Annotated in this window: 51 protein-coding genes (2 of these 51 running past the window's edge); 25 read left to right on the forward strand and 26 right to left on the reverse strand. The window is 66.2% G+C overall.

Going from position 1 to position 57,671, the window contains the following annotated elements:
• The 4 genes from ACQPYR_RS01905 to ACQPYR_RS01920 form a co-directional block, all read left to right on the forward strand.
• Positions 1–2,137: the 3' portion of a 3-hydroxyacyl-CoA dehydrogenase NAD-binding domain-containing protein gene (locus ACQPYR_RS01905; RefSeq protein WP_433626867.1), read on the forward strand. It extends 14 nt beyond the left edge of the window; 2,137 of the gene's 2,151 nt are visible here — the last part of the coding sequence; its start codon lies off the left edge, out of view; it ends in the stop codon at positions 2,135–2,137.
• Positions 2,138–2,362: 225 nt separating this feature from the next.
• Positions 2,363–2,716: a hypothetical protein gene (locus ACQPYR_RS01910; protein ID WP_433626868.1), complete on the forward strand. Its 354-nt coding sequence runs from the start codon at positions 2,363–2,365 to the stop codon at positions 2,714–2,716.
• 3 nt (positions 2,717–2,719) lie between these two features.
• Complete coding sequence (locus tag ACQPYR_RS01915; RefSeq protein WP_433626871.1) at positions 2,720–3,073, forward strand: hypothetical protein; 354 nt, start codon at positions 2,720–2,722, stop codon at positions 3,071–3,073.
• A complete protein-coding gene (locus tag ACQPYR_RS01920; protein ID WP_433626873.1) occupies positions 3,028–3,384 on the forward strand; it encodes an esterase-like activity of phytase family protein in 357 nt (118 codons plus the stop codon). Before ACQPYR_RS01915 ends, ACQPYR_RS01920 begins: the two co-directional genes overlap by 46 nt.
• Positions 3,385–3,433: 49 nt before the next feature.
• Here the strand turns inward: ACQPYR_RS01920 and ACQPYR_RS01925 are convergent, their stop codons facing one another.
• Positions 3,434–3,886 carry a MarR family winged helix-turn-helix transcriptional regulator gene (locus ACQPYR_RS01925; protein ID WP_433626876.1) on the reverse strand — a complete coding sequence of 151 codons (453 nt, stop codon included), beginning with the start codon at positions 3,884–3,886 and terminating at the stop codon, positions 3,434–3,436.
• Between the two features lie 91 nt (positions 3,887–3,977).
• Between ACQPYR_RS01925 and ACQPYR_RS01930 the strand changes: the two genes are divergently transcribed.
• The 3 genes from ACQPYR_RS01930 to ACQPYR_RS01940 all read left to right on the forward strand — a co-directional run bounded on the left by ACQPYR_RS01930 (position 3,978) and on the right by ACQPYR_RS01940 (position 8,471).
• Positions 3,978–4,472, forward strand: a complete 495-nt coding sequence (locus tag ACQPYR_RS01930; RefSeq protein ID WP_433626878.1) for an SgcJ/EcaC family oxidoreductase — start codon at positions 3,978–3,980, stop codon at positions 4,470–4,472.
• A 27-nt stretch (positions 4,473–4,499) separates the two neighbouring features.
• Positions 4,500–4,718 (forward strand): hypothetical protein, encoded by a 219-nt coding sequence (locus tag ACQPYR_RS01935; RefSeq protein WP_433626880.1) that lies wholly within the window; start codon positions 4,500–4,502, stop codon positions 4,716–4,718.
• 168 nt (positions 4,719–4,886) lie between these two features.
• Positions 4,887–8,471 (forward strand): protein kinase domain-containing protein, encoded by a 3,585-nt coding sequence (locus ACQPYR_RS01940; RefSeq protein WP_433626882.1) that lies wholly within the window; start codon positions 4,887–4,889, stop codon positions 8,469–8,471.
• Positions 8,472–8,493: 22 nt separating this feature from the next.
• On the opposite strand, the gene ACQPYR_RS01945 is transcribed toward ACQPYR_RS01940, so the two are convergent.
• Both ACQPYR_RS01945 and ACQPYR_RS01950 read right to left on the reverse strand, forming a co-directional pair.
• Positions 8,494–9,810, reverse strand: coding sequence for a class I SAM-dependent methyltransferase (locus tag ACQPYR_RS01945; RefSeq protein WP_433626884.1), 1,317 nt, complete (start codon positions 9,808–9,810; stop codon positions 8,494–8,496).
• Positions 9,807–11,243 (reverse strand): FAD-binding oxidoreductase, encoded by a 1,437-nt coding sequence (locus ACQPYR_RS01950; protein WP_433626886.1) that lies wholly within the window; start codon positions 11,241–11,243, stop codon positions 9,807–9,809. Before ACQPYR_RS01950 ends, ACQPYR_RS01945 begins: the two co-directional genes overlap by 4 nt.
• Before the next feature lie 313 nt (positions 11,244–11,556).
• On the opposite strand from ACQPYR_RS01950, the gene ACQPYR_RS01955 reads away from it, so the two are divergent.
• Positions 11,557–11,991 carry an SRPBCC family protein gene (locus tag ACQPYR_RS01955; RefSeq protein WP_433626888.1) on the forward strand — a complete coding sequence of 145 codons (435 nt, stop codon included), beginning with the start codon at positions 11,557–11,559 and terminating at the stop codon, positions 11,989–11,991.
• A gap of 35 nt (positions 11,992–12,026) precedes the next feature.
• Here the strand turns inward: ACQPYR_RS01955 and ACQPYR_RS01960 are convergent, their stop codons facing one another.
• Together ACQPYR_RS01960 and ACQPYR_RS01965 are read right to left on the reverse strand one after the other, a co-directional pair.
• Positions 12,027–12,377 carry a VOC family protein gene (locus ACQPYR_RS01960; RefSeq protein WP_433626890.1) on the reverse strand — a complete coding sequence of 117 codons (351 nt, stop codon included), beginning with the start codon at positions 12,375–12,377 and terminating at the stop codon, positions 12,027–12,029.
• Between the two features lie 16 nt (positions 12,378–12,393).
• Positions 12,394–13,209: a MerR family transcriptional regulator gene (locus ACQPYR_RS01965; protein ID WP_433626893.1), complete on the reverse strand. Its 816-nt coding sequence runs from the start codon at positions 13,207–13,209 to the stop codon at positions 12,394–12,396.
• A gap of 84 nt (positions 13,210–13,293) precedes the next feature.
• On the opposite strand from ACQPYR_RS01965, the gene ACQPYR_RS01970 reads away from it, so the two are divergent.
• Positions 13,294–13,938 carry a hypothetical protein gene (locus ACQPYR_RS01970; protein ID WP_433626895.1) on the forward strand — a complete coding sequence of 215 codons (645 nt, stop codon included), beginning with the start codon at positions 13,294–13,296 and terminating at the stop codon, positions 13,936–13,938.
• A gap of 3 nt (positions 13,939–13,941) precedes the next feature.
• Here the strand turns inward: ACQPYR_RS01970 and ACQPYR_RS01975 are convergent, their stop codons facing one another.
• From ACQPYR_RS01975 to ACQPYR_RS01985, 3 genes are read right to left on the reverse strand one after another with little or no spacing between them, the layout of a single operon-like run.
• Positions 13,942–14,592, reverse strand: coding sequence for a LysE family translocator (locus ACQPYR_RS01975; protein ID WP_433626897.1), 651 nt, complete (start codon positions 14,590–14,592; stop codon positions 13,942–13,944).
• A gap of 36 nt (positions 14,593–14,628) precedes the next feature.
• Positions 14,629–15,237, reverse strand: a complete 609-nt coding sequence (gene recR, locus ACQPYR_RS01980) for a recombination mediator RecR (RefSeq protein ID WP_040685989.1) — start codon at positions 15,235–15,237, stop codon at positions 14,629–14,631.
• Between the two features lie 13 nt (positions 15,238–15,250).
• Entirely contained in the window at positions 15,251–15,583 is a 333-nt protein-coding gene (locus ACQPYR_RS01985) for a YbaB/EbfC family nucleoid-associated protein (RefSeq protein WP_387294117.1), read from the reverse strand.
• Between the two features lie 176 nt (positions 15,584–15,759).
• On the opposite strand from ACQPYR_RS01985, the gene ACQPYR_RS01990 reads away from it, so the two are divergent.
• Positions 15,760–16,368: a hypothetical protein gene (locus ACQPYR_RS01990; protein ID WP_433626899.1), complete on the forward strand. Its 609-nt coding sequence runs from the start codon at positions 15,760–15,762 to the stop codon at positions 16,366–16,368.
• Here ACQPYR_RS01990 and ACQPYR_RS01995 read toward each other — a convergent pair.
• Positions 16,346–16,573: a hypothetical protein gene (locus ACQPYR_RS01995; protein WP_433626902.1), complete on the reverse strand. Its 228-nt coding sequence runs from the start codon at positions 16,571–16,573 to the stop codon at positions 16,346–16,348. The genes ACQPYR_RS01990 and ACQPYR_RS01995 overlap by 23 nt on opposite strands.
• A gap of 242 nt (positions 16,574–16,815) precedes the next feature.
• On the opposite strand from ACQPYR_RS01995, the gene ACQPYR_RS02000 reads away from it, so the two are divergent.
• From ACQPYR_RS02000 to ACQPYR_RS02015, 4 genes are read left to right on the forward strand one after another with little or no spacing between them, the layout of a single operon-like run.
• Positions 16,816–20,460 (forward strand): DUF2126 domain-containing protein, encoded by a 3,645-nt coding sequence (locus ACQPYR_RS02000; protein ID WP_433626905.1) that lies wholly within the window; start codon positions 16,816–16,818, stop codon positions 20,458–20,460.
• A 28-nt stretch (positions 20,461–20,488) separates the two neighbouring features.
• Positions 20,489–23,719 carry a circularly permuted type 2 ATP-grasp protein gene (locus ACQPYR_RS02005; RefSeq protein WP_433634976.1) on the forward strand — a complete coding sequence of 1,077 codons (3,231 nt, stop codon included), beginning with the start codon at positions 20,489–20,491 and terminating at the stop codon, positions 23,717–23,719.
• Complete coding sequence (locus ACQPYR_RS02010; protein WP_433626907.1) at positions 23,716–24,630, forward strand: transglutaminase family protein; 915 nt, start codon at positions 23,716–23,718, stop codon at positions 24,628–24,630. Before ACQPYR_RS02005 ends, ACQPYR_RS02010 begins: the two co-directional genes overlap by 4 nt.
• Before the next feature lie 4 nt (positions 24,631–24,634).
• The gene (locus tag ACQPYR_RS02015; RefSeq protein WP_433626910.1) at positions 24,635–25,771 is read left to right on the forward strand and encodes a zinc-binding metallopeptidase family protein; all 1,137 of its coding nucleotides are present in this window, start codon (positions 24,635–24,637) and stop codon (positions 25,769–25,771) included.
• Between the two features lies 1 nt (position 25,772).
• Here the strand turns inward: ACQPYR_RS02015 and ACQPYR_RS02020 are convergent, their stop codons facing one another.
• The 7 genes from ACQPYR_RS02020 to ACQPYR_RS02050 form a co-directional block, all read right to left on the reverse strand.
• Positions 25,773–26,198: a hypothetical protein gene (locus ACQPYR_RS02020; RefSeq protein WP_387294122.1), complete on the reverse strand. Its 426-nt coding sequence runs from the start codon at positions 26,196–26,198 to the stop codon at positions 25,773–25,775.
• A 46-nt stretch (positions 26,199–26,244) separates the two neighbouring features.
• Positions 26,245–27,117 (reverse strand): DUF2637 domain-containing protein, encoded by an 873-nt coding sequence (locus tag ACQPYR_RS02025; RefSeq protein ID WP_433626913.1) that lies wholly within the window; start codon positions 27,115–27,117, stop codon positions 26,245–26,247.
• 147 nt (positions 27,118–27,264) lie between these two features.
• Positions 27,265–28,002, reverse strand: coding sequence for a type 1 glutamine amidotransferase (locus ACQPYR_RS02030; RefSeq protein ID WP_433634977.1), 738 nt, complete (start codon positions 28,000–28,002; stop codon positions 27,265–27,267).
• Positions 28,003–28,025: 23 nt separating this feature from the next.
• Positions 28,026–29,261, reverse strand: a complete 1,236-nt coding sequence (locus tag ACQPYR_RS02035) for a MurT ligase domain-containing protein (protein ID WP_433626915.1) — start codon at positions 29,259–29,261, stop codon at positions 28,026–28,028.
• 188 nt (positions 29,262–29,449) lie between these two features.
• Positions 29,450–30,085 (reverse strand): pyridoxamine 5'-phosphate oxidase family protein, encoded by a 636-nt coding sequence (locus ACQPYR_RS02040; RefSeq protein WP_433626917.1) that lies wholly within the window; start codon positions 30,083–30,085, stop codon positions 29,450–29,452.
• 66 nt (positions 30,086–30,151) lie between these two features.
• Positions 30,152–31,870 (reverse strand): hydroxysqualene dehydroxylase, encoded by a 1,719-nt coding sequence (locus ACQPYR_RS02045; RefSeq protein ID WP_433626920.1) that lies wholly within the window; start codon positions 31,868–31,870, stop codon positions 30,152–30,154.
• Positions 31,871–32,969: 1,099 nt separating this feature from the next.
• Positions 32,970–33,938 (reverse strand): EamA family transporter, encoded by a 969-nt coding sequence (locus ACQPYR_RS02050; RefSeq protein WP_433626922.1) that lies wholly within the window; start codon positions 33,936–33,938, stop codon positions 32,970–32,972.
• A gap of 598 nt (positions 33,939–34,536) precedes the next feature.
• On the opposite strand from ACQPYR_RS02050, the gene ACQPYR_RS02055 reads away from it, so the two are divergent.
• Positions 34,537–35,433, forward strand: a complete 897-nt coding sequence (locus ACQPYR_RS02055) for a LysR family transcriptional regulator (RefSeq protein WP_433634978.1) — start codon at positions 34,537–34,539, stop codon at positions 35,431–35,433.
• A gap of 666 nt (positions 35,434–36,099) precedes the next feature.
• Here the strand turns inward: ACQPYR_RS02055 and ACQPYR_RS02060 are convergent.
• Both ACQPYR_RS02060 and leuA read right to left on the reverse strand, forming a co-directional pair.
• Positions 36,100–37,752: an AAA family ATPase gene (locus ACQPYR_RS02060; RefSeq protein WP_433626925.1), complete on the reverse strand. Its 1,653-nt coding sequence runs from the start codon at positions 37,750–37,752 to the stop codon at positions 36,100–36,102.
• A 558-nt stretch (positions 37,753–38,310) separates the two neighbouring features.
• Positions 38,311–40,104, reverse strand: coding sequence for a 2-isopropylmalate synthase (leuA, locus tag ACQPYR_RS02065; protein WP_433626928.1), 1,794 nt, complete (start codon positions 40,102–40,104; stop codon positions 38,311–38,313).
• A gap of 231 nt (positions 40,105–40,335) precedes the next feature.
• On the opposite strand from leuA, the gene ACQPYR_RS02070 reads away from it, so the two are divergent.
• The 4 genes from ACQPYR_RS02070 (at position 40,336) to ACQPYR_RS02085 (ending at position 45,450) form a co-directional block, all read left to right on the forward strand.
• A complete protein-coding gene (locus tag ACQPYR_RS02070; protein WP_433626931.1) occupies positions 40,336–41,103 on the forward strand; it encodes a sulfite exporter TauE/SafE family protein in 768 nt (255 codons plus the stop codon).
• A gap of 120 nt (positions 41,104–41,223) precedes the next feature.
• The gene (locus ACQPYR_RS02075; RefSeq protein WP_433626933.1) at positions 41,224–42,801 is read left to right on the forward strand and encodes an alpha/beta hydrolase; all 1,578 of its coding nucleotides are present in this window, start codon (positions 41,224–41,226) and stop codon (positions 42,799–42,801) included.
• A gap of 120 nt (positions 42,802–42,921) precedes the next feature.
• Positions 42,922–44,544 (forward strand): GMC oxidoreductase, encoded by a 1,623-nt coding sequence (locus tag ACQPYR_RS02080; RefSeq protein ID WP_433626936.1) that lies wholly within the window; start codon positions 42,922–42,924, stop codon positions 44,542–44,544.
• 57 nt (positions 44,545–44,601) lie between these two features.
• The gene (locus tag ACQPYR_RS02085; protein WP_433626938.1) at positions 44,602–45,450 is read left to right on the forward strand and encodes an ion transporter; all 849 of its coding nucleotides are present in this window, start codon (positions 44,602–44,604) and stop codon (positions 45,448–45,450) included.
• Here the strand turns inward: ACQPYR_RS02085 and ACQPYR_RS02090 are convergent.
• From ACQPYR_RS02090 to ACQPYR_RS02105, 4 genes are all read right to left on the reverse strand, one after another.
• Positions 45,428–46,639 carry a low temperature requirement protein A gene (locus ACQPYR_RS02090; protein ID WP_433626941.1) on the reverse strand — a complete coding sequence of 404 codons (1,212 nt, stop codon included), beginning with the start codon at positions 46,637–46,639 and terminating at the stop codon, positions 45,428–45,430. The two genes, ACQPYR_RS02085 and ACQPYR_RS02090, sit on opposite strands and share 23 nt — an antisense overlap.
• Before the next feature lie 38 nt (positions 46,640–46,677).
• Complete coding sequence (locus ACQPYR_RS02095) at positions 46,678–47,136, reverse strand: SRPBCC family protein (RefSeq protein ID WP_433626944.1); 459 nt, start codon at positions 47,134–47,136, stop codon at positions 46,678–46,680.
• Positions 47,137–47,438: 302 nt separating this feature from the next.
• Complete coding sequence (locus tag ACQPYR_RS02100; protein WP_433626947.1) at positions 47,439–47,627, reverse strand: DUF1918 domain-containing protein; 189 nt, start codon at positions 47,625–47,627, stop codon at positions 47,439–47,441.
• 59 nt (positions 47,628–47,686) lie between these two features.
• Complete coding sequence (locus ACQPYR_RS02105; protein WP_433626950.1) at positions 47,687–48,277, reverse strand: TetR/AcrR family transcriptional regulator; 591 nt, start codon at positions 48,275–48,277, stop codon at positions 47,687–47,689.
• Positions 48,278–48,335: 58 nt separating this feature from the next.
• Between ACQPYR_RS02105 and ACQPYR_RS02110 the strand changes: the two genes are divergently transcribed.
• On the forward strand, positions 48,336–48,911 hold the full coding sequence (locus tag ACQPYR_RS02110) for a dihydrofolate reductase family protein (protein ID WP_433626952.1): 576 nt from the start codon (positions 48,336–48,338) through the stop codon (positions 48,909–48,911).
• Positions 48,912–48,940: 29 nt separating this feature from the next.
• Positions 48,941–49,516 (forward strand): dihydrofolate reductase family protein, encoded by a 576-nt coding sequence (locus ACQPYR_RS02115; protein WP_433626955.1) that lies wholly within the window; start codon positions 48,941–48,943, stop codon positions 49,514–49,516.
• 45 nt (positions 49,517–49,561) lie between these two features.
• Here the strand turns inward: ACQPYR_RS02115 and ACQPYR_RS02120 are convergent, their stop codons facing one another.
• Positions 49,562–50,173, reverse strand: a complete 612-nt coding sequence (locus ACQPYR_RS02120; protein WP_433626958.1) for a dihydrofolate reductase family protein — start codon at positions 50,171–50,173, stop codon at positions 49,562–49,564.
• A 159-nt stretch (positions 50,174–50,332) separates the two neighbouring features.
• On the opposite strand from ACQPYR_RS02120, the gene ACQPYR_RS02125 reads away from it, so the two are divergent.
• Positions 50,333–52,987 (forward strand): helix-turn-helix transcriptional regulator, encoded by a 2,655-nt coding sequence (locus ACQPYR_RS02125; RefSeq protein WP_433626960.1) that lies wholly within the window; start codon positions 50,333–50,335, stop codon positions 52,985–52,987.
• Here the strand turns inward: ACQPYR_RS02125 and ACQPYR_RS02130 are convergent.
• Positions 52,984–53,391, reverse strand: coding sequence for a secondary thiamine-phosphate synthase enzyme YjbQ (locus tag ACQPYR_RS02130; protein ID WP_387294141.1), 408 nt, complete (start codon positions 53,389–53,391; stop codon positions 52,984–52,986). The two genes, ACQPYR_RS02125 and ACQPYR_RS02130, sit on opposite strands and share 4 nt — an antisense overlap.
• 181 nt (positions 53,392–53,572) lie before the next feature.
• The gene (locus ACQPYR_RS02135; RefSeq protein ID WP_433626963.1) at positions 53,573–53,941 is read right to left on the reverse strand and encodes a hypothetical protein; all 369 of its coding nucleotides are present in this window, start codon (positions 53,939–53,941) and stop codon (positions 53,573–53,575) included.
• Positions 53,942–54,171: 230 nt separating this feature from the next.
• Here ACQPYR_RS02135 and ACQPYR_RS02140 point away from each other — a divergent pair, with 230 nt between their 5' ends.
• Entirely contained in the window at positions 54,172–55,437 is a 1,266-nt protein-coding gene (locus ACQPYR_RS02140) for an aspartate kinase (protein ID WP_433626966.1), read from the forward strand.
• Positions 55,438–55,439: 2 nt separating this feature from the next.
• Entirely contained in the window at positions 55,440–56,474 is a 1,035-nt protein-coding gene (locus ACQPYR_RS02145; protein WP_433626969.1) for an aspartate-semialdehyde dehydrogenase, read from the forward strand.
• Positions 56,475–56,532: 58 nt separating this feature from the next.
• On the opposite strand, the gene ACQPYR_RS02150 is transcribed toward ACQPYR_RS02145, so the two are convergent.
• The gene (locus ACQPYR_RS02150; RefSeq protein ID WP_433626972.1) at positions 56,533–57,276 is read right to left on the reverse strand and encodes a helix-turn-helix domain-containing protein; all 744 of its coding nucleotides are present in this window, start codon (positions 57,274–57,276) and stop codon (positions 56,533–56,535) included.
• Between the two features lie 69 nt (positions 57,277–57,345).
• Here ACQPYR_RS02150 and ACQPYR_RS02155 point away from each other — a divergent pair, with 69 nt between their 5' ends.
• Positions 57,346–57,671: the 5' portion of an alpha/beta fold hydrolase gene (locus ACQPYR_RS02155; RefSeq protein ID WP_433626975.1), read on the forward strand. The gene runs 640 nt beyond the window's last position; the window shows 326 of its 966 coding nt (coding positions 1–326); it begins with the start codon at positions 57,346–57,348; its stop codon lies beyond the right edge, outside the window.

A 57,671-nucleotide genomic window follows, 5' to 3' on the forward strand; every position in this document is an offset into this window, starting at 1 on the left:
CATGATCGGTTGGGAGCAGGATTCGGATGGCATCGTCGTTTTGACGATGGACGACCCGAACCAGGGCGCCAACACGATGAACGAGCTGTACAAGACGTCGATGACCGCGACCGTCGACCGGCTCGAGGCCGAGAAGGACAGCATCACCGGCGTCGTGATCACCTCGGCGAAGAAGACCTTCTTCGCCGGCGGCGACCTGAAGAACATGATGAAGGTCGGCCCGGAAGACGGCCAGGCCCTCATGGAGGAACTCGGCACCATCAAGTCGGCGCTGCGTCGGCTGGAGACCCTGGGCAAGCCGGTCGTCTCGGCGATCAACGGCGCCGCACTCGGTGGTGGCCTGGAGATCACCCTGGCGACCCACTACCGGATCGCCGCGGATGTGCCGGGCGTGCAGCTCGGCCTGCCCGAGGCGACCCTGGGCCTGCTGCCCGCTGGCGGCGGTGTCATCCGCACCGTGCGCATGTTCGGCCTGCAGGGCGCGCTGATGCAGTTCCTGCTGCAGGGCAACAAGTACCGCCCTGGCAAGGCCAAGGAGATCGGCCTGATCAACGAGGTCGTCGGCTCGGTCGAGGAACTGGTGCCCGCCGCCAAGGCGTGGATCAAGGCCAACCCCGAGGGTGGCGTGCAGCCCTGGGACAAGAAGGGCTTCAAGATCCCGGGCGGCACCCCGTCCAGCCCGGCCTTCGCCGCCAACCTCCCCGCCTTCCCGGCCAACCTGCGCAAGCAGCTCAAGGGCACCAACATGCCCGCACCGCGCGCCATCATGTCGGCCGCGGTCGAGGGTTCGCAGGTCGATATCGACAACGCGTCGCTGATCGAGTCGCGCTACTTCGTCTCGCTGCTGACCGGCCCGGTCGCGAAGAACATGATCCAGGCGTTCTTCTTCGACCTGCAGTCGATCAACAACGGCGGTTCGCGGCCCAAGGATGTCCCGAAGAAGGAGATCCGCAAGATCGGCGTGCTCGGCGCGGGCATGATGGGCGCGGGTATCGCCTACGTCTCGGCCAAGGCGGGCTACGAGGTCGTGCTGAAGGACGTCACCATCGAGGCGGCCGAGCGCGGCAAGAACTACTCCGAGAAGATCGAGGCCAAGGCCCTCTCCCGGGGCAAGACCACCGAGGAGAAGTCCAAGGCGCTGCTGGACCGGATCAAGCCGTCCGCGGATGCGGCCGACTTCGCCGGTGTCGACTTCGTCATCGAAGCGGTCTTCGAGAACACCGAGCTCAAGCACAAGGTGTTCCAGGAGATCGAGGACATCGTCACCCCGGACGCGCTGCTCGGCTCGAACACCTCCACCCTGCCGATCACCGGTCTCGCGACCGGCGTGAAGCGCCAGGAGGACTTCATCGGCATCCACTTCTTCTCGCCGGTCGACAAGATGCCGCTGGTGGAGATCATCAAGGGTGAGAAGACCTCGGACGAGGCGCTGGCCCGGGTGTTCGACTACACCCTGGCGATCAAGAAGACCCCGATCGTCGTCAACGACAGCCGTGGCTTCTTCACCTCGCGCGTGATCGGCACCTTCGTCAACGAGGCGATCGCGATGCTGACCGAGGGCATCGAGCCCGCGACCATCGAGCAGGCCGGTCTGCAGGCGGGCTACCCGGCCGCGCCGCTGCAGCTGTCGGACGAGCTGAACCTGACGCTGATGCAGAAGATCGCCAAGGAGAGCCTGGAGGCCGCCGAGAAGGGTGACAACACCCTGGGTGTGAAGCGGCACCCGGCGCAGGATGTCATCGACTACCTGGTCGAGCAGGGTCGCCCGGGTCGCCTGGGCAAGGCCGGTTTCTACGAGTACGACGAGGACGGCAAGCGTCTCGGCCTGTGGCCGGGTCTGCGCGAGCACTTCAAGACCACCGCCGGTTTCGGTGTGCCGCTGCAGGATCTGATCGACCGCATGCTGTTCATCGAGGCGATCGAGACCCAGAAGTGCTTCGACGAGGGTGTGCTCATCACCACCGCCGACGCCAACATCGGCTCGATCTTCGGCATCGGCTTCCCGGCCTGGACCGGTGGTGTGCACCAGTACATCGTCGGTTACCCGGGCGGTCAGGCGGCCTTCGTCGAGCGCGCCGACTACCTCGCCAAGACCTACGGCGAGCGCTTCGAGGTCCCGGCCTCGCTGCGCAAGTAGATCACGTCGTAATCGGCAGAGCCCGCCACCGCATATCGCGGTGGCGGGCTTTCGCCTCTATTCGGCCGGGAGGGTTTCCCACTTGGCAAGAGTTCTGAAAAAGTTCAGAATGGAGCCATGGTTACCGAAGTTCAGTGGAGCGAGCTACAACGTGATCCCAAAGAGGTCGCTCGGCTGGCCGACCAGGGCGACGTTCGAGTTCGGCGTCGCGACGGTGTACCGCTGTTGCTGATCCGCGAGGATCGTGCACAGACCTTGTCGGAAGGATCTGTCGCCGCCGCGCGAGCGCTGCGAAATGTGCTCATGCACCTGCCCGCCGCTATCGCAGCCGAAGCGCTGCTCGACGAGTTTCCTTGGGTCGACGTGCTGCCCGTCGAAGCCAAGGCGCGGTTCGTCAAAGACTTTGCCAGGGCATTTCAGGCGTCGGCAGAACTCGGCGAGTGGTCGGTGCTGGCCCAGACCGTTCAGGAGTGGCGAAGCACGGCCACGATCTATGCCGATCCAGCACTCGCTGAACAGCTTTCCGAGCCACTGGGCGACGACTTCGGCCCGGTACCTGAACCTGTCGGGGAGGAATGAAGCATGCCCGCCAAGCGCGGTGACCGTGTCGCGCCACCAGCGCGACCCGGTATGTGGGAGGCACGCTTCGCGACGTCGGAGGCCGCGAAGGGCTGGGAGGAGCTATACCGCATGGCGCGCTCCAACACGTGGGAAGCATGGATCGTGCTGACCGAGCGGCCGACGACACCAGAGAACCCGGCGCGTCAGCACCGTTTGCGAGATGCCTTCGCAACGCGGCTGATCAGCGGAAAAGTCTTGGAGCAGTGGCAGTATGAGGTCACCGCTGGTGGCCGAATCTGGTACTGCCCTGATCCTGGCAAGCGGATCGTGTGGGTGGTCCTTGCAAGTTCCGGTCATCCCGAGCAGACCGACTGATCGCTCGACCCACGAAATTCCTTGTCCTGGAATGCTCTTTCGTGCTTGGCGTGGGCAATAGGATCCGGATCTACGAGGCCGATACCAATGGCGCGAGCAATATCCTCGATGCTCCGCTCGGCACCGCCCGGCCGGTCGCCAAGCGCTTGCTGGTCGACCTCGCCGACCTCGGGCTCGACCCGATCGACAATATCGAGGGCATGACCTGGGGTCCGCGGCTACCGTCGGGCGAACGCACCCTGATCCTGGTCAGCGACAACAACTTTTCGGATAAGCAGGTTACTCAGATCGTGGCACTGGCGGTCCAGTAGTAGCGCGTGTGCGGTCGGCTCCCGCATTTCGTCGCGGACGGCTTGTAGTTCAGCTGGGCCGCAGATCCTCTGCCGCCTGGTAGTACGCGTCCGCGGCACGGGTGAAGTAGTCGAAGAGCACCTCGCGCTGTTCGGCGGAATAGCCGCCGAGGATTTCGCCGATGGCGCGGCGCGCGGGGGCCAGGATTTCGTCGAGATCGGCTGGCTTGTCGATCAATTCGACGATCACCTTGCGGCGGTCGCCGGGCACCGGGGCGCGCCGCACATAGCCTGCGTCTTCCAGGCGATCGATGAGGCGGGTGGTCGGGCCGGTGGTCAGTCCGCTGCGCGCGCCGAGTTCGCCGGGCGTCATGGCGCCGTTGAGTTCCAGGATGTTCAGGGCGTAGAGGTCCGTCGCGCCCAGGTCGACGGCCCGCGCACCGGCCTGTCCGTGCAGCATGACCGCGCTCAGATAGCGGCGGTAGACCTCGCTCGCGTCCGGGCGCATGGCAGGTGTTGACACGGATACCTCCATCTTCTAGTCTCTTCTTCAACGAAGAGACGTCTTAAACGAAGAAAGCTCTTCCAAGAAGAAATCTAGCACGGAGGGCAAAATGAATGCAGCATCGCGTAGCGATTCGATGAGCGGCGGCGGTCGGGCGACGCGTGGGCGCAGCAATGACACCCAGGCGATCGAAGCCGTACTCGCGCAATTGGTCGACGCATGGGGCCGCGGCGATGCCGACGCCTACGGCACCGTCTTCACCGAAGACGCCACCTACACAAGCTTTCTCGGCACCCTCTACCGCGGCCGCGCCGATATCGTCGCCTCGCATCGCGCCCTGTTCGGCAGCGTCCTGAAGGGCACCCGGTTGGCCGACGACATCGTCGACATCCGCTTCTACGGCCCGGATACCGCCGTGGTCAACAGCCACGGCGACACCTACAAGGGCAAGCCCAAGCAGCTCACCAAGACCCAGACCTACACCATGGTCCGCCGCGACGGCCGCTGGCTGATCGCCGCCTTCCAGAACACCAAGCGCAACAAGCTCATGGAGCGCATCACCTACCTGTCCACCCCCGCGGCCCGCCCCGCCGCCGAGCGCTGAACTCCCACTGCCCCAAAAGGATCCAACATGAACGCCCCCGCACCCCGCCATCGCCGCCGCATCGTCTCCCGCGTCCTGGCCGCCTCCGCCATGACCCTCGGTGTCGCCGCGGGCGGCGGCTACCTCTGGCTGGACCAGACCTCGGACGTGCACAACCTCGGCACGACCGCCTGCACCACCGTCACCACGATGGAGCGGATCTCGTTTCTCTACGATCCGGCGACCAGGCCCGCCGCCGAGCGCTGAGGCGGTCGCAACCACGCTGTTTCGAAAGCCACCCACTCGGGTTGATACCGCGCTACGTTGGAGTATGCGTGACATATCGGGCATCGTGAGATCGTTTCGCGATGTCCGATGTCCGTGTGTTTCTCGGTCGCCGGTGACGCCGATTCGATGTGAATTCGAGGTGGTCACATGAATCCACAGATGCGTTCGGGCAAGGCAAACGCCGAATCGACTTCGGCCGAATCGGACACACAGCGGCACGCGCCCATCGAAATGGCCGACGAGCTGGAGGCGATGGGCCTGTCGGGTGCGGTCGAGATCGGCCGGGGCGGGTTCGGGGTGGTGTACCGCTGTGTCCAGTACGCATTGGACCGAGTGGTCGCGGTCAAGGTGCTGTCCTCGGAGATCGACGCCGAGAGCCGGGAACGGTTCCTGCGCGAGGAGCAGGCGATGGGCCGGCTGTCCGGCCATCCGAATATCGTCGACATCCTGCAGGTCGATGTCACCCCGACCGGCCAGCCGTTCATCGTGATGCCTTTCTGCACCCGGGGCTCGCTCGAACAGGTCATTCGGGACCAGGGTCCGCTCACCTGGGCGGATTCGCTGCGGGCCGGGGTGAAGCTGGCGGGTGCGATCGAGAGCGCGCATCGGGCCCAGATTCTGCATCGGGACGTCAAACCGGCGAATGTCCTGCTCAGCGCGTACGGCGAACCGCAACTCACGGATTTCGGAATCGCCAGGATTCCAGGCGGTTTCCGCACTTCCAGCAGTTTGATCACGGGCTCACCCGCCTTCACCGCGCCCGAGGTACTCAAGGGCGACGAGCCGACCGTGCTCTCCGATGTATACGGACTCGGCTCGACGCTGTTCGCCCTGTTGACCGGCCATGCCGCCTTCGAACGGCAATCGGGGGAGAAGGTGGTCGCGCAATTCCTGCGGATCACCACCCAGCCGGTGCCGGATCTGCACGGCCACGACATTCCCGACGATGTCGCCGATGCCATCCAGCATGCGATGGACACCGATCCGGGTAACCGGCCCGCGTCGGCGTTCGAGTTCGGCGAGCTGCTGCGCGCGGTGCAGCGCGAGCATGATCAGATGCCCGATGAGATGGCGCTGCTGGATACCTCGGAGGTGGCGCCGGAGGAGACGGAACATCCGAACGCGGCCGAGGTGACGGTAACGCGACCGGCGGTGACCGCGCGTCGCAGTTGGCCGTTGACATTGCGCCCCGCGGTATCCCAGCATCCGGCCAACTCGAGCTCGGTCGCGCCGACACTGCCTCCGACGGCCACGACGAAATTTCGTCCGCCGACCCCGGCCCGGGAGCCGGTGCCGCGCCCGCGCCTGCTGGACACCCTGCGAGCCGGTGGCCGCCGCCGACTCGCGGTGATCCACGCGCCGGCCGGATTCGGCAAGAGCACGGTGGCCGCGCAGTGGCGCAACGAGCTGACCGATGGTGGGGTCCCGGTGGCCTGGCTCGGCATCGACCAGTACGACGATAACGAGATCTGGTTCCTGGCCCACCTCATCCAGGCGATCCGCCGGGTTCGCCCGGATATCGGCGACGGCTTGGAGCAGGTGCTCGAGGAACGGCCCGCCGACGCGGTCGCCTATGTCATCTCCACGCTGATCGATGAGATCCACGCCGGCGGGACCACCGTCGTGGTGATCGTGGACGACTGGCACCGGGTCGGCGATGCGGGTGCGCGGCGCGCGCTGGATGCATTGCTGGACAACGGGTGTCACCACTTGCGCTTCGTGGTGACCAGTCGGGAGCAGTCGGGTCTGCCGACCAGTCGGATGCGGGTGCACGACGAATTGGTCGAGATAGGCTCCTCCGCGTTGCGCCTGAGCACCGAGGAGACCAAGGAAATCCTGGTGCAGCGCAACGGATTCGCGCTCACCGATAACCAGATCGAGGAGATCCACGCGGCCACCGACGGCTGGCCGGCGGCGGTGCAGCTGGTGAGTTTGTCGTTGCGCGGCAATGTCGATCCGGATCGGTTGATCGCGAATCTGGCCGAGGGCAGTCACGGCATCCGTGAGTATCTCGCCGAAAACGTCTTGGACACCCTCGAACCCAAGATGCTCGACTTCCTGACCTCGATCTCGATCACCGAGCGGGTCAGCGGTTCGCTGGCCTCGGCGCTGTCGGAGGAGCCGGAGGCCGAATCGATGCTGGAGCAGGCCGAACAACGCGAGTTGTTCGTCCGGCGCATCGCCCATGATCCCGAGTGGTTCCGGATGCAGCCGCTGTTCGCCGAACATCTACGGGCGCGGTTGGAGCGGGCCGATCCGAGCAAGGTGCGGGCCTTGCACCGCAAGGCATCTCGCTGGTATGCCGAACATAATTTGCTGCGCAAGTCGGTCGATCACGCGCTGGCGGCGACGGATCTGAAAATGGCGTTGGATCTGCTCGAGAGCGGCGGCATGGACCTCATCGATAAGTCCCGCCTCGCGACGCTGCTCGGGACGGTATCGAAGCTGCCGGTGCAGCAGGTGGCTTCGCGATCCAAACTGCTCATGGCCGTGGCCAGGGCGAATGTGAATCTGCAGCAGCCCGCCGCGGCGCGCGCGGCCTTGGGCCGCTTGTCCAATGTGCTGGCGCGCGGGTCGTCCACCGATGACGATGCGGACCGGCAGCGCTGCCAGGCGGCGGTGCTCGCGGCCTCGGATCAGATCGCGCGCGACCACACCGAGGGTGTGCTCGACCGGGTGGCCGAATGCCTGGAGAAACCCGATGAACTACCCGCCTGGACCGTGTCGATCGCCGCGAATCTGACCTCCTTCGTGCGCTTGTGCGAATTCGACTTCGACGGGGCGCGCGAAATCCAGGAATGGGCGGCGCCGTTTCACGCTCGATCCAAGGATCCGCTCGGCGAAGTTTTCGGACTGTGCGGCAAGGGTGCTGCGGCCTATGAACAGCTCGATATCGCCACTGCCACAAGCTGTTTCCAGCAGGCGTGGGAGACCGCGCGGCAGAAGTCGGGGCCGCGCTCCGATGCGGTGCGGGTGGCCGCGGCGCTGCTCGGCGAAATGAGTTACCGTCGGGGCGATCTGGATTCCGCCGACCGGCTGCTCGACGACAGTCATCAGTTGGTCACCCGGGTCGGGCCGGTCGACTTCCTGATCTCCACCTTCGTGGTCGGTGCCAGGGTCAAGGCCGCGCTCGGCGATCTGTACACCGCGACCGCCCGCCTCGACGAGGGCGATCGAATCGCGGCCGATAACAGACTGATCCGGCTCGCCGCGCATATCCGCGCCGAGCGGCTGCGTCTGGGGCTGCTGACCGATACCGCGGCCCGGCGCGTCGCCGATGCCGCGACCGGATACGAATCGGATATCTCCGGAACCATTCACCAGGCCCATCGGATGACGGGCGCGGCGGCGCTGGCAGCCGAGGCGGAGGAGATCGCCGCGATTCGCGCGCTGCTATCCGAACGTCAGCTGCGCGCCGACGATCGCGCGGTGCGTCGGGCCCGTGCGCTGCACGCTCGCATGGTCGAACAGCGCCGTCCCCGTGCGGAGTTGGACACCGTACTGCTGCTCGCCGAATGTCTGGCCGCCTCCGGCTGGGTCGGCGAGGCCACCGGACTGCTGCTGCCCGCGGCGGCCACCTGCGCCGAACACGGTTGGACCATGCCACTTTTGGATGCGGGACCCGGCGTGCTCGGTATCCTGCGCGTGCTGCGCACCGAAGTGCGTGCGACACCGGGACAATCCGGCGAAACGACGCTGCCCGCCCTGTTCCTGGATGAACTCCTGGGCTAGGACGGGCAGTATCAGTCGCTGATTACGGCTGCCACCACGGGCGCAGCGGCAGACCCGATTCGCCGTTCGGGCCCAGCTTGACGCCGAGCACCTGGTGCAACTGAACCACGTTGCGCTGGAAGCCGAGTCGGCAACCGGCCATGTACAGGCCCCACACCTTCGCGGTGCCCTCGCCGACCTCTTCGACGCAGGCATCCCAGTTGGCGACGAGATTCTTACACCACTCGTGCAGGGTGAGCGCGTAGTGCTCGCGCAGGTTCTCCTCGTGGATCACCTCGAGGCCGATGTTCTGGATCTCGGAGATGATCCGGCCGGAGCCGATCAGTTCGCCGTCCGGGAAGACGTAGCGGTCGATGAAGTCACCGGCCTTGGTGGTCCGGGTGTTGTCCGGCCTGGTGATGCAGTGGTTCAGGAACAGGCCGCCCTCGCGCAGCTTGCTCTTGATGTAGTCGAAGTAGAACGGGTAGTTGTGCACCCCGATGTGCTCGGTCAGGCCGATCGAGGAGACGGCGTCGAAGTCGACCTCCGGAATATCGCGGTAGTCGGAATGCCGCACTTCGGCGAGGTCGGACAGACCCTCTTCGGCGATCTTCTGCTGCGCCCATTCCGCCTGTTCCGCGGATAGGGTCGCGCCGATGACCTTGACGCCGCGCTTGGCCGCGTAGCGCACCATGCCGCCCCAGCCGCAGCCGATATCGAGCAGCCGGTCGCCCGCCTTCAGCCGCAGCTTGTCGAAGACCAGGCGGTACTTGTTCTCCTGGGCCTGCTCCAGCGTCCAGTTCTCGTCCCCGTAGGTCGCGCAGGTGTAGGTCATCGAGGGGCCGAGGACGTATTCGTAGAAGGTGTTGGAGACGTCGTAGTGGTGGTGGATGGCCTCGGCATCGCGAGTCTTGGAGTGCCGCAGGCCCTCCAGCGCGATCCGGCGCCAGCGCGGCAGCGTCTCCTGCGGCGGCGGCGCGATCGGCTTGAGCCGCTCCCAGCCGAGCGAGCGGGCGATGGTGACCAGCGCGAGCGCCGACGGACGGCGGAACTTCAGCCCGTCCATCACCCGGAGAATGTCGTACGGGTCGCCGGGGTGCACGCCGGTGGCGGTCATATCGCCGGCGATGTAGGCACGGGCCATGCCGAGATCACCCGGCGCGGTGGCCAGGTAGTTGATCCCACGCGGGGACTTGATCTCCAGGGTGTATTCCGAATCCTCCGGCCCGGTCGCGCTGCCGTCGTAGGCGGTCAGTCGAATCGGAACATCGCCGTCGATCAGCGTCTCGAAGATCTCGGCAATGCTGAGTTTTGTCCCGAGGTCCGCGAAGACATCGGAACGGTCCTTGAATGTAGTCATTTGCGTTGCACCGCCTTCGAATACAAATCCAGCAGTCGCTGGTCCGGGTCGTAGCGCTTCTTCAATTCGGTGTAGGTCTCGCCGCCGTACAGGGCCGCGAATTCATCCTTGCCGTAATACGAATCCGAGTACAGGGATTTGTGCCCGTCGAACTCGGTGACGGTCTGCTCGATCGCGCGGTTGGCCTTGCCCTCCTGCTGACCTGCGACGGTCGGCACCGCGGACCAGAATCCGACATTGACGTAGGTACGGTTCGGCTGCAGCGGATACAGCGGCCATGGACGCCCCGTCGCCGACGCGTCGTTTTCGCGCAGTCGCAGCGGGCACAGCCAGATCGGTTCGATCGGAATTTCGCGCAGGAACCATTCGACGAAATCCGCGGTCCGCTCGACCGGAACCTCGACATCCTGCACCACACGCTCGCGCGGCGGATTGCCCTGGCGGGCCTCCAGTTTGTCGCCGATATCGTACTTGTGATCGAGTGCGATGAGCTTCCAATAGAAGCTGCTGCGCCGGTAGCGCTTCGGCCAGAACCGGCGGATCTTCGGGTTCTGGGTGCCGAAGGCGCGCGAACACCAGAACCAGTCGGTGTCCCAGCGCCAGAGATAGTCGTGGATGCTCAGCCGGTCGCGTTTGGGCCGGTCGGAGTCGTGCTGGATGGACCGGTAGTAGATGTCCATGCCGGTGTAGTCGCTGACCGGGCCGGGTTCGTCGGTCTGTCGGCCGAGCGTCAGATAGCTTTCGTCAGCGGTGAAGACCACGCCGTCGAGGTAGTCGACGCGTTCGCCGTCGTGGGTCTTGTCTGTGACGATCCGGGCGAGGGTGGACTCCAGCTCGCGCAGGTCGTGGAAGCGGACGTGGCGCAGCGCCACATAGGGCTGGACGGTCTCCAGTTCGATCTTCAGGCGCACCGAGTAGCCGAGGGTGCCGTAGGAGTTCGGGAAGCCGCGGAACAGGTCCGCGTGCTCGCCATCCGGTGTCGCGGTGATGATCTCGCCCGCCCCGGTCAGCACGTCCATCTCCAGCACCGACTCGTGCGGCAGACCGCTGCGGAACGAGGTGGATTCGATGCCGAGGCCGGTGACCGCGCCGCCGAGGGTGATCGTCTTGAGCTGCGGCACCACCAGCGGGGCCAGGCCGTAGGGCAGTGTCGCGGCGACCAGATCCTCGTAGGTGGTCATCCCGGCGACGTCGGCGGTCTTGGCTTCCGCGTCCACCGCGATGACCTCGGCGAGGCCGGAAACATCCAGGCCGGGTGCGGCGTTCTCGGCCCTGGCCCGGAACAGATTCGAGGTCTTCTTCGCCAGTCGCACGTTGGCGTTCGCGGGTATCGCGCGGTAACTGGCCAACAGTCGGTCCACACCCGCTCGATGCGCGGCGAACCCTGATTCGTGTGCGGCCGATGCGCGTCCGGCCTTCCCCAACAGACTCACTGCCACTCCTCGACGCTAGTACGCACCGGTAACACAAGCCACTGCAAGGTCACCGACGAGGGATAAATGTCACGCATCTGTTGCATCGGGAATACCCAGGACTCGCCATGTCAGTCCGGCGGTGGTCCGGGCGGTTTCGAACACTCGCTTCGCACGACATATTGCATGGATCCCCTCCGGCGCAATCTGATCGGGAAGCCTAACAGTGCGGACCTGTCGGCGCGCGGTGATCAACAGGACCGACCTGGTCGTCGCACAGCCGTGGGGACAGGGCAGGATAGGAGCAAATCACTGCCCGGACAAGGAGCTCATCGTGGGACAGGTCAGCGCCAGCAGTTCGATCGCCGTCGCGGCGGATCCGCAGCGCGCACTCGAGGCCATCGCGGATTACGAGAAGGTGCGTCCGCGCATCCTCTCCGCGCACTACCGCGACTACAAGGTGGTCGAGGGTGGTCAGGGCGCGGGCACCGTCGCCGAATGGACCCTGCAGGCCACCGAGAAGCGGTCCCGCAACATCCACGCGGTCGTGTCGGTCTCGGATTCCATCGTGACCGAACGTGATTCGAATTCGACGCTGGTGAACACCTGGACGGTGACGCCGGACGGTACGGGTTCGCAGGTCACGCTGCGCACGTCGTGGCAGGGTGCGGGCGGCATCGCGGGAATCTTCGAGGGCATCTTCGCGCCGTTGGGGCTGAAGAAGATTCAAGCCGAGGTGCTCGCGAACCTGCAGCGCGAACTCTCCTGAGATAGCAGGGAAAGGCCCGATACACGGGCCTTTCCTTATCCGGCCGCTATATCGAAGAGATTGCCCTCCGGATCGGCCAGCGTCGCCCATTGCGTGCCGTACTCGTCGAAATCGCCGATGTGCTTGGCACCGAGGCCGATCGCGCGATCGATCTGCTCGCGCCAGTCCGCGGCCTTCAGGTCCAGGTGGATCACATTCTTGCCCGGCGTCTTGTCCGGCACCTGGATGAACATCAGCACCGGGGCCACGCCTTCGGCCATACCGACCGTGGCGAACTCCGGGCTCGCGTTCTCGTCCAACGGACGGTTCAACAGTTCGGACCAGAAACCGGCCAGCGCCGCGGCGTCGGCGCAGTCGAAGGTGATATGCCCGATCGTGAGTGTCATTGTGGTTCTCCTTCTTTCAGAGCCGACCGATGGGCCAGCAGACTTCGGTGCGGTAGGCATTGGGGTCATCGATTTCGCCTGGACCCAGGACGTACAGCTCACGGACGGGTTCGGCGAGCGAAGTGTCGTGTTCGGCGACATGGCTGCCGAGGGCGCCGTAGGTGCGGTCGAAATCGTCGAACGGGCCCGAGTGCACGGTGATCGCGAACCGGCGCGCGGGCAGTTCGATGACCGAGAGTTCACTCGGTAGCGCAATCCGCGGGTCGGCCGGAATCGGGATGAAAGCGGCGACCTCGCCACCGTCGTCCTCGAAGAATTCCATCGAATAGGTCGCGCCGTCGACACCGGCGGGTGCGATATTCGTCGCGGCCAACGTCTCGTGCAGCAGCGGATATGCGGCGGCACACCAGTCGCCGATCGCATCCCGGCTCACCGAATCGACGTACGCGAGTGCCGGAAATGCCGCGATCGACCGGTATTCGACGGTGATCGGCGCGGCCGGGGTGAGCAGCGAGCGCAGCGAAGCAACCACCGACTGCGTGCGCTGCAACTCCGCTTCCATGCGTTCGAGATGCGCCCGCAACGCGGCATCGCGGGCCTCGGTATTCGCGGCCGCCAGCACCGCCTTGATCTCCGGCAACGGCATGTCCAGCCCCCGCAGCCGACGGATCAGATGCGCCTGCGCAACCTGATCGACCGAATACCGCCGATACCCCGACCCCGCGTCGATCGCAACGGGTTCCAGCAGCTCGACCTCGTGGTAGTACCGCAGCGTCTTCACACTGAGATACGTCAGCCGGGCGAACTCCCCAATCGAAACTGTCGCTGCCATACCCTCCAGCGAACACTCTCCCCCCACGGGAGAGTCAACCTGGTGATCAGCTGTCCACTTCCTACTCCCCCGTACGCTGTTCTGGTGAGCTACGACCACGTCTTGTTGCCGTCCGGTGTCGCGATGACGATCGCGCAGGTCGACGCGTATCTGGCTACCCAGCAGGGGCGACCCGAGACGGAACCGGTCGTGGCGATGGCGGCGGAGCTGAACAGGCGCAATGCCGAACTACCCGAGCAGGACGGATTCCTGAGCACGGTTCCGGTCGGCGGCGCGGCGACCGGTGCGGTATTACACGTGCCCTGCCCGTACGACGCGATCGGATTTGTCCGGCAGTTGCTGTTCGAGATCGCGACACCGCTGAACTACGCCGTCTACGATCCGCAGCTGGCCTGGCTGATGGATCCGACCGGACATGTGCCCGCGCTGGTCACCCACGGTGGCGCGGGCGAGTTCCCCTATTTGACGAAAGCCCTTGCCGACCAGTGGATTTTCGAGCTGGCCCCGCCGAATCCGTATCTGGTCGTCGAACGTGACGAGCAGGTCTACATCCAGACCTACCGCGACAAGTCCGGGACATTCACCCTCGAATATCGAGATGGCGCACCGGAGAAGCACTTCGGCATCACCGTCACCGACCCGCAGACCGTCGCGGACCTGATCTGGGATTGGGCGATCGACGACCGCACCCGGCTGCGGGCCCTGCCCTGGAGTCGAATCACCGTCTGACGCTCACTGGTTCTGTACCGCCAGCCGACCGGCCAGGGCAATGAACGAGGCCCCGAATACCCGGCGCATCCAGGTGACCACGGCGGGCCGGGAAATCACCTGGTTGCGCACGGCGGCCGCGCAGGCACCGTAGATCGCGAACACCACGAAGGTGGCGAGCATGAAGAGCCCGCTCAGTTCGAGCATGCGCGCCAACGCATTCGGGGCACCGGTATCGCCGGCGATCGCTTGCGGGTCGCTCGAAAGGGTCGGCACGAACTGGGGCAGGAAGGCGAAGAAGAAGATCGTCAGCTTCGGGTTGAGGATATTGAGCAGCACCGCCGAGGTGATCACCTGCCGGGCGGAAGGAGTTCCGGCCTCCGCTTCGGGCACGGCCAGTGCGCCCTTGTCCCGGAACGTATTCCACGCCATGTACAGCAGGTAGGCGACACCGAGATACTTCAGCGTCTGGAAGGCGACGGCACTCGCATTGAGCAGTGCGGCCAGTCCGGTGACGGCCGCGACCATGTGCGGAATGATGCCGAGCGTGCAGCCGAAGGCCGCTATCACGCTGGCCTTCGTTCCCCGGGAAAGTCCGGCCGCCAGCGTGAACAGTACGCCGGTGCCGGGTGTGGCGACGATGACGAGCGTGGTCAGCAAGAACTCGATGCTCATCCCCGACACAGTAACCCGTGCACGGCCGAACGCAAGCTACAGTGCCCGCCTACCCGATAGCGCGCGGCCGAGAGTGAGTTCGTCGGCGAATTCGAGATCGCCGCCCATGGGCAGACCGGATGCCAAACGCGTCACCGACAATCCCGGAAAATCGCGCAGCATCCGCACCAGGTAGGTGGCCGTCGCCTCGCCCTCGGTATTCGGGTCGGTCGCGATGATCACCTCGCTGACATCGACGCCGTCCTCTTGATTGCCGATGCGTGCCAACAGCTCTCGAATGCGCAGCTGATCCGGTCCGATGCCGCTGAGCGGATCGAGCGCGCCGCCGAGCACGTGGTAGCGCCCACGGAATTCGCGGGTGCGCTCGATGGCCTGCACATCCTTCGGCTCCTCGACCACGCAGATCATGGTGCGGTCGCGGCGCGGATCCGAACAGATGCGGCACATTTCGTTATCCGAGACCGTGCCGCAGACAATGCAGAACTGCACGCCGTCACGCACCTTCTGCAAAGCGGCCTGCAGCCGGTCGATATCGGGCGGCTCGACCTGGAGCAGATGAAATGCGATGCGCTGCGCGCTTTTCGGACCGACGCCGGGCAACTTGCCCAACTCGTCGATCAGATCCTGGACCGGGCCCTCGTACAAAGACGTCCCCGGATCAGAAGTCGGGCAGACCCGGCAGCGACCCGCCGCCGGCCAGCGGGCCGAGCCGCTCGGCAGCCAGCTGCTGCGCGTTGGACATGGCGTCGTTGACCGCGCCGATCACCAGATCCTGCAGCCCCTCGACATCGTCTGGGTCGACGATCTTCGGATCGATGCTCAGCGTGACGACCTCACCGGTCGCCTTGATGGTGACCTGGACCAGCCCGCCACCGGCTTGCCCCTGCACTTCGGTCGCCGCGATCTCGGCCTGGGCCTGCATCACCGCCTGTTGCATCTGCTGCGCCTGGGCGAGTAATTGCTGCATATCGAACTGACCACCGGGCTGCACGGCTTGTCCTCTCTGCGGAAAGTGTCGTCGTCCAGCCTAGTGGGCGCGGTAACAGCGGTGTCCGCAGCCCCGAGCCGCCAGATAACAGTTCGATTTTTAACCAGATGTCTGCGAGGCCACCGTCTTACGATCGATACAGGGTCGGGGACCGGGTGTGGTGAGTTCTGGAGACAGCAATGCGCGCAAACCGAGTTCTTTTCATGGGCACCGCGGTGCTCACACTGGGATTTCCCAGTCTGTTCCTGGGGGCAGGCCTCGCCGCCGCCGACTCCGGCATCGTCGACCCCGAGGTTGCCGATGCCGAGGTCGTCGATACGGCGGTGGACTATGGCGGCGGGTGTGTCCTCTATCCCGACAATCCGACCGCCACCATCGACTCGCTGCGGTCGCAGTGCTCGGCCGAACAGCAGGACGCGATTTTCCGCAATGCCCCGCGCGGCGAGGTGCCGAGGGGAGTTACGAACGGCTGGGTGACCAGGCCTCCCATCATGGAGGTGGTGGCCCCGGCTTTGTGGATCGGTAAGACGTTCTACACCGGCCCCGACGGTGGGTTTCTGGTGAACCGGGTCACCCAGGCGGGCCTCGAGGCCTGGCAGGCCGATGTGTACACCGCACCTGCGATCACCGATGGCGGGCCGACCTGGGCGTTGAACTATGCCCCGTCACCGACCCCGCAGGTCTACGACGAGATCCGTGAGGTCACGCCCAATGTCTGGTTCGGCTACTCCTGGTGGCGCGGCTACTTCCAGACCACCTTGCTGCTCACCTTCGCGTTGACCTACTAGCTCGGGCGGTGCGCGTGACGTCCCGTGCCGCGCAGGCGCAGCCGCCGGCAATGTCACCGCAGTCGACGACGAAGGCGTGCCGTGCGTGGTCGAGATCGATGCAGTCCGCATCGGTGCATTCGGCGGTGCGGCCGAGGTGGACGATGAGGGTGCCGTGGCAGTGGTCGGTGGCGGATTCGCAGGACGGACACGTCGGCGTGCGCATATGGCCTCCAGACGAGATCGGTTCGTGAATCGGTCATAGCATCCGTCCCGGACAGGTGGTGGGAGATCGGTCGCGTGTCGCGCGACAGCATCGCCGACGGCGGCTGTCCGGAAACCGACTGTTCAGGCTGCGTCCCCGCGGTGTGCGCGACGGGCCCGGAGGCGGCAGCTTGCGTAACCACGCAGGGCCCCGGGAAGACCGCAATTCGAATGCAGCCGGCTCGGTTGTGATGAACTTGCTGCATGGGCATCAAGGTGTCGCTCGAACACCGGACCACCTACACCTTCGACCGGTCGGTGCAGGTCCACCCCCATGTCGTGCGACTGCGGCCCGCGCCGCATTCGCGGACCAGGATCGAGGCGTACTCGATGCGGGTCGTCCCGGGCGATCACTTCTGCAACTGGCAGCAGGACGCGTTCGGGAATTTCCTTGCCCGGCTGGTCTTCCCGAATCCGGCGCGGGAGTTGTCCATCACCGTCGGGTTGATCGCCGATCTCGAGGTGATCAACCCGTTCGACTTCTTCATCGAGGATGTCGCCGAGCACTTTCCGTTCGCCTACAGCCCGGAGTTGGTCGCGGATCTGGATCCGTATCTGCGTCCGGTCGATGAATCCGAGCCGGGTTCGGGACCCGGTGCGCTGGTTCGCGAATGGGTGCGCGCGTATACGCCGACCGATCGGCCGCGCACCATCGATTTCCTGGTCGCGGTCAATCAGGCGCTGCGCGATGACGTCGGGTACATGATTCGGATGCAGCCCGGTGTGCAATCGCCGGACCACACCCTGCGCAGCGCGATCGGGTCGTGCCGTGATTCGGCGTGGTTGCTGGTGTCGATACTGCGGGAATTCGGGCTGGCGGCGCGGTTCGTCTCCGGATATCTGGTGCAGTTGGCGCAGGACGTGCCCGCACTCGACGGGCCGTCGGGACCGCCCGCCGATTTCACCGATCTACATGCCTGGACCGAGGTGTTCCTGCCCGGTGCGGGCTGGGTCGGCCTAGATCCGACCTCCGGACTGTTCGCGGGCGAGGGGCATATACCGCTGGCCGCGACACCGCATCCGACCTCGTCGGCGCCGATCACCGGCACGACCGGGCGGACCGAGACGACCATGGATTTCGCCAATACCGTGCGGCGGGTGCATGAGGATCCGCGAACCACATTGCCCTACACCGTATCCCAGTGGGAGCGGATCACGGCCGCGGGTGCGGCGGTCGACGCGCGCGTGGCCGATGTCGGGCTGACCATCGGTGGCGAGCCGACGTTCGTATCGATCGATGATCAGACCAGCCCGGAATGGACGACCGAGGCGGACGGGGCGCGCAAACGCGAACGCGCCGTCGATCTCGCCGATCGGTTGCGTCGCATCTATGCGCCGACCGGGTTGGTGCAGTATCGGCAAGGTAAGTGGTATCCGGGAGAACCGTTGCCGCGCTGGGAGATTGCGGTCGCGTGGCGCGCCGATGGTGCACCCGTCTGGACGCGTCAGGATCTGCTTGCTGATCCGTGGACGCCACCGAGGATGGTTGCCTCGGTGGCGGAGGGGGAATCCGTCAGTGTGGAGCCGATGGCTGAGCACTCGGGGGATATGACACGGCAGCGTTCGACTGCGGCTGATGGCGCGGTGCCGAGCGATGGCTCAGTGGTCGGCTTCGGGCCAGGTGATGGCGTCGGGAAACTCGCGGTGCTGGAGCACGGTTCGATCAGTGGCCGCGCGACTTCGTCAGGGCCGCAGTCTCATTCGAATGTTTCAGGCGGTGGATTCCCTACCGCGATGACCGGGGATGGGTCGGCTCCAGGCACCGCATCCACTGTTCGTACCCCGTTGCCGGCACCCGCCGGTCCCGAATCCGCCCGGTCGCTGATCGCGCATATCGCCGCAAGTCTCGGCCTGCCGGACACCCAGGTGCGTCCGGCCTACGAAGACCCGCTGGCCCGGCTGGCGGGCAGTGTCCGTGCGCCCGAAGGTGATCCGGTTGACCCGGCCGATGATCTGGAACAGGATTCGGCGCGGGCGCGCAAGGAATTGTTGGCGCGGCTCGACACGGCCGTGACCGCACCCGCCGCCTATCTGCTTTCGCTGTATCGCCGCGCGGACGGTGCCGGTTGGGCCAGCGCCGACTGGCGTATGCGGCGCGGCAAGTCGTCCGACCAGCCGGAGGGGCGAATCGTATTGTCGGAGGGCGACTCTCCGGCCGGTCTGCGGTTGCCCCTCGATGCCGTCTCATGGCAGCCGCCGGGTCCGCGCCCGGACAGTGATCCCCTGTTCCTGGGACCGCTACAGTTACCGCGGACCGAACCATCCGCCGTGGTGGATGACCCGGATCGGGAGCCGACCACCGCACTTGTCGGCGAGGTCCGCGATGGCAGACTGCACGTCTTTCTGCCACCGCTGGAAGAACTCGACGACTTCCTCGAGCTGATCCAGCGCGTCGAGGCCGCCGCGGCGGCGGTGGATCAGCCGGTGGTGCTCGAGGGCTACGCTCCGCCCGTCGATGCCAGGCTGCGCACGCTCTCGGTGACGCCGGATCCCGGCGTGATCGAGGTGAATGTGCAGCCGACCGCCTCCTTCGGCGAACAGGCCGAACTGCTTTCGACGCTCTACGAGCAGGCCCGACTGGCCCGGCTCGGCACCGAATCCTTCGATGTCGACGGGACGCACAGTGGAACCGGCGGCGGCAATCACATCACGCTCGGCGGGGTCACCCCCGCGCGCTCACCGCTGCTGCGCCGCCCGGATCTGCTGGTGTCGCTGCTGACCTACTGGCAGCGGCATCCGGCGCTGTCGTATCTGTTCGCCGGTCGCTTCGTCGGCCCGACCTCACAGGCGCCTCGGGTGGACGAGGGCCGCGAGGACGCGCTGTACGAATTGGAGATCGCCTTCGCCGAAATCGCTCGGCTGAGCAGGGATTCGGACGCACCGTGGCATATCGATCGCGCGCTGCGTCATCTGCTCACCGACCTCACCGGCAATACCCACCGCGCCGAATTCTGCATCGATAAGCTCTACAATCCGGAAACGGCAAGGGGCCGACTGGGGTTGGTGGAGCTGCGCGGCTTCGAGATGCCGCCGCATTTCCAGATGGCCATGGTGCAGTCGCTGCTGGTGCGCGGCCTGGTCGCCCGGTTCTGGGCGGAACCGTTGCGGGCCGGACTGATTCGGCACGGCGCGAATTTGCACGGCCGCTATCTGCTGCCGCATTTCCTGATGACCGATATCGCCGAGGTGGCCGCCGACCTGCGCGCGCACGGCATCGAATTCGACACCAGCTGGCTCGACCCGTTCACCGAATTCCGCTTCCCGCGCATCGGGACCGTGGTGCTCGGCGATGTCGAACTCGAACTGCGCGGCGCGATCGAGCCGTGGAATACCCTCGGCGAACAGACCGTGGCGAGCGGCACCGCCCGCTATGTCGACTCCTCGGTGGAGCGGTTGCAGGTCCGGGTGGTCGGCGCGGACCGCGACCGTTTCGTGGTGACCTGCAATGGGATGCCGGTGCCGCTGCTCGCCACCGACAAGGCCGATGTGCAAGTGGCCGGAGTGCGCTATCGCGCCTGGCAGCCGCCCAATTCGCTGCATCCGACCATCACCGTCGACGCGCCGCTCGTATTCGATCTGATCGATGCCGAGACCGGGTTGTCCCGCGGCGGCTGCACCTATCACGTAGCGCATCCGGGCGGCATGGCCTACGCGGAGCCGCCGGTCAATGCGGTGGCTGCGCAATCGCGCCGCAACCGGCGGTTCGAGGCGGCGGGCCACACCACTTCCCGGGTCGATCCAGGGGTGCTACGTGCGAAGATGGCAGCACAGTCCATCGACATCGGTGCGCCGGGCATCCTCGATCTGCGGCGGGCGCGCACGGTGTGGGGACTGGTCAGCGATCGGTAAGCGAGGGGCGGAGGTCGGCGCGGTGACTATGCGCGACGAAGCGCGCGGCTCGGGTGCTCGGGAATCCGAGACGACGCTATTGAATGCCGGACGGCTGAGTGTCCGCGAGCAGGTCGCGGAACAGTTCGCCAGATATCGCGCCGAGGGTGCCGATACCGCGGGCTACGACGAATGCGGTCGGCCGACCGGCGGGTATTACGACGAGCTGGTCGATCCAGCGGGTGGCGTGCGGCGCATGTGGTCGGAGCTGTCCGCCGATTTCGTGGAATTGGGCACGACCGGGCTCGGGCGGCTGGACAGCCGGGTGCGCAGGCTCATCGATGACGACGGCATCTACTACACCGAGGTGGGTGCGGCGGGCGAACCGCCCATGCCGACCGCCTGGCGGCTGGATCCGATTCCGCTGCTGGTCTCCGCCGACGACTGGACTCGGCTGGAGGCCGGGCTGGTGCAGCGCTCGCGGGTGCTCGACGAGGTGCTCACCGATATCTACGGCGCGCGCCGCACCATCACCACCGGTCTGCTGCCGCCGGAGGTCGTGTTCGGCAATCGCGGATATGTGCGGGCCGCGCATGGCATCACGATTCCCGGGCGGCACCAGTTGTTCCTGCACGCCTGCGATCTCAGCCGGTGGAGCGACGGACAGTTCCGCGTTATCGCCGACTGGGCGCAGGCGCCGTCGGGTGCCGGATACGCGCTGGCGGATCGGCGGGTGGTGTCGACGGCGATTCCCGAGGCCTTCGAACATTCCAATCCGCGTCCGCTCACGCCGTTCGCGCGGGCCATGCGATTGATGTTGATCGAGTCCGCGCCGATGGCCGATGACAATGATCCGGTCGTCGTGGTGCTCAGTCCAGGTGTGCATTCCGAAACCGCCTTCGACCAGGCCTATCTCGCCTCGACGCTGGGTTTTCCGCTGGTGGAGAGCGCGGATCTGGTGGTGCGCGACGGTGCGCTGTGGATGCGCTCGCTCGGCAGGTTGAAGCGGGTCGATGTGGTGCTGCGGCGGGTGGACGCCGAATTCTCCGATCCGCTTGATCTGCGGCCGGATTCGCGGCTCGGGGTGGTCGGGCTGGTGGAGGTGCTGCGACGCGGTGCGGTGACCGTGGTGAATACGATCGGCAGCGGATTGCTGGAGAATCCCGCGCTGGCCGGATTCCTGCCGCGGATCTCGCGGGCTCTGCTCGGCGAGGAGTTGGCGCTCGAGAGTGCGCCGACGTACTGGGGTGGCAATGACAGCGAACGGTCGCATCTGATCGCGAATCTGGATCGACTGATCATTTGCTCGGCGGTCGACGGTGCGACGCTGTTCGGTCCGGAACTGTCGAATGCCGAACGCGCGGAACTCGCCGCTCGGATCGAGGACTGCGGCTGGCAGTGGGTCGGGCAGGAGCCCGCGCAGTTCTCGGTCGCGCCCGCAGTGCAGGGTTACGGCGGACTCGCCTCGGCGCCGGTCGGTATGCGGTTGTTCTCGCTCGCCCGACGCGGCGGCTATACCGCAATGGAAGGTGGCCTCGGCCAACTGCGCCAACGCCTGCAACCCGAGCGGGTAGTCATAAAGGTTGCCGCCAAAGACATTTGGGTCCGCGCCGCGCCGACCGCAGTGGCCGCCATCAGCACCGAACCCGCCCAGGAGGAACGCGAACGTCGCGCCCCGGCGATCGAGCCGGTCAGCTCCCCCCGCGTGCTCAACGACCTGTTCTGGATGGGTCGCTACAGCGAGCGCGCGGAAGCTGTTGTGCGCCAGCTGATCGCAACACACGACTGCTACCAGGACTACCGCTACCGTCCCTGGCTGGATGGCGCCGACGCGCTACCCGTACTCATGGCCGCGCTGGCCCGCACCACCGGAACGCCGGCTCCGCTCAGTGTGCTGCCCGGTGGTGTGCATGGTGCCGGGGTAGTTGAGAAGGTGGCCGCTGAGCCGAGTTCTCCTGGTGGAGAGCATGATTCGAGTGCCAGTGTCCATGGTTCCGCGACGAGTGGGTCAGGCGGTGGCAAGGCCACGGAGGCTGCCGGGCCAGCGGATGCCGGTGCGATTGGGGCGGAGTCGCGCCAGCCAGCTGCACGGTCACAAACGCAATCGCAGGCGGCAGGACCCGGTCCGCGTGCAGCAGGGGCGCCGGGTCCGGCCGGAGCGGAACCGCCTGCGTCGAGCTCGGCTGGCCAAGGGCCCCAGGCAACGGGAGCGCCGTCTGGTTCCGGCGAGCCCGGGTTGGATGCGAATTCCGGTGCGCAGCTGCCAGGGTCCGGTCCTGCATCGCAAGCGCCCGGATCGCAGACGCAATCGCAGGCGGCCGGGCGAGGACCGGGTGTCAGGGGAGCGGCTTCAGGCTCCGATGAGCTGGGATCGTCGCAGTCGGGTGGACAAGGGGCGAGCGCCTCGGGAGCGGCATCGGGCGCCGCTGATTCCGCGAAGCCGGTTGCGGCGATTACGGCACGGTCGGTGCCCGAGGAGGGGCGGGAGGGGCATGACTATTTGGTGGCGTTGACCGTTGATCGGGATATGCCGGGGGCGATGGCGTTTGCGATCAATCGGTACGGGTCGGCGGCGCGGGCGGTGCGCGATCAGTTGTCGGTGGATACCTGGATGATTCTGGGTGCGGTGGATCGGGCGCTGGAAGAGTATCGATTCACCGGTGACGATCAGGAATCGGCATTGTCGGCGCTGCATTCGCTGTCGTTGGCGGCACTGCTTTCACTGTCCGGTATCGGTGCCGAATCGCTGGTGCGCGACACCGGTTGGTACGTCATGGATATCGGCAAGCGCATCGAGCGGGGCCTGTCTTTGACCGCATTACTCGCGGCCGCGCTGACGACGGTCTATCCGCCGGAAGCCGAGCGGGTGGTCACCGAAACGGTCCTGCGGGCGACCGAGTCGTCGGTGAGTTACCGTCGGCGGCACCGGGATTCGGTGCGGGTATCGGCGGTGGCCGGACTGCTGCTTTTCGACGCCGGGAATCCGCGTTCGCTGGCCTATCAGCTCGATCAGCTCGACGCCGACTTCCAGGCGCTGCCGGGCGCGTCGGGATCCTCACGCCCGCAACGACTGCTGGCCGATGCCCAGCGCATGCTGCGCCGAGTGGATCCTGCCGATCTGGATATCACCGATGCCGAGGGCCGGCGTACCGAACTGGCCGAGTTGCTGGAGGGCGTGCATTTGCGGTTGCGCAAGATCTCCGAATCCTTCGAGACCACGAAACTGGCACTGCCGGTGGGCATCCAGCCGCTGTGGGGTAGCACGAGGGTCGTTGGATGATCGCGCGCAACGCCGCCGCCCGGCACTACCGGGTCGAGCATCGCACCACCTACAAATATTCCGACGAGGTCACCAGCTCCTATGGGCGCGCCTATCTGACACCGCGGGAGTTTCCCGGACAGCGCCTGCTCTCGCATGAGATCCATATCGATCCGACACCGTCGGACCGCTCGATCGGCACCGACGTGTACGGCAACACCACCTCGTATTTCCATGTCACGGCAGAACATACGAAGCTCGTGGTCACCGGGGAATCCGTGGTCGAGGTCGACATACCCGATGCGACCGCGGTGAGCGCCACCGGCAAGCCTTGGGAGCAGGCCCGTCCGTCCACCGCCACTGGTCCGCTGGCGGTGGAATTCACCCTCGACCTGCATCCGCCTGAGATCACCCCCGAGGTCACCGCATACGCTGCCGAATCCTTCACGCCCGGCAGGCCGCTGCTGGAAGCGGTGACCGAACTCAACACCCGCATCCACGACGACTTCACCTACAAATCTGGCTCGACGACGGTATCCACCAAAGTCGCCGACGTCTTCGCCGCACGTGCGGGCGTCTGCCAGGACTTCGCCAGGATCGGCGCCGCCTGCCTGCGCTCACACGGGCTGGCCTCGCGCTATGTATCCGGTTATCTGGCAACCGATCCGCCGCCGGGTAAGGAACGCATGGTCGGCGCGGACGCGACGCACGCGTGGTCCGCGGTATGGGTTCCCGGCGATACCGCGCACGACCGGACCGGTCACTGGATCGGCTTCGACCCCACCAACGGCCAATTCGCCGACGAGCGGTACGTAACCGTCGCATGGGGTCGCGATTACGCCGATGTGCCCCCGATGCGTGGCATCATCTACACCGACGCCAAGGAGAGCTCGATCACCGTATCCGTCGACGTGGCGCCGGTAGAGGTGTAGCCATATGCGCGATTTCACCTGTCCGAACTGCGGACAACAGTTGGCCTTCGAGAATTCGGTGTGCCTGTCCTGTTCCAGCCCACTGGGTTTCAGTCTCGCCGATCGCGCGCTGGTGGTGATCGGCGATCCGCCGGGCGACGCGGCGGTGGATCGGTCGCGCGGCGTTGTCGATCGCGACCGCTTCCGGCTCTGCGACAACTTGCATGTGGCGGAATGCAATTGGTTGGTGCCCGTGCCCGGTACCGAGGTCTCGGTCAGTTCGATCGTGCCGCCTCCCTCGGGTACGTCGGAAGATGCCTGGCACATCACTGCTTCGCCGTTGCCCGCGGATGGCAATGACGGACCGCGACTTTGCGAATCCTGTCGCCTGACCCGCACCCGCCCCAACGATCTCGACGCCGCGGGCCTGCGGGCCTTCGCCGAGGCCGAGGCCGCCAAGCGCCGACTGATCATGGAACTGGTCGAACTCGGTCTGCCAGTCGTCGGCCGCGACCGGAACCCGCACACCGGCCTGGCCTTCGACCTGCTCTCCAGCGCCACCGACCGGGTTGTCACCGGCCACAAGAACGGTGTGATCACCGTGGATCTGGCCGAGGCCAACGACCCGCATCGCGAACAATTGCGGATCGAGATGGACGAGCCGTACCGCACCCTGCTCGGCCATTTCCGCCACGAGATCGGCCACTACTACTTCTCGGTGCTGGTCGCCGATGACGATGCCGCGCAACGCTTCCGGAATCTGTTCGGTGATCCCGACGCCGATTACCAAGCGGCACTGGACCACCACTACTCCGCGGGCGCACCCGCGGGCTGGGAAAATGGCTACGTCTCTTCCTACGCCACCATGCACGCCGCCGAGGACTGGGCCGAAACCTTCGCGCACTACCTGCACATCCGCGACACCCTCGATACCGCCGCCGCCTTCGGCATCGCCCCCGCCGGCGCGACCCTGGACCGTCCCCAAGTCGGCCGCGCCGGCTTCGACCACATTATCGACCTCTGGCTTCCCCTCGCCTGGTCGCTCAATATGGTCAACCGCTCAATGGGCCACGACGACCTCTACCCCTTCGTCCTGCCCGACCCGGTGCTCGAAAAAATGCGCCTGGTGCACGACCTCTGCACCATGCCGGAGCCCAGCTGAGCTAGCCGACCCCGTTGGTCGCGATCACGTGGTCCGCCATGCCTTCCGGTCCCCATTGGTTCTGCGCCAGCGCCTCGTATACGCAGATCAGCAGTAAAATCCGGGCTCGCTGTCCGGCCGTCAATTCGGTATCCAGATACGAATCCTGGACACGCAGGCCGGCGCCGGATACCCGGCGCGGGTTCGGCTCGGACAGCAACCAGAACAACTCCGGACCGATCAAGGTCGAGCGGCCGCCGGTTTCGGTGAACCACCGGGACGCGTATTCGATCATCAGATCGGTGAATGTTTCTCCGCTGCTGATCGATTCCGCGAACTGGTTCAACGCGCCCGAGCGATCGATGCCGCTCTGGATCACCGACGCGAGCCGGCCCGCGACCTCCCGGAATTGTTCTACGCCCTGGTCTTGCCAAACGGTAAAAGCCATCGCTTACTCCATCGACGTGTCCGATTGTGGCTGAAGCAGTTTCGAGTCAGAAGGGGTTGATCGTTGTCTTGCCGCCCGCGCCGTTGGTCGCGAATGTCGGGGTGATCCGCGGTGCGGCTGCTGTCCGAGGCAGTGCGCTGGCCAGCAGCTTTTTCGGAGCGACAGGCAGCGGGTCGGTATTCTCCAGGATCGCGGCGCCCCGAGTGGACACGACACGCTCTTCCTCGGGCACCGAATCCCAATCATCCTCTGCCGGGTCGTCCCAATCGTCCTGCGCGAGGTCCCAATCCTGCTCTGCCGCTTGATCGCGGACTTCTGGCGTTACCGGTGCGAGGTGCTCTGGCATCGCCGGTGTGCGATCCTCCTGCGCTGTTGGGGTCTGCTGCGCTGTTGGGGTCTGCTGCGCTGTTGGGGTCTGCTGCGCTGCTGGGGCCTGCTCCGCCGTGCGGCCGCGCCCGAACAGCATCAGGGTGAGATGCACCGCGAACAGCATGGTCAACGGCATACCGGCGTACAGCGACAAAGACACGGGGCTACCCCCGATTTCGCGCGCGTACTCGATATTTCCGGCCACCGACACCAGGGTCCAGAAGACGAACAGCGCGGTGGCGTACCACCAGGCCGAACTTCGCCGCTTGAAGGTGGCGGTGGCAATGATCGAACCGATGACCAATCCGTCGATGGCGATCGGCACATTCGCGGCGAGCGCCGGAGCCACCAGGTTTCGCACCGACAGATCGTGCAATGCGGCAAACGACATTTCGAACGACGTAAGTGCGACGACGCCGGTGACGATTGCCGAAGCATGTAGTGGGCGCGGTCGCCATGCCCGAAGCCGGGTGATCAGCGGCGGCCGATGATCCGCCGGTGCCGACTTTTCCTCGAGCAGTTCCGTTTCCGTTGTTGTGATCGTCGCCATAGCGGGAGCGTATCGTGCATCACTGCGTATTCCGCCGAGGCTCCCGGCGAAGACCCGGCGCGTTGTCCGTATATCGGACATCGCGCCCAAATCCGCCATGCGCATTGGCAACCTGGTTGCGCCCGCTATGGACAACCAGGTGAGCGCTCAGGCGCGCAGGCGTTCTCGGCGGAGTTGGTCTACCTCGGGGAGGTGCAGTGGGGGGAGTTCATCCACGCCGAGGACGCGCGCGAGCAGGAGGTCGGCGAGTTCCGGATTGCGGGCGAGGGCGGGGCCGTGCATGTAGGTGCCGATGGTCGAGCCCTGGACCACGCCCTCGAGTCCGTCGCCGACACCGTTGCCGACGCCGCGGGTTACGTGCGCGAGCCCGGTGGCGTCGCCGCCGAGTTTGGTTCCGCCGCGATGGTTTTCGAAGCCGGTGAGGGCCGCGGTGAGACCGGGGAGCAGCGGGGTGGTCGTCACCTCGCCGATGGCGCGCTTGGCCTGCGGAGAGGTGGTGACATCAATGAGGCCGACGCCGTCGACGCGCTCGCCGGTGGACGTCTCGTACCAGTGGCCGAGCACCTGGATGGCGGCGCAGATGGCGAGTACCGGAGCGCCTTTCGCGGCGGCCTGCTGCAGGCCGGGATAGCGCTGCAGATGCCGGGTGGCCAGTCGCTGCGCCGAATCCTCCGCTCCGCCAAGGGTATAGATGTCGAGCGACTCGGGAACCGGGTCGGACAGCGTGATTTCGACGATCTCGGCGTCGTGGCCGCGCATGCGCAGCCGCTGCCGCAGCACCAGCGCATTGCCGCCGTCGCCGTAGGTGCCCATCACATCGGGCAGCACCAAGCCGATTCGTACCGTCGATTCGTGCCCGCGCGTCACCCGGCCACCACCCCCCATCGAATCGCTACGCGATGCTGACATTATTCTCGCTCCTCCAGATCGCGGTTGAGATCGCGGAACGCGGTGTAGTTGGCCAGGACCTCGACCCGTCCCGCCGGACAGGATGCGATGGCATGCAGCGGATCCGGCACCGTGGTGTGCCGAACTCCGGCATAGGTCAGGCGCACCGCGAGATCGGTGGCGCGCTCACCGGCGGCCACCACTTGAATGCCCTCGAAGTGCTCGAATCGCACATCCCACAGCCAGGACAGATCCTCGCCATCGGGCACCTGCCCGTTCACCGCGATCACCAGACCGGCCGAATCGGGCTCGATCATCGACAGCGCCTCCTGCCAGCCGGCCGGATTCTTCGCCAGCAGCAGCCGGGCGGCGTGCTCGCCGACCTGCACCGTCCGATAGCGACCGGCGATCTCGCGCACCGTACCCGCCGCGGTCGCCGCCGCCGCCGGATCCGCACCGAGGGCGACCGCCGCGGCGACCGCCTGCGCAGCATTGCCCTTGTTGGCCCGTCCGGGCAGCGCCAATTTCAGCGGCAGCCGGACACCGTCGGGTCCGACCAGCTCATCGCCGTCCAGCCACCAATTCGGTTCGGGCCGTTCGAAATCCGTGCCGGTGCTGCGCCAATGCGCGCCCTCCCAGACGATCGGCTCACCGCTGCGGGGGCAACTCGTCGCATCCATCGACCAACCGCTGCCCGCCGCGACCCACACCACATTCGGGTGGTCGTAGGCAATGGAGGTCACCAGCACATCGTCGCAGTTGGCGATCACCACGGTCTGCGGATGCCGCGCCAGTCCGGCGCGCAGCTTGCGCTCGATCATATTGATCTCGCCGACCCGATCCAGCTGATCGCGGCTGAGGTTCAGCAGGACCACCACGGACGGATTCAGCGAATCGGTGACGTGCGGCAGATGCAGTTCATCCACCTCGATCGCGGCCAGCGGCGTCCCGCGGTGCGCACTCAGCGCGGCCACGATGCCCGCGTCCATATTCGCGCCATCGGCCTGCGTGGCGACCTTGCCGAGGGTGCTCAGTGCGGCCGTGGTCATCCTGGTGGTGGTCGACTTGCCATTGGTGCCGGTCACCAGCACGGTACGCCGCCCGCGGCCCAGCTGATCCATGATCGTCTTATCGATCTGCAGGGCGATCAGCCCGCCGATCATCGACCCCTTGCCGCGGCCCGCCTTCTGCGAGGCCCACGACGCTGCCGCCGCCGCCCGCAGCGCGAGTCGCCCGCGCACCGTTATGTCTGCCACGCCGCGAGTCTATGTGTTCTGCCCGGCGGCGCATTCGCTGCGGCCCAGCTCCCCCGCCTCCCCGGAACTTTTGCCGGTCGTCGAGCACGGGGAGATTCCCGTTCCGGGCCGTCAGATCTGTGTCGGACGACTGTTGGGCGTACCCGACGAGTTACCCATGTGCTGACGAGATCAGTGCTTACGTTTGTCTAATACAGCTTGGCGTTGTAGTTTTCCGGCGAGTAGTAACGCTCCAACTCCTCCACCGACTCAGTCACATTGGTCTGGACCTCTTTGACGAGCCGGGCCGCACTGGGCAGATTGTCGACCGGCCACTGCTCCGGTTCCCACAGGTGACTGCGGATGAACGCCTTGGCGCAGTGGAAGAAGATCTGCTCGATATCGACCTCGACCGCCAGGATCGGCCGATGGCCCTTGACCACCATGTCGTCGAAATACGGTGCGTCGCGAACCAGGCGCGCCCGGCCGTTGATGCGCAGCGTTTCGCGGCGGCCCGGAATCATGAACAGTAGCCCGACGTGCGGATTGCTGAGGATATTCAGGTAGCCGTCGCCCCTGCGATTCCCCGGCCGTTCCGGGATGGCGATGGTGGTGTCGTCGAGCACCTTCACGAATCCGGCCGGATCGCCCTTCGGTGAGGTGTCGCAATTGCCGTCGGCATCGCTGGTACTGAGGGCGATGAACGGGGTGGCCGCGATCCAGTCGCGGTCGCGCGGATGCAGTGCGACGCGCTCCTTCGTCGCGGCTCGCGGCATGACCTCCCCGAGCAACTGCCGCAGCTCGCCCGGGTCGGTGATCTGATTGGTGTCGGTGATCTCGCCCATTCTTCGATCAAAGCACCGGCACGGGGTCGCCGACGATCGAATTATGTTCCCGCGAGGGGAGATCGATCACAGTCGCACGTCGAACAGGTTCGGCTGGCCCGCGGCATAGCGGTCGGCATCGATGCGGCGCAGCGGTTCCAGTTCGGTGGCCCGGTAGAGCGTGAACTTGCGGCAGCGTTCGGCATTCGAACCCGAAACGTCGAGAATGGCATTGACCGCGTCGCGCGCGGATTCGTTGGCGCCCTCCATGGTTGCCAGATCGACATTGGTGCGCACGTAATCGCCTGCCAGGAACAGGTTTTCGAGCGCGCCGTGGGCCTGCGGCCGACACTCCCACGATCCGGCGGTATTGATCAGCAGCGGATCCGCGTTGGCATTGCGCCGCTCGGACTCCTGCCAGCTGATGCCAGGATCGAGGAACCAGGAATGCAGATCGGCATCGCGCAACAGGTCGTCGCGGTCGTTCAGATGCGCCCGCAGTTGCGCCCACACTTCGCGCGCGATCTCCTCGTGCGTGCACTCCTTGGCGGGCTTGCCGTAGAGCATGCCGGGGGAGTTCCAGTCGGAGATATCGACCGAGAGGCAGTCCTGCACTGTGCCGTCGCCGAATTCGGTGAGTTTGCGCGTCCACAGCTGATTCTGGGTGATCGAGGTCAGCGACCACGGGGCATCGATATAGGCGGTGTGACCGTGTGAAATATCCATCGGTCTGCGCAGATAGAACTGGATTCCGTTCATCCAGTCGACGAAGAGGCGATCCATCGCCGCCAGTTCCGGGCGCACCTCGAGTACGTCGGGCGACCAGAGCGCGCGGGCCCGTTCGGCGGACAGCGCGACCACGAAATAGTCGGCGTCGATGCTGCGCTGTGCGCCGTTTTCATCGACGATGCGGGCCGAGGCGATCCGCCGATCGCGCACCTCCAGCCCGCGTACCTCGGCCCCGACCGCGAATTGCACGCCGAGGTCGCGCAGACGCCGCACCCATGGATCGATCCATACCGAATTGGTCGGGCCGTTGAGCACCCGGTCCAGCGCGCCGTCGTTGCCGATTTCGAAGGGGTTGCCCAGGAACTGTTCGCCCATGGTGCCGATGGTGCGGACGCTGGCGACATCCTCCTTCGCGGCGACCATGATGCTGGTCAGTGTGCGCGAGAGCAGGGCGCGGAATTCGTGGGAGCGCTGATGGCCGCCTACGAAATCACGCCACGAGGTTTGCTCCCACTGTCCTAACCGCCGGGCATCGCAGCTGGAGTTGAATACCAGCAGGCGATCGGCGAAGTAGGCGCCTTCCTCGGCGGGCATTTTCAGGGCCGTCGCGATTGCCGCGCCCACCGTTTCGCGGAACGCGTCCGGAGTGAAATTCGTGCGGGCCTTGGGGCCAAGGGGAAGTCGGAAATCATCGCCGCCGCGGCGGGCGAAACGCGCCTCCGGCACGCCGATCAGATTATTCCAAACGCCATTCGGATTGCCCGCGAACGGAATTCGCCGCATGGTGTCCGGAATGTGTTGATAGAAGCCGGGAAAGAAGCGGAAGCCGTGCTCACCTGGTAGATCCGGCCGTCCGCCCGACCCGCTGCCCGGCACCGGAATACTACGCGCCTTGCCACCGAGCGCACGTCTCTCGAATACGGTGACCTGGAACCCCCGCTCGGCCAATTCGTGCGCCGCGGTCAATCCCGCGACCCCACCGCCGAGCACCGCGACCCGCCCGCCGCCGGGACTACCCGCGGCAGGCGCCGGTCTCAGCCCCCCGGCCGTCAGCGCCGCCGCCGTTGCTGCCCCCATCGCAACCGTGCCGCGAAGCATCGTTCTTCGCGAAACGGTCCACCGTTGATGTGCCATGCGCTTCTTTGCTGCCCTAAGCCTTCGGACCGATCTCTACCGCCGCCGAACACTGTAAAGCGACTGCTTGTGGGTGAGCCGACCCACCCCTGCCGCCGCCGGACCCGGTCGTCCTCGCATTCGACCAGGTCACGAATACAGCGGGGCAGACACTACCGGGCGGTGTGACCGGGTCGAGTTGGTTTCTGGAACCCGGGGTTGTACGCAAACTTCGCAGGTCAGAGCGTCGTTATGGCGATGTTGGCGAAAGGGGGCAGGTAAATCGCGTACAGCTGAGCTGGGCTGTTTATCGCACGCTGTGTGGGCGAGACAGAAATGGACCTGCGCGATGGCTCTGGGCCGTACGAACCAGGGTCGCCTGCCGAGAGTCGGCTCCGGCGTGGGGGGGCGTGGGGGGCGGGGCCGGTTGTGCTGTTGTGGCGAGTGCATGGCGGTTGGCTCGGGCGTCTATCAGTGGGGTGGTTTGCCCGAGGGTCGGCTTCGGTACCGGGGACGGTTGCACTGCTGTGGCGATCGCATGGCGCTCGGCTCAGGCGTCTACCAGTCGGGTTTGTTTGCCGAGGGTCGGCTCCGGCGTCGGGGGCCGGTCGGGGACGGTTGCGCTGCTGTGGCGATCGCATGGCGGTCGGCTCGGGCGTCTACCAGTCGGGGTGGTTTGCCGAGGGTCGGCTTCGGTGCCGGGGACGGTCGGGACCGGTTGCGCTGCCGTGGCGATCGCATGGCGTTCGGCTTGGGCGTCTATCAGTCGGGTTTGTTTGCCCCGGGGGCGGCTCTGGTGCCGGGGGCGGTCGGGGACGGTTGCGCTGTTGTGGCGAGTGCATGGCGCTCGGCTCGGGCGTAAATCAGTCGGGGTTGTTTGCCCGAGGGTCGGCTTCGGTGCCGGGGGCCGGTCGGGGACGGTTGTGCTGTTGTGGCGAGTGCATGGCGGTTGGCTCGGGCGTCTACCAGTGGGGTTGTTTGCCCGAGGGGCGGCTCTGGTGCGGGGGCGGTCGGGGCCGGTCGGGGACGGTTGCGCTGCTGTGGCGAGTGCATGGCGGTCGGTTCAGGCGTCTACCAGTCGGGGTTGTTTGCCGAGGGTCGGCTCCGACACCGGGGTAGCGGGCGAAACCGGTTCCGCCGCTGTGGTATTCGCATCGCGACGTCCCGCCTTCGTCGCGGCGAACGCACCCGCGATCACGATGGCTCCGCCGAGTAGTGACAGCGGTGTCGGGTCCTCGCCGAAGGCGGCCCAGGCGGCGAGGATGCCGACCACCGGAACGAGCAGGGACATGGGGGCGACAGTGCTTGCCGGGTACCGGCTCATCAGGTAGGTCCACAGACCCGAGCCCGCGATGGTGCCGAGCGCGACGATGTAGGCGAGGCCGAGCAGCGCGTGCCAGCCGCCGGGGGACGTGACGTCGGTCAACGCATGCAGGCCGGTCGTCGGCCCTTCGATGAACGCGGACAGCGCGAACATCGGGATCGGCGGCACAGCCGTCATCCACAGTGTCAGATGCAGTGGGTTGACCTCGCCGGACGCCGTGGCCAAACGTGAGCCGACATTGCCGAAGGCCCACCCGAGCCCGCCCGCCAGCGTCAGCAGCACCGGCAACAGGGCCGCATGCTGTGCGCGATCGAGCCCGATCACCACAATGCCCGCCACGGCGACGCCGATGCCGAGCAACTGCGTCACCCGCAACCGCTCCCGCAGGAACAGCGCACCCAGGACAACCGTGAACGGCGCGGAGGATTGCAGCACCAGCGAGGACAACCCGGTCGGCATGCCCGCGCGCATCGCGGTGAACAGGAACGCGAATTGCAGAATCCCGAACCCGATCCCATACAGCAGCAACCACCGCAGCGGCACCTTCGGCCGCGGCACGAACGCCAGCACCGGCACCGCGATCACCACGAACCGCAGCGCAGCGAAGAAGAACGGCGGAAAGTGGTCCAGCCCCACCCGAATAGCAATGAAGTTCAGCCCCCAGAGCAGGACAACGGTAAGCCCGAGCAAGCGGTCACGATTGGTCACGTTCCTTATCGTCGGTAATGAAACCAATAAGAACAATCGAATAAATGTGCACTGTCGATGTAGCATCACTTAATGGTTTTCGGCAGTCGTCCCTCTCTGACTCCCGACGCCGCGCGATCGGTCGGCAACACCGGCGAGCGCGGCGCTGTCGCGGCGTCGGTGTCAGCACTTGCGACCGAGGTCGCAGCCTCGCCGCCGGCTGCAATGTCGGAACAAGCTGCGGCTGCGCGATCGGGCCGCGCAAGAACGCCATGGATCGCAGGTTCACTATCGGGCGTAGGGGCGGCGTATGCCGCGGTGTCATGGACGGTTGCGGTTCTGGTCGCGGTGTTGCCTTTGGTGGGGGTGTTGGCGCATGCGGTGGGTGTGCGATCGGGTGGTGTAGGGGTCGCGGTTTCGCTATCGGGGGTTGGGGTGGTGTATGCCGTGGTGTCGTTGAGGGTCGCGGTTCTGGTCGCGGCGTTGCCTTCGGTGGCAGTGTTGGCGTACGCGGGTGCGCCATCGGGTGGTGCGGGGATGGCGGCAATCTCAGGTTCGCTATCGGCTGTAGGAGCGGCGCATGTCGCAGCCGCCTGAGGACGTGCGGGTTGGGCCGCCGATGGCGGTTGAGCGGCTGCGTGTGCTGCGGGAATTCGCGGATCGCGGGACGATCGCGGCTGTGGCCGAGGCGCTTTCGATGACTCCTTCAGCGGTATCGCAGCAGCTCAAGGTGCTCGCCAAGGAGGCGGGAGTCGCATTGCTCGAGCCCGATGGGCGCCGGGTTCGGCTGACCGATGCGGGGCACGCGCTTGTTGTGCGCGCCGACGAGGTGCTCGCCGCGATGGACCGTGCGGTGGCCGAGATGGCGCACTATCGCGGGTCCGCCCGCGGCCGGGTCCGGGTCGCGCTTTTCCCGTCCGGTGCGGCGCTGCTGCTGCCGCGGGTGCTGCCCGCACTGGCCGACAGTGGTGTCGAGGTCGTCGCCCGTGACGAGGACCTGCCGCCGAGTGAAGTGCCGCGGCTGCTCGCCGACTACGACGTCGTTCTCACCCACCGCGACGAGCGCTCACCCGGTATCGCGGGTCCTCGCGTCAGCACCACGGTCATCATGCGCGAACCCACCGATGTCGTTGTCGCACCGACCCATCCGCTCGCAACTCGCACCGAGGTGACCCCGGCCGAACTCGCCGAGGAGACCTGGCTCAGCGTCCGCGGCGGCTTCCCGGTCGACGACGTGCTGCGCTCCATCGCAACCATGACCGGCGTCCAACCCCGTATTGCCCAGCGCCTCAACGACTTCCGCGTCATCGAAACCCTCGTCGCCGCCAACTACGGCGTCGCCCTCATGCCCCGCTGGGCCGTCGCGCACCCGGATCTGGCTGTCCTACGCCTGTCGGGCGTGCGCGCCGCCCGCCTGTACGAACTCGCCACGCGCCCCCACGCCGCAACCCGCCCCGCCATAGCCACCGTCCTGCAAGCCTTTCACACCGCCGCCGCCGAAATCGCCGCCGAATAGCCCACCCCCGGCAGCCTGCTGTCGCACACCCAATCACCCCCTCGCAGAGGCTGCACCGCATGTGCCGTGCTCACTACCTGTGCGCCAGCCGGATCTCGGGCACGCTCGCTGATCGCGGGGATGGCGACTGTCGTGTGCGGTCGGTGGAATCCGTTGGCGCACACCCGTGTGATGCTGTCGTATGGGCGTGCGTCCTGTGCGCTGTGGACGGGGTTGCAGGTTTCAGGCTCGCAGGAGGCCGCACGCCGATGTGTCGTGCTCACTACCTGTGCGCCAGCCGGATCTCGGGCACGCTCGCCGATCGCGGGCCTGGCGACTGTGGTGTCCGCGTGGTGGAATCCGTTGGTGCACAACCGTGTGATGCGGTCGCATGGGCGTGCGTCCTGTGCGCCGTGGACGGGGTGGCAGGTTTCAGACTCGCAGGGGCCGCACGCCGATGTGCCGTGCTCACTACCTGTGCGCCAGCCGGATCTCGGACACGCTCGCTGATCGCGGGGCTGGCGACTGTGGAATCCGTTGGCACACACCGTGTGGCGCTGTCGCATAGGCTGCAACTTGTGCGAGGGTTCCAGCAGCTATGCGGCAGCTGAATCCGGGGTACGGCAGCAGATTTCGGCCCCGGGTGCGGCCCCGGCAACGTGCTCGGGGCCACAGGGGTTCGAAATGCTAGTGGTGTCGGGGCGGGCCGGGCCGGTACTGCTGGGAGCCGATATAGCCGAAATCGTCGGCGACCATGGCGGCCAGTTCCAGGAGGGCACGCCGGGTCGGCTTGCTCACCAGTTCCAGGTCGATCTCCGCGCCCTCGGCGAGGTGGTCATCGAAGGGCACCACCTGGACCGCGCGGGTGCGGTCGAGGAACAGTTTGCGCAGCTGGTCCAGGTCGACGGTGGAGGCGCCGCGGCGAGATGCGTTGACCACCACCACCGTTCGCTCGACCAACTTGCCGTAGCCGTGGTGGTCCAGCCAGTCCAGGGTGGCCGAGGCGCTGCGGGCGCCGTCGATGGCGGGTGAGGTCACCAGCACCAGCGAGCTGGCCATATCGAGCACACCGGCCATGGCCGAATGCATCAGACCGGTGCCGCAGTCGGTGAGGATGATGTTGTAGAACGACTGCAGAATGCCGATGGCCTGGCGGTAGTCGGCCTCGCTGAAGGCTTCGGAAACCGCCGGATCCTGTTCGCTGGCAAGCACTTCCAGTCGGCTGGGCGCCTGGGATGTATGCGCCCGGACATCGGAGTACCTGGTGATGTGATGATCCTCGAGCAGATTGCGCACGGTGGAGCGGGTCTGCCGCGGCACCCGATGCGCCAGCGTGCCGAGGTCGGGATTGGCATCGATCGCGATGACCCGGTCACCACGCAGCGACGAGAACGTCGATCCGAGCCCGACGGTTGTCGTGGTCTTGCCGACGCCGCCCTTCAGCGACAGGATCGCGATCCGATAGTCCCCGCGCACCGGCTGGTTCACCCGGTCGACGAGATCGCGGAAGACGACATCCGCCGCGGACTCACCGGGATTGATCATGCCGCCGGAGGCCTTGTGCACCGCGCGTCGCCAACCACTGCGCGGCGCTTTGCGCGCCCGCTTGAGCAGGTTCAGGTCATTGACCGAATGTCCCGGCTGACCCGGCTGCGGCACATGCTGGGGCTGGAACGGCTGCTGCGTATTCGGCGGGCCGCCTTGCCATCCCGGCGGCGGCCCCTGTTCGGTATACGGCACCATCCCGGTGCCCGGCCCTTGCTCGCCATACGGCATCAGACCGGTGCCCGGCCCCTGTTCGGCATACGGCAGCGGTTGCTGCGCCATGGGCGGCTGCCCCATCGGAGGCTGTTGCCCCATGGGCGGTTGCTGATACATCGGTGGCTGCTGCACCGGTGGTGGCGGCGCCCAACTGTAGATCGGCGGCTCGGCCGGACTTTCCACCGGGACCCGCCGGACCAGCCCATCGGGCCCGATCTCCTGGCGGTATTCGCCATAGGACGGCTCGGGCTGCACCGGATGGTTACCGCTCTGGCTGGGACTCGGCTGATACGGCTGCGCGAATTGACCTGTGTTGTACGGCGTTCCGGGTGGCGTGAACCCTTCGGGCGGCCCGTACTGCTGCTGCGGCGGAACCCCGGCCTGCGGGTAAGTGTTCTGATCTGTTGGCCCGCCAGGGTATCCGGTGAACTGTCCCGGCTCCGATTGTTCGGACTCATCGGGCTGTTCGGTGACCTCGGCGGCCTCGTGCTCGTCGGTCGCGGGCTCCGCGTCGACGGGTACGGATTCCGATGTTTCGTCCGGCGCCGAGGAGTCGGTGGTGACCTCGGCCGTATCCACCGAATGACTCTGCAGCCAGGGCGGAGAAGTCGGGTTGTGGTCGTTAGTTGTCACAGTTCCCCCATCTGCTCGGGAATTCGAGCAGAGAGCTCGGCGCTTGAAGTGCGAATCAACGCTAGCACGGGGTACTGGGCCCCGCGCCGTGGTATACACGGCCGCCGCGCCGAATGACACTCCGCGACCAGCCGATTCTTGCAGCTAACTCGAAAGCACTGTCCAACAGCAAGATCGAGAGCCGGGCACCCGAGTCGGCGACAAATTGTCATCGACGTGTGCCCGATCCCCACCGTACTCCGCGCCCTACGCCCAGGTCCCGCAATCCCGCCGGACACCGACCCAACTCGCCGCCCCCGCAAACGCCACGGCTTCCACACATCCGCCGAAGTCCTCAACCGGCTACTGTCGAACCCGGACAACCCTGTTGCATCGACCCCTTGAACCCAAGCGAGTAGCCCCCGCCACCAGTGCTACCTGATCTTGATCCTGAGAGCCTCGGGGGGCCGGCTCGGTTCGATGCTTGCGCTGCGGACCCGCCCTCGGGGTCAGGCGGGTGCTGGCTCAGTGCGCCCGGTTCACTGCCGAGACCACGGCTCGCAGCGACGCGGTGGTAATGGATGTGGCGATGCCGACACCCCACACCACCTTGTCGCCGATCGCGCACTCCACATACGCCGCGGCCTGCGCGTCGTCGCCCGCGGACATGGCGTGCTCGGAGTAATCCAGCACTCGCACATCGAATCCGACCGTCGCGATCGCGTCGACGAATGCGGCGAGCGGTCCGTTGCCCGCGCCGGTGACTTCCTGCTCGACGCCGTCGACCTTGACCACCGCGGTGATCGAGTCGACGCCGCCGTCGGTCTCCGAGGCGGTGACCTTCTGGCGCATCCGCTCCAGCGGCCGGATCGGGCTCAGGTATTCGTCGGCGAAGACGTCCCACATCTCCTTGGGCGAAACCTCGCCGCCCTCACCGTCGGTGATCTTCTGGATCGCCTGGGAGAACTCGATCTGCAGCCGGCGCGGCAGCACCAACCCGTGATCGGTCTTCATGATGTAGGCGACGCCGCCCTTGCCGGACTGCGAGTTGACCCGGATGACGGCCTCGTAGGTGCGGCCCACATCCTTCGGGTCGATCGGCAGGTACGGCACCTCCCAGACGATGTCGTCGACATCGGATTCGGCGGCGTCGGCCGCGGCCTTCATCGCATCCAGACCCTTGTTGATCGCGTCCTGATGCGACCCGGAGAACGCGGTGTAGACCAGGTCGCCGCCGTAGGGGTGGCGCTCGTGCACCGGCAGCTGGTTGCAGTATTCGACGGTCCGGCGGATCTCGTCGATATCGGAGAAGTTGATCTGTGGATCCACGCCGCGGGAGAACAGATTCATCCCCAACGTCACCAGGCAGACATTGCCGGTGCGCTCACCGTTGCCGAACAGGCAGCCCTCGATGCGATCCGCACCGGCCTGATAGCCCAGTTCGGCGGCGGCCACCGCGGTGCCCCGGTCGTTGTGCGGATGCAGCGACAGCACGATCGAATCGCGGCGGGCCAGGTTGCGGCTCATCCACTCGATCGAATCGGCGTACACATTCGGGGTCGCCATCTCGACGGTCGCGGGCAGGTTGATGATCATCGGCTTGTCGGGGGTGGGCGCGATGATTTCGGTGACCGCGTCGCACACCTCCTTGGCGTAGGACAGTTCGGTGCCGGTGTAGGACTCCGGGCTGTACTCGTAGCGCCAGTTGGTGTCCGGGTAGCGCTGCTCGACCTCCAGGCACAGTGTCGCGGCATCGGTCGCGATCTTCTGCACCGCCGCCTGGTCCGCGCGGAACACCACACGCCGCTGCAGGACCGAGGTCGAGTTGTAGAAGTGCACGATCACATTGGCCGCACCGGCGCATGCCTCGAAAGTGCGCTCGATCAGTTCGGCGCGACACTGGGTCAGCACCTGGATGGTGACGTCGTCGGGAATCGCCCCGTCCTCGATGATCTCGCGGACGAAGTCGAAATCGGTCTGGCTGGCCGACGGGAAGCCGACCTCGATCTCCTTGTAACCCATCCGCACCAGCAGGTCGAACATGCGGCGCTTGCGGGCCGGGCTCATCGGGTCGATCAGGGCCTGGTTGCCGTCGCGCAGGTCGACGGCGCACCAGCCGGGCGCGCGGTCGATGATCTTGTCCGGCCAGGTGCGGTCGGGCAGCGTGATCGGCTCGACCTCCTCCGCGAAGGGCCGGTAGCGGAAGGTCGGCATGGAGGAGTTCTTCTGCCGGTTCCAGGCGGGCTGGTCGGCAGGGGCGGGCTTGCTCGGTGCCGTAATGGTGCGCGAGCCGGATACAAAGGCGTCAGCAGGGGACATGCGATTTTCTCCAGGGTGTGGTGGATCCCAGTTATCGGGTCGACCGGCACGGCAGAACCCCGCGACGGGAGGCCAGTCCGATCAGACCCCGTCGCGGCGGCCGAGAAGAAGTGCCCGCTGCATGATGTCGGCGAGTTTACCGCGCCCCGGCGCACTGCCGAAAGCCCGGTCCCCATCGTCCGGTCATCCGACGTAACGATTAGCGTTCCGACCGGCTGGAGGTAGGTTCATATGACTTGGCTGGAACAACTGGCGGTCTTCGGCGCGGGCATCGCGGCCGGCGGCATCAACACCATCGTGGGATCGGGCACCCTGATCACCTTCCCGGTGCTGCTCGCCTTCGGAATTCCGCCGGTCACGGCGAACGTTTCGAACACCATCGGTCTGGTCCCCGGGGGTGTCAGCGGGGCGTACGGCTATCGGCGCGAACTCGAGGGCCAGCGGGCCAGGTTGGTCCGGCTCGGCAGCGCGTCCCTGCTCGGCGGCACCACCGGTGCGATCCTGCTGCTCATTCTGCCCGCCGCGGCCTTCAAGGCAATCGTGCCGGTGCTGATCGTCGCGGCGTTGATCCTGGTCGTGGTCCAGCCGCGGTTGGCGCACTGGGTGAAGAAGCGCCGCGCCGCCGATAGCGGTCCGGCGCCCGAGCACGGTGGCCTGATCCTGTACGTCGCGATATTTCTGTGCGGCATCTACGGCGGTTACTTCGGCGCGGCCCAGGGCGTGTTGTTGATCGGGTTGCTCGGGGTGTTCGTGCACGAGGACATCCAGCGGCTCAACGGGGTGAAGAATGTGCTCGGTCTGCTGGTGAACGCGGTCTCCGCGGTGGTGTTCACCCTGATCGCCGATGTCGACTGGCGGGTCGCCGCGCTGATCGCGGTCGGTTCGATCATCGGCGGTCAACTCGGCGCGAAGATGGGCAGGCGGATGCCGCCCACCGCATTGCGTGCGGTGATCGTCGTGGTGGGCAGCATTGCCGTCGTCCGACTGTTGATGACGTAGACGAAGGATGTACGTGGCACTCGAGATACGAAACCCCTAGTGCGGTCGCACTTGTCGCGCAGCTGGATTGGTCCCAAAGGAGGACGACGGCGGTCGGGTCCGCAACGCAGGATGGTCGGTATGCGCGGGTGGAAGATCGTCGGGTTGGCACTGGCGGCCGTATTGGTGCCGTCATTGGTTTCGTGCTCTCGGCACAGTGCTGCGGTTACGCAGGTCGACGAACTGGTTGCGCAGGCCGATGCGGCGCCGACCCCGAAACTCGATTGGGCGCAGTGCCCCGAAGCGGAGTTGAGCAAGTATCAGTGCGCGACGGCCGCGGTCCCGATCGACTACGCGCAGCCCAACGGTGCGACGCTTTCGCTGGCCGTCGTCAAACAGCCGGCCGCGGATAAGGACCGTCGCATCGGCACCCTGTTCAGCGCGGTCGGCGGACCCGGCGGTTCGGGCTTCAAATGGGCGAGTCACGGTGAGTTGTCGGCCGGTGAGGTGGCCCGCCGATTCGATGTGGTCACCTTCGATCAGCGCGGTATCGGCCGCAGCGGTCAGGTGCGCTGCTTCGCGAATTCCCAAGAGCAGCAACGGTTCTGGTCCGCCATCCTGCTCCCGCCGGCGAATGCCGAACAGGAGGCCGCGGCCGCGCGCAGCGCCCGCGACCTGGCCGCCGGTTGCGCCGCGCACAGCCCGGAGCTGCTGCCACACCTGACTACCGTCGATGCCGCGCGTGATCTGGACCTGCTGCGCCGCGCGGTCGGCGAGACGACCATGACTTACACGGGCGGTTCCTACGCGAGCTATCTGGGCGAGGTCTACGGCGCGTTGTTCGGCGACCGGGTTCGCGCGCTGCAACTCGGCTCGATGATCGACCCGGACGCCTACACCAACGATTCGCGCGCCCAGATCGCCGACTCCGCGGCGGGCACCGAAGAGGTGCTCGCGGAGTTCCTGCGGCTGTGTGCCGAAGCGGGACAACCGCGCTGCGTGTTCGCGGGCCCGACCAAAACCGATGCCGCCGCACTGCGCGTCCGCAACGACGCCGTTCTGGACCGGCTGCGCCAGGGCCCCATCGTGGTCGGCCAGGGTGAGCGCACCCGCGCGGTAACCCTCACCGAGGTGCTGCCCGCACACGCCACCATGCTCTACGACACGAAGGAGGGCTGGCCCGCACTGGCCGAACTGCTCACCGAACTGGAGCGCGGCCCGGCGGGCGATCCCGATGTCGTACAACAGCTTCTGGACGCGGGCGGTTTCACCGAAGACTTCCTCGATGCCTTCACCGCAATCACCTGTGCGGACAACAGCTTTGGTCGCGAACCCGAGCAATGGCCCGTCATAGCGGACGAACTCGCCGGTGTCGCACCGCATTACGGTGCCATGTGGCTCTACTTGCGACAGGCCTGCGGCGCTTGGCCCGCATCGGCCGAGGGATATCCGCAGCGCATCACCGGTCCGTGGATTCTGCGTTCGGATAAGCCCGCTCTGCTGTTCAACAACCGCTTCGATCCGGTCACCCCATTGACGGCCGCCCGCAGGGCGCAGCAGGAGTTGGTCAATGCCAGGCTGGTGATCATCGAGGGCGGTTACGGACACCTGGTGGTGAGCGACTGCGCGGGCAGGCTCCAGGAGCACTACCTCGTGGACCTGCAACTCCCCGCGCCCGGCGCTACCTGCAAGCCGGACAGGCCCCCGTTCACCGACTGAAACGCCAGTACCGGAAACCGCTCGACCAAGATCGTCCGCATTCCGGCGACTACCACTGTTCAGGACTCCCGAATCCCGGTAGTCTGCGCTCGGCCATGCGTGATGAGGGAGGTGGCCCGGGTGCATAGACGTGCCTTTTTCAAGGCAGCCGGTGCAGCCGCGATGCTGGGTGTCGCGGGTACCGCATTGGGCAGGGCGACAGCCGATGCCGCAGATCCGATGTGGGACAACCTTTTCCGCATGTGGGTCCCGGAAATCTTTGCGCCACTTCCCGATCCGCCCGAGCATTCACCCGCGATCGTCATCGGCTCCGGCTTCGGCGCTGCGGTCACCGCACTGCGCCTGGCCGAGGCGGGCATCGCCAATACCGTGCTGGAGCGCGGTTCGCGCTGGCCGAACGATCCGTGGCGGGAGATCTTCACCGGTGACGATCTGCCCGACGGCCGCGGCTTCTGGCATCGCACCAACTTCACCGGCGTCACCAAGGTGCCGACGCATTTCGCCAGCTTCGGCGGGGTGCTCGATTGCACCCAGTACCCGGGCATCGATGTGTGGCGGGCGGCGGCGGTCGGCGGCGGCTCGGTGATCTTCTCCGGTGCGATGGTCGCGCCCGAACGCCGCTTCTTCGACCACGTCTTCGGCGGCACCGTCGACTACGCCGAAATGGAGCGCGTCTATTACCCGCGCGTGCGGGAGATGTTGCGGCTCAGCCCTATTCCGGCGGACCTGTACGCCGCTTCGCCGTTCGCGCATTCCCGGGCCTGGGACGAGCAGGTGCGCAGGGCCGGCTATCAGCCGGTGGCCAATGACTCGATCTTCAACTGGGCTGTGCTGCGCGGCGAAATCGCCGGCACCACAAGGCCTTCCGCGACGGTGGCGCGCAGCAATCTCGGCAACTCCAACGGCGCGAAGTTCGACCTGAACCAGAACTACCTGCGCTACGCCGAGGACACCGGAAAGTCCGCGATCTATCCGGGGCACCGCGTCGACGCCATCGCGCAGGAATCCGGCGGCCGCTATTCGGTTACCGTGACAAAACTTTCGCCGACCGGCGACGTGATCGGCACCCGCACCCTCACCTGCGATCGCCTGTTCCTCGGCGCGGGTTCGGTCGGCACCTCGGAGCTACTGGTGCGGGCCCAGGCCACCGGCGCACTGCCGAACCTCAACGAACACGTCGGCGACGGCTGGGGCACCAACGGTGACGTGGTGCTGGCTCGCGGCGCCAGTCAGTTGGCCGGCTTCGGACAGGGCGTGCCGAGCGCGAGCCGGATCCTCGACGAATCCGCGGTGCCGCTCACGCTCGAAAATTGGTACATCCCCGGCATTCCGTTCGAGACCGGCGCGCTCGCCTCATTGGGCATGGTGCTCGATCCGGCCCGCGCGCGCTTCGGCTACGACCGCGCCGGCAATGCGGTCGGGCTGTCCTGGTCGGCCAAGAACCGTGACGATATCGTGGCGGCCGCCCGCGCGGTCGATCATCGGATCGCCGAACGCTCCAATGCTCTGGTCGAATACGGCGCGCTCGGTTACGACGCGAACGCGCTGTTCACCGCGCACCCGCTGGGCGGTGCGGTGCTCGGGCGGGCCACCGACGGCAACGGTCGCGTGCACGGTCATCCAGGCCTGTACGTGATGGACGGTGCGGCCATCCCGGGCAGCACCGGCACGGTCAATCCCTCGCTCACCATTACCGCACTGGCCGAACGCAATATCGAGGCGATCATCCGCGCTGGGAAGTAGCCCGGCGCGGCGCGTATTACTGTCGGCGGGACCGTTCGGCGTCGAAGGGATCCTCACGTGGCAACACCGACCAGGCCGATCACGCCCGGCCTCGACGACGGACCGAAGCTGGATTTTTCACGCAAGCCGCCCGCGCTGTGGTCGGACCTGGTGATGCTGGCGCTGGCAATCGTCTCGGTCGTGCTGGTCACCTGGGTCAGCTTCTTCGACGTCTCCGCGCACACCTACCGCGTGATCGTGGTGCTCGACTACTCGGTCTGCGCGGTATTCGCCGTCGAATTCCTCTGGCGCTGGCGCCGCGCGGGCTGGCCGTGGACGTTCCCGTTCGTCTATTGGTACGAAGTGCTCGGCATGATCCCGGTGACCAGCCCGTTCTTCCGCGGGTTCCGGTTACTGCGGATCGTGGTGATCGCGGTCCGCCTCGGCCGGGTCGCCGATCGGGCCCTCGGTGATCGTGTGACCGCCGCGGTGGTGAACCGGTTCGTGACGACCATCGTCGATGTCATCAAGCGCCCCATGACCATCGCCATCATGGACGAGGTCGCGCAGGTGCTGCGCACGGGCCACTACACCCGCAATATCGCGGCGGCGCTGGAGGAGAACCGCGCCGAAATGGACGAGATGATCCTCGAACTCATCAAGAACGATCCGCAGGCCGGTCGGGTCCGCTACATCCCGTTCCACGACGAGATCATCCGGCTCATCGCCGACACCACATTTCGGATCGTTTTCCAGGTGCTGGCGGATCCGCGCACGGACGAACTGGTCTCGGACATGATCCGTGAGAACGTGGATCAGATCCGAGACGCCGTGCATGCCGGGGTGCGCGTCGCGCCGTCCAATTACGGCCCGACTCCGCACGAACAGACCGTGCGCTACCACCTCAGCCGTGTGTCGCGTGCCTGATCTCGTCGCGCGGCGCCGCGTAACGCATTGTCTCCCAGACGATCAGCAGCACCAGCACACCGCACAGCAGCCCCAGTGAGGCCAGCGCGGGCAGCGCACAGGCCGCCGGAGTCAGCGCGAGCAGCAGTCCGGCGGCCACCAGGCGCGGCACCGTGACGTTCCCGGTCGCGTACTGCTTGAACCCGACCAATGCGATCAGATACAGCACCACACCGCCGTACAGTGCGAACAGCGGTATCCCGGACAGGGCGTCCTTCAGGCTGTGCGCCGACTCGTCGCCGACGTAGTAGAGCACCTTCTTCAGTCCGAGCGAGAGACCGATGATCCCGGCGATCATCGGGAAATGCCAGAAGGTGTAGGAGGTTCGGGCGATCTTGATCTGCCGCTCGCCCTCCGCGTGCTGCAACTCGTGCTCCACCGACAGCGCCGCCACATCGAAGTACGCCCACCACAGCAGACCCGAAACCGCGAGTCCGAGCAGGGATCCGACCGCGATCGGCCACGAAATGGGCAGTCCGGCAACGCCGATGCCGATCGAGACGATCGATTCACCCAGCGCCACAATGACGATCAGCCCGTAGCGTTCGGAGAAATGGCGGGCCGAATTCAATCGCCAGTCCTCGCCCGCGAGCAGGGTCCATCCCATATCGCCGACGATCGCGGCGATCCACAGCACGATCTGCGTCGTGCCTTCTGTCATGGCGGCGATGACGAGCAGGGTGGTTCCGATGGTGATGGAACCGAGACTCCAGCGCAGCACCTGGTTGCGCAGTTGCGAATCCTCGGCGCTGGCCAGCACGAACATGGCCAGATGCACCAGGCGCACAATCAGATACGCGATCGCGAAGACCAGCGGGCCGAACCAGCCGCCCTGCGCATCGTCGAAGGCCTCCGGGATGGTGAGCGCTGCGAGGAATCCGCCGCCCATCGCGACGAACATGGCGACCCGTGCGATGCCCTCGTCCGCGCGCACCACATTGCCCAGCCAGGAGTAGGCGATCCACAGCCACCACATGACGGCGAGTACCAGGATCGCGCGCAGCATGTTCTTGGCGCTGGTGTCGTGTGCGACCAAGCCGGTGACCATGGTGAACGCGAAGACGAGCACCAGGTCGAAGAACAACTCGAGCTGAGTTACCGACGCATCCTCGGCCGTTGGCAACAGGCGTGCCCGTTTGGAACCGATCATGGTTCACATCGTCGCATCCGAATGCGACAGGTGCGCTCCTATACGGCCTGATAGTTCTCGTTCTCGGTGAAGCCCTCAGCGAACTCGATGAAGTTCTGCACGACGGCCTCGTTCGAGCGGCGCATGGTCCGGCTCACCAGCATGCCCGGAACGGGGATCGGGATGTAGAGCTCGACGTGGTACCAGACCTCGGTGCCCTCCTCGCCCTCGGTGACCTCGAACCAGCCGCCGCCCTTCACCCCGCGGGTGCTGTCGGCGACCTCCCAGGAGGAGCGGGTCTCGGTCCATTCGTACTCCAGGACCTGCAGATCCGAGCCGCCCATCAGCTCTGCTTTGACGAATACCCGGCGCGGTCGCAGCGCGTCGTCGCGGCTCGCGACCCGGGCGTCGCTGTATGAGGTCGACCACTCCGGGAGCATCTCGACGGCGGCCAGTGCATCCATTACCCGCTCGGGATCGGCGTCGACGACGAAACGGATATCGGTCTTTGTACGCATTCCATACCTCCGCCCCCGCCCAACTACATCGGCAAATTGTGCCCAGCGACACATTCGCAAGTCAACTGAGCGGGCAGTGCCCGAAGCCACATCGGCCGCATATCTCGGGGGGATCACGGTCGATTATGTACGGCGAGAACAAGTTACGGTTCAGTATTTTCGAACGAATCGCGATTTCGCCGGTCCAGTGGACTTGCCGTCGGAGCTGCGGGGCCGTAAGTCGATCGTGCGCAAGGTATTCGCATCCTCAGCTGCGCAGGAGGTAACGGGCCCGCTGCAGGCGGGCCCGCGGGTGCGGCGGCTCAGTGCGGCGTTGGTTCGACGATCGCGTCCGGACCCGGGTAGACGAGCGATTCGTGCCCGTCATCGAATCGCACCACATACGGTGGTGCGCCCTGGGGCCCGCGGACTTCGACGATTTCGCCGTGGCGATCGCTCTGTCCCACAACGTGGCCGTGTACGAGGAGCCGGTCTCCGACATTCGCCATCATCGCCCCATTATCGAATGCCAGTGACACGCGTCACAAGGGTTTCCCGTCCGCGCGGCGTTTCACTCGTTACCGACGAGTCGATCGACCGCGGCCTCGATCAGCTCCTGGCTCTGCGTCTCGGTGAAGATTCCGGGCAGCGTGAGCCGGTCCACGATCAGCCAATTCAGGGCCAGATACAGCAGAATCACCGATTTTTCGTCGCCGGGCAGTTCGGCTTCGAGATGGTTGCGCACATTGAAATCGAGATCCGCGCGCACGGCCTCGGTCATGACCGCGCGCAACTCCGGTCGCCGTGTCGCCTCCAGGCGCAGCTCGAGCATGGCCAGGTAGCCGGTGCGGAACGCCTCGATGCGACCGACCGTCTCCCGCATCAATTCGGTGATATGCGCCCGTGTCTTCGGGCCTGTCGCGAGGTCGGCCATGGTCGCCGCGCTCGGCGTCAACCGTTCGTAGAACCGCCCGCCCACCTGGGTCAACAGGTCGTCGCGGTTGGCGAAGTAGTTCGACGCCGTACCCGCGGGCACCCCGGCCTCCTTGTCCACCGCACGAAAGGTGAGCCCGCGCGCCCCCTCCTTCGCCAACACTTCTATCGCCGCGTCGAGCAGCGCTTGCCGCCGCTCCGGATTTGTCCGCACTTGACACCACTCCATCTGTAGTACTACCTTCAAATCACTTCAGTTAGAGTACAACGGATCAGGCGGTATTGATATGCGAAAACTCGTCTACTACGTGGCCGTCTCGCTCGACGGCTACATCGCCGGTCCGACAGGGGAGTTCGACTTCTACCCGCTCGACGCCGAGATGACGAGCTGGATCACGGGGCGATATCCGGACTTCGTGCCGAGTCAGGTGCGGCCGCACGTCGGGATGGCGGTGGACGAACCGAATAAGCGGTTCGACACCGTGCTGATGGGCCGTGCGAGCTATGAGCCCGCGCTGTCCGAGGGGGTGACCAGTCCGTACGCGCATATGCGGCAGTACGTCATTTCGAGCACCCTCGGCCCGAGCGATGATCCGCAGGTCGAGGTGGTCGCGGGACGTCCGGTCGAACTGGTGCGACGGTTGAAAGCCGAAGCTGGCGGCGATATCTGGCTGTGCGGCGGCGGCAAGCTGGCCGCGACGCTGCTCGACGAACTCGACGAGATGATCGTCAAGAGCTATCCGGTCGTCGCGGGCGGCGGCATATCCGCCTTCTCGGGTGCCTTCAACCCGACCCTGTTCACGCCCACCGAGCGCCGGGAGTTCGGCAACGGCGCCCAGGTCACCTGGTTCTCCCGGTCCTGACGATCCAGCACCACGAAAGAGGTATTCATATGCGAAAACTCGTCTACTTCGTCGGCATGTCCCTCGACGGCTATATCGCGGGGCCCGGCGACGACATCAGCTTCTATCCGGTCGGGGACGACGTGTGGGACTGGATGAAGGCGGAGTATCCGGAGACGCTGCCGACCCACGTGCGCCCGCATATCGGGCTGGCGGTCGATGCGCCGAATCAGAAGTTCGACACCTTGGTCATGGGTCGAGGCACCTATGCTCCGGCCCAGGCCATCGGCGTGACCAGCCCGTACGCGCATATGCGCCAGTACATAGTCTCGAGTTCCCTCGGCCGCATCGATGACCCGACTGTCGAAGTCGTCGACGGCGATCCGGTCGGCCTCGTGCGTCGCCTGAAGCAGGAGGACGGCATGGACATCTGGCTTGCGGGTGGCGGCAAGCTCGCCGCACAGCTACTCGGCGAGATCGATGAGCTCGTCATCAAGAGTTATCCAGTGGTGGCCGGAACCGGAACCCCGGCCTTCGCAGGCGAATTCAACCCCACCTTGTTCACACCCACCAAACGCACCGAATTCGGCAACGGTACGCAGGTCACCTGGCTCACCAAAGCCTGAGGTCCGGCCGTGGCGGCGGTGCGCCGCCACGGCGCCGAGCGTCCGTCACCGCTCGCCTTCGCCGATCCGGTCGTAGACCAGAATGATCGCACCGGAATCCGTGGTGGACAGATCGGTGAGCGACCAGCTGGTTGCGGGCCCGCCGTCCTCGAACAGTCGTGCGCCGCCGCCGACGAGTTCGGGGCACAGCGTGATGATCAGCCGATCCAGTTCACCCGCCGCCAGCAGGTTTTTGATCACGCTGCCGGAGGCCAGTACCACGATGTCGCCGCCGGATTCGGCGCGCAACTGCTTGACCGTCGCGGCCGGATCAGCCTCGGCGATACGGGAGTTCGGCCACGGCAGCTCGGTCAGGGAGTGCGCGAAGACCACCTTGTCCACCGCATCGAGCCAGGTAGCGAAGGCCCTGTCGCGCGGCTCGGCGTTCTCGTCGGCGGCGACGGTCGGCCAGTAGCCGCCGAAGCCCTCGTAGTTCTTGCGGCCGAGCAGGGCCGTGGTCGCGGTGGTGGTCAGCTTGACCATCTGATCGCGAGAGGCGTCGCTCACGGCGTGCGGCACGATCCAGCTCATGTCGTAGTCGCCGCCGCTGCCATTGGTCCGGCCATCGAGTGACAGCGAGATATTGGCGATGACCCGGCGGGCATTGGTCTCGGTCATGTCGGTTCCTTCGTTTCGGTGGCGCCCCGTGCGCCGCTGCAATGAATACTTCCGGCGCGGCCACCCCCGAACATCTGCCAGCTGGCCGATATTCGCGCCGGGCAGGTGGCAGATACCCGGTGGTCGGATGCGGGCGGTCGTGGCAGACTCCGAGGCGCGATGATCGACTCCGGCCAGCCCTTTCCGCCCGAGCTGTCGTCGTTCGTCGGCCGCGTCGAGGAACTGGCCACGCTCACCGCAGCGGTCGCGCCCGGACGGGTGCTCTCCCTGGTCGGCCCGGGTGGCTGCGGTAAGACCCGGTTGGCCCTGCGCTCCTGTGCTGCGCTCGCCGATTCCTGGCCCGACGGCATCGGCTGGGTCGGCTTGGCGGACGAACGCGACGCCGACGGCGTCACCCGAGCCATCGCGTCGGCGCTCGGCGTACCGCTGGCCGCCGATCCCGTGCACACGCTGACTCGGGAACTGGCCGCGCGGAGCATCCTGCTGGTGGTCGACAACTGTGAGCACCTGCGCGAACCGGTAGCGGGGATCGTGTCGGCCATCTTGGCGCGCTGCCCGAGCGTCGGTGTGCTCGCCACCAGTCGGGTGCCGCTCGACCTACCCGGTGAACAGGTGTATCGCCTGTCGGCACTCAACCTGGCCGATGCACTGGATCTCTTCTCGGACCGCGCGGGCACCGCGAACCTCGGCCCGGACGCGCTGGCCGCGGCGCGTCGGGTCTGCGATCGGCTGGATCGACTGCCGCTGGCCCTCGAACTCGCCGCAGGTTGGGCGGGCACTCTTTCGTTGGCGCAGTTGGCGGATTCGTTGCGGGATCCGTTCGTATTGCTCGATGACGACACCGGACGCGCCCCGTTCCGGCAGGCTACGCTGACCGCATCGATGCGCTGGAGCCACGACCTGCTGGACCAGGATGAGCGCGAATTGTTTCGGCGTCTGGGTGTTTTCGAGCCCGGATTCGCCGCGCAGGCGATAGCCGGTTTGGCCGAACGGCTGGACGTTCCGGTCCAGCGTTATCTGCGGGCATTGCGTGGCTTGATCGCCAAGTCGCTGGTGTCGGCGGATACGACGGGGCCGGTGGCCCGCTACCGAATGCTCGGTGTGGTGCGCGATTACGCGCTGCTGCGGCTCGACGAGGCGGAGGAGACCGCGGCCCTGCGCGATCTGCATCTGGAACTGATGCTTGCGCTGGTGGAAAGTGCTGCGCCGCTATTGGATTCGGATAAGGACGAGTGGCGCACGCTACTCACCGTCGAATATCCGAATGTCCGTGCCGCCATCGAATGGGGTCTGGATCGGGCCGAACCCAACGCCGCAGCGGGCCGTAGACTAGCGGCAGCGGTGGCCTGGCTGTGGCACCTGGGCGCGCACGCCGCCGATGGCATTCGGTTACTGGAACATGATGCGGCGCAAGGGAATAGCACCCCTGACGAGACCCAGGCGCGCGTGCTGCTGGCCCAAGCGCTCGTTGCGGACACCGTGCTGCCCGGGCCGATGAGTTATGAAAAGGCATGCGCCGCAGCGAAACTAGCCGAACAGCTCGGCTTGGAGGATGTCGGCCTGCTGGCCCGCACACTCATCGCCATCGGCACCATCGGATTCGATCTGGAGCGCACACGCACCGAAGCGTCGGCGGTGCGCGCAGACGCGCAACGGGCCGGCGACGGCTTCGTCACCGATGCCACCCAGGCGTTGATCGGCCTGGTCCACCTACTGCGCGACGAACACCGCGACGCGATCGAACAGCTGGAACCCGCCGTAACGGGACTGCTCCGGCGTGGCGACCGCGCCATCGCCTCGTCCGCACTCGGCTGGCTCGCACTGGCAACCGCACAATCCGGTGCGCTGGCCCACGCCATCGAACTCGCCGAACAGGCCGTGACCACCGCGGAACCCCTGCGCGACTTCCATCGCATCGCACTGGCCCGCACCGCGCTCGCCGAAATCCTGCTGTGGGCAGGCAGATCCGGGTCGGCGGGCGCGGCGCTGCTTCCGATCGATCGGCTCATCGAGGGAGCGCGGACACCGCCGTTCGTCCCCGGCTGGGAGCGGGTGCACGCCTTACTCGAACTCGACGCCGGACGGCCCGCCGCGGCGGCTGCCTGGTGTCGTCGCGAAGGTCGTTGGCAGGAGCGCCCTTCCGACGATCAACTGACCCCGTGGACGCGGCTGGTACTCGCTCGTGCGCTGCGAGAATCGGGAGCGGCAGCGGATTCGGCCGAGCTGCTGGACCGGTTATCGGCCACACCGCTCATCACGGCCCTGCCATCCGTGCGCGCCGCTGTGCTGGAGCAGCGGGCATTACTGGCTCCGGATACCGAGCAGGAAACGCGAATGCAGCACGAGGCCTTGCGAATTCGAGACGAACACGGCCTGGTGCTCGCATGTGCCGACAGCCTGACGGCGCTCGCGGCTGTGGCGCTGCGACGTGAGTCGTTCGAGACGGCGGGGTTGCTGCTCGGCGCGGCCGAACGGGTCCGCGCCGACGCCGGATCGGTTGTCCGCGTTGATATCCCCGACGAAACGCGGCTGCTGGAATACCTCGAGCGCGGCCGCACCATGTCGTTGCGGTCGGCGATCGACTACATCACCCGTGCCCGTGGCAGACGCAACCGCCCCGATTCCGGTTGGGAAAGCCTCACACCGACAGAGCGTTCCGTGGTCGAACTCGCCGTTTCCGGCCTGACCAATCCGGAGATCGCCGCGCGCCTGTTCATCGGCCGCGGCACCGTGAAAACGCATCTGGCCCATGTATACGCCAAGCTCGGGATCGCCAATCGCACCGAACTCGCCCGTCTCGCGCCGAGTGATTAGCCGCGCAGAAATGACAGGCGCACTTGGCGATCCGGGTTGTCGACATTGAGGTCGACCATCGCGATTGATTGCCAGGTGCCCAGGGTCAGTGCGCCGCCGATGACCGGCACGGTGGCGTAGGGCGGGATCAATGCGGGCATGACGTGGGAGCGGCCGTGCCCGCGGGAGCCGTGGGCATGCCGCCAGCGATCGTCGGCGGGCAGCAGGTCGCGCAATGCGGCGAGCAGATCGTCATCGCTGCGCGCGCCGAGTTCCATGATCGCGATCCCGGCCGTGGCATGCGGCACGAAGATGTGCAGCAGCCCATCCTCGCCCGCCTCGCGCGCGAACGACGCGCACTGCGGGGTGATGTCGTACACGACCTCGGATCGTCCCGTTGTCACCTCGATCACTGTGCTCTTCATGGGCTACATCGTCCTCTCAATCGGTGTTGTCCGACCGCAGCAGCGCCGTCACCCGCACCGATGTATTCGTGTAGCCGGTTGAACACATCCAGCACCAACTTCAACTGCTCGACCGAATACCCGGCCATCGCCGCCCGAACTCGCGTGCCAGCACCTCGTAGTGCGGCGCGATCTCGATCGACTATGTCGGTGTCCTACTCGCAGTGAATCCAGCGGCGGGGCTCAAAGCTGTCTTGCGGAGACTCGCGAGTGCTCGGATGGCGTCGGTGAGCGAGATCGGGTGGTCGTGCTCGATCGCGGCGAGTCCCGTCTCGAGCAGTTGCCGCATCAACATGGACTGCGTGATGCCGCGATCGGCGGCCGCATCCTTGATGCGCTGGTCCAGCTCGCTCGGCATTTTCAACGATCGCGACACCATAACCCCGTCGGGGCCGGGTGGCGGCGGTAGCTCGACCTCTTCGTCGGTGTGCTCCAGACGCGTAGCGAGGGCCGCCATCTCTGCGGAGGTTTCGGGCCATTCCGGTGTGCTCATCGCGTCGTCGTAACGCACTCCTCGATACTACGCTGTGGGTACCACCCGCGTGGTACCTGGTTGCGTATTCGCGCGGCCTCCTGAATGGCGTTGATCGCCGGAGGTAGGACGCAGTTTCGGCCGAGTTCGATTCGCGAACGGCCCCTTCGGTACTCGCGGGCTGAGGAGGTAGGAACAAATCCGCTGGGCCTCGGCCGGTACGCTGGGGTGCTGTTAGCAGCTGATTGTCGATCTTGGAGGACCCTGTCGTGGCTCTCGTTGTTCAGAAGTACGGAGGATCCTCGGTAGCGACCGCCGAGCGTATCCGGCGCGTCGCTGAACGGATCGTCGAGACGAAGAAGCAGGGCCACGACGTGGTGGTCGTCTGCTCGGCCATGGGCGATACCACCGACGAGCTACTCGATCTGGCGCAGCAGGTGGCGCCTGCGCCGCCGGCTCGGGAAATGGACATGCTGCTCACCTCGGGTGAGCGCATTTCCAATGCGCTGGTCGCCATGGCCATTCATTCGCTCGGCGCCGAGGCTCGCTCGTTCACCGGCTCGCAGGCGGGTGTGATCACCACCGGGTCGCACGGTAACGCCAAGATCATCGACGTTACCCCGGGCCGGGTGCGCGCCGCGCTGGACGAAGGTCTGGTCGTGCTGGTCGCCGGTTTCCAGGGCGTCAGCCAGGACAGCCGCGACGTCACCACGCTCGGTCGCGGCGGCTCCGACACCACCGCGGTCGCACTGGCCGCGGCGCTGGAGGCCGACGTCTGCGAGATCTACACCGATGTGGACGGCGTCTTCACCGCCGACCCGCGGATCGTGCCCGACGCGCAGCAGCTCGAGCAGGTCTCCTATGAGGAGATGCTCGAGCTCGCCGCTTGCGGCGCGAAGGTACTCATGCTGCGCTGCGTCGAATACGCGCGTCGCTACAACGTTCCGGTGCATGTGCGCTCGTCCTACACCGACAAGCCCGGCACCTACGTCTATGGATCGATGGAGGACATCCCCTTGGAGCAAGCAATCCTCACGGGCGTCGCGCACGACCGCAGCGAGGCCAAGGTGACCGTGGTCGCACTGCCGGACGAGCCTGGCTACGCCGCCAAGGTATTCCGCGCGATCGCCGACGCGGAGATCAATATCGATATGGTCCTGCAGAACATTTCCAAGGTAGAGACGGGTAAGACCGACATCACCTTCACCCTGCCCAAGACCGAGGGCGCGCGTGCGGTGGAGATGCTGACCAAGCGCCAGGACGAGATCGGTTTCTCGCAGGTGCTCTACGACGACCACATCGGCAAGGTCTCCCTCGTCGGCGCGGGCATGAAGAGCCATCCGGGCGTCACCGCCACCTTCTGTGAGGCGCTGGCGAACGCGGGCGTGAACATCGACCTCATCTCCACCTCCGAGATCCGGATCTCGGTGCTGGTCAAGGACACCGAATTGGACGAGGCCGTGCAGGTGCTGCACAAGGCCTTCGATCTGGGCGGCGACGAGGTCGCCGTCGTCCACGCGGGAACAGGACGATAAGCATGGGTGTACGGGTAGGAGTCGTCGGCGCGACCGGACAGGTCGGCGCCGTCATGCGAAAACTGCTGGAGGAGCGCAACTTCCCGACCGACGAGGTGCGTTTCTTCGCCTCGGCCCGCTCGGCGGGTAAGACCCTGCCGTGGCGCGGCGGCGAAATCGTGGTCGAGGACACCGAGACCGCCGATCCCACCGGCCTGGATATCGCGCTGTTCTCCGCGGGCGCCACCATGTCGCGCGTGCAGGCCCCGCGTTTCGCGGCGGCCGGTGTCACGGTGATCGACAATTCGTCGGCTTGGCGTAAGGATCCGGAGGTCCCGCTGGTCGTCAGCGAGGTGAATCCGGAGCAGACCCGCAATCTGGTCAAGGGCATCATCGCCAACCCGAATTGCACCACCATGGCCGCGATGCCGGTGCTCAAGCCGCTACACGATGTGGCAGGCCTGCAGCGCCTGATCGTTTCGAGCTACCAGGCGGTCTCGGGCAGCGGCCTGGCCGGTGTCGAGGAGCTGGTCTCCCAGGTGCGCGCCGTGGTCGACGATGCCGAAAAGCTGGTGCACGACGGCAGTTCGGTGCCGTTCCCGGCTCCGAACAAGTATGTCGCGCCGATCGCCTTCGACGTGATCCCGCTCGCCGGTGCACTGGTCGACGACGGCTCCTTCGAAACCGACGAAGACCAGAAGCTGCGCAACGAGAGTCGCAAGATCCTCGGCCTGCCCGAGTTGCTGGTCAGCGGCACCTGCGTGCGTGTCCCGGTTTTCACCGGCCACTCGCTGTCGGTGAATGCCGAATTCGCCGAACCGATTTCGGTCGAGCGGGCCAAGGAAATTCTCGCCAAGGCCCCCGGCGTCCAGCTCACCGACGTGCCGACCCCCTTGGCCGCCGCGGGCAAGGACGACTCCCTCGTCGGCCGCATCCGCCAGGATCCGGGTGTCCCCGACGGCCGCGGTCTGGCGCTGTTCATCTCCGGCGACAACCTCCGAAAAGGCGCTGCTCTCAACACCATTCAAATCGCCGAAGTCCTGTTGGCGCAGCGCTGACATCGACCGAACGGGCCGTTGTCGATCATGAGATCTGCACGGCCCGTTTGTTTTTCGGTCATCTGACATCGAGTTTCACTGACGAGCCGAGCAGCGCGGTCAGTGACAGCCCGAATGTGCGCCGGAAGGTTTCGCTCAGGTGTGACGGGGAGGCGAATCCGGCATCGGCGGCGCAGCGCGTGAGGTCGTGTCCGGCGGCCAAGCTCGCGAAAACCATTCGGAGCCGGGCCCATTGGCGGTAGCGGCGGAATGTGGTGCCGGTGTGTGCGGCGAAGGTTCGCAGGAAGTGGGTTTCCGACATCCCGGCCGCATCGGCCGCGTGCTCGGCCCGGATGTGTGCGGTCGGATCGTCACGAATGTCGCGGACAATGGCATCGATTCGGGGGTCGATCGTCGATTGCCGAACCGATATCAGGCACTCCAACTCGGCGACACCGGTTCGGGCCGCGGAGATGAGGGCGGCTTCGGCGCTCGGATCGACCGCAGTGGACTGGACATTGCCACCCGATCCGGTGGTGACGCCGGCGATCATCGCGATGCCGGGTTCGGCGAACAGCAATGCGATCCGGCCCTCCGAGACAATCCGGGCTGGTACCCGAGCCGGTATGAACACGCTGCGGGTGATGATCGTCGCTTCCGCCGCCGTCTCCACCGCGAACGGTCCGTCCAAGCTCAGGCCGAGATACCCGATCGACGTGGCATGCATCCCGACGCCCAGCTCCGGGCCGAGATATCCGACATGTCCGGGCCGCATCCACAGCACCGGCGCACCGCAGGTTTGTGAAAGCGCGGTCCCGGTCATGTTCGTCAGGCTAATCGGTGCCCGGCGCAATCAGCCGGTGCGAGCCGCGACGACAGGAGATGAACGGAAATGACGACCGAGGCAGTTACCGCGAAGCCGAGCTTGCAGACCAGAGCCATCACCGCACTTTTGGCCTCGCGCGGCCAGAAGCAGATGCTCGGCAGCGCGGAGGGGATTCATGCGGCGCTGGAAAAGCGTGACCGTCGCGTCAAAGAGGTGCGGCCCCCGGCGTTCCTACGCAAGGCGGCGACCGTCACCCGGGATGATCTCGGCGGTTGGCCCGTGTTCCGGGTAACGCCGAGCGCCGGACCCGCCGACGTCAGCGTGGTTTTCCTGCACGGCGGCGGCTTTTTCGCCGAGATCGTGCGCCCGCACTGGAGTTTCGTCCGCGAACT

Source organism: Nocardia sp. CA-120079, from assembly GCF_050955745.1.
Classification (GTDB): Bacteria; Actinomycetota; Actinomycetes; order Mycobacteriales; family Mycobacteriaceae; genus Nocardia.

Excerpts from the sequence above, each read along its gene's own strand:
- ACQPYR_RS02040 (WP_433626917.1), bottom strand. The coding sequence starts at position 30,085 with ATGGGCGAGATCACCGACACCAATCAGATCACCGACCCGGGCGAGCTG.
- ACQPYR_RS02025 (WP_433626913.1), bottom strand. The coding sequence starts at position 27,117 with ATGGCGACGATCACAACAACGGAAACGGAACTGCTCGAGGAAAAGTCG.
- ACQPYR_RS02100 (WP_433626947.1), bottom strand. The coding sequence starts at position 47,627 with ATGATGGCGAATGTCGGAGACCGGCTCCTCGTACACGGCCACGTTGTG.
- ACQPYR_RS02150 (WP_433626972.1), bottom strand. The coding sequence starts at position 57,276 with ATGACCGGGACCGCGCTTTCACAAACCTGCGGTGCGCCGGTGCTGTGG.
- ACQPYR_RS01940 (WP_433626882.1), top strand. The coding sequence starts at position 4,887 with ATGAATCCACAGATGCGTTCGGGCAAGGCAAACGCCGAATCGACTTCG.
- ACQPYR_RS02005 (WP_433634976.1), top strand. The coding sequence starts at position 20,489 with ATGCGCGACGAAGCGCGCGGCTCGGGTGCTCGGGAATCCGAGACGACG.
- ACQPYR_RS02000 (WP_433626905.1), top strand. The coding sequence starts at position 16,816 with ATGGGCATCAAGGTGTCGCTCGAACACCGGACCACCTACACCTTCGAC.
- ACQPYR_RS02055 (WP_433634978.1), top strand. The coding sequence starts at position 34,537 with ATGGCGGTTGAGCGGCTGCGTGTGCTGCGGGAATTCGCGGATCGCGGG.
- ACQPYR_RS02075 (WP_433626933.1), top strand. The coding sequence starts at position 41,224 with ATGCGCGGGTGGAAGATCGTCGGGTTGGCACTGGCGGCCGTATTGGTG.
- ACQPYR_RS02130 (WP_387294141.1), bottom strand. The coding sequence starts at position 53,391 with ATGAAGAGCACAGTGATCGAGGTGACAACGGGACGATCCGAGGTCGTG.
- ACQPYR_RS01990 (WP_433626899.1), top strand. The coding sequence starts at position 15,760 with ATGCGCGCAAACCGAGTTCTTTTCATGGGCACCGCGGTGCTCACACTG.
- ACQPYR_RS02115 (WP_433626955.1), top strand. The coding sequence starts at position 48,941 with ATGCGAAAACTCGTCTACTTCGTCGGCATGTCCCTCGACGGCTATATC.
- ACQPYR_RS02045 (WP_433626920.1), bottom strand. The coding sequence starts at position 31,870 with ATGGGGGCAGCAACGGCGGCGGCGCTGACGGCCGGGGGGCTGAGACCG.
- ACQPYR_RS02030 (WP_433634977.1), bottom strand. The coding sequence starts at position 28,002 with ATGGGGGGTGGTGGCCGGGTGACGCGCGGGCACGAATCGACGGTACGA.
- ACQPYR_RS01930 (WP_433626878.1), top strand. The coding sequence starts at position 3,978 with ATGAATGCAGCATCGCGTAGCGATTCGATGAGCGGCGGCGGTCGGGCG.
- ACQPYR_RS01975 (WP_433626897.1), bottom strand. The coding sequence starts at position 14,592 with ATGAGCATCGAGTTCTTGCTGACCACGCTCGTCATCGTCGCCACACCC.
- ACQPYR_RS01960 (WP_433626890.1), bottom strand. The coding sequence starts at position 12,377 with ATGACACTCACGATCGGGCATATCACCTTCGACTGCGCCGACGCCGCG.
- ACQPYR_RS01945 (WP_433626884.1), bottom strand. The coding sequence starts at position 9,810 with ATGACTACATTCAAGGACCGTTCCGATGTCTTCGCGGACCTCGGGACA.
- ACQPYR_RS01965 (WP_433626893.1), bottom strand. The coding sequence starts at position 13,209 with ATGGCAGCGACAGTTTCGATTGGGGAGTTCGCCCGGCTGACGTATCTC.
- ACQPYR_RS02145 (WP_433626969.1), top strand. The coding sequence starts at position 55,440 with ATGGGTGTACGGGTAGGAGTCGTCGGCGCGACCGGACAGGTCGGCGCC.
- ACQPYR_RS01915 (WP_433626871.1), top strand. The coding sequence starts at position 2,720 with ATGCCCGCCAAGCGCGGTGACCGTGTCGCGCCACCAGCGCGACCCGGT.
- ACQPYR_RS02105 (WP_433626950.1), bottom strand. The coding sequence starts at position 48,277 with ATGGAGTGGTGTCAAGTGCGGACAAATCCGGAGCGGCGGCAAGCGCTG.
- ACQPYR_RS02110 (WP_433626952.1), top strand. The coding sequence starts at position 48,336 with ATGCGAAAACTCGTCTACTACGTGGCCGTCTCGCTCGACGGCTACATC.
- ACQPYR_RS01935 (WP_433626880.1), top strand. The coding sequence starts at position 4,500 with ATGAACGCCCCCGCACCCCGCCATCGCCGCCGCATCGTCTCCCGCGTC.
- leuA (WP_433626928.1), bottom strand. The coding sequence starts at position 40,104 with ATGTCCCCTGCTGACGCCTTTGTATCCGGCTCGCGCACCATTACGGCA.
- ACQPYR_RS02015 (WP_433626910.1), top strand. The coding sequence starts at position 24,635 with ATGCGCGATTTCACCTGTCCGAACTGCGGACAACAGTTGGCCTTCGAG.
- ACQPYR_RS02010 (WP_433626907.1), top strand. The coding sequence starts at position 23,716 with ATGATCGCGCGCAACGCCGCCGCCCGGCACTACCGGGTCGAGCATCGC.
- ACQPYR_RS02070 (WP_433626931.1), top strand. The coding sequence starts at position 40,336 with ATGACTTGGCTGGAACAACTGGCGGTCTTCGGCGCGGGCATCGCGGCC.
- ACQPYR_RS02095 (WP_433626944.1), bottom strand. The coding sequence starts at position 47,136 with ATGCGTACAAAGACCGATATCCGTTTCGTCGTCGACGCCGATCCCGAG.
- ACQPYR_RS02090 (WP_433626941.1), bottom strand. The coding sequence starts at position 46,639 with ATGATCGGTTCCAAACGGGCACGCCTGTTGCCAACGGCCGAGGATGCG.
- ACQPYR_RS02125 (WP_433626960.1), top strand. The coding sequence starts at position 50,333 with ATGATCGACTCCGGCCAGCCCTTTCCGCCCGAGCTGTCGTCGTTCGTC.
- ACQPYR_RS02120 (WP_433626958.1), bottom strand. The coding sequence starts at position 50,173 with ATGACCGAGACCAATGCCCGCCGGGTCATCGCCAATATCTCGCTGTCA.
- ACQPYR_RS01995 (WP_433626902.1), bottom strand. The coding sequence starts at position 16,573 with ATGCGCACGCCGACGTGTCCGTCCTGCGAATCCGCCACCGACCACTGC.
- ACQPYR_RS02020 (WP_387294122.1), bottom strand. The coding sequence starts at position 26,198 with ATGGCTTTTACCGTTTGGCAAGACCAGGGCGTAGAACAATTCCGGGAG.